The sequence below is a fragment of the Stenotrophomonas sp. YJH_SMC_81 genome (assembly GCF_059370875.1).
The window spans coordinates 55,692-113,362 of the sequence record NZ_JCAFUB010000011.1; the positions used below are offsets into that span (position 1 = coordinate 55,692).

Annotated in this window: 44 protein-coding genes (2 of these 44 cut by a window edge); 36 read left to right on the forward strand and 8 right to left on the reverse strand. The window is 68.4% G+C overall.

Annotation, left to right across the window (positions count from 1 at the left end; genetic code table 11):
• The 5 genes in view from treZ to glgX are tightly spaced (each overlapping or abutting the next) and all read left to right on the forward strand, a layout consistent with a single transcriptional unit that may run on beyond the window.
• Positions 1 to 468, forward strand: the end of a protein-coding gene (gene treZ, locus AC5P8U_RS17625) for a malto-oligosyltrehalose trehalohydrolase (RefSeq protein ID WP_072167572.1). It extends 1,251 nt beyond the left edge of the window; the window shows 468 of its 1,719 coding nt (coding positions 1,252–1,719); the start codon falls outside the window, past its left edge; it ends in the stop codon at positions 466 to 468.
• Entirely contained in the window at positions 465 to 2,309 is a 1,845-nt protein-coding gene (locus tag AC5P8U_RS17630) for a 4-alpha-glucanotransferase (protein WP_088496065.1), read from the forward strand. The genes treZ and AC5P8U_RS17630 overlap by 4 nt, the downstream gene beginning before the upstream one ends.
• On the forward strand, positions 2,306 to 4,879 hold the full coding sequence (gene treY, locus AC5P8U_RS17635) for a malto-oligosyltrehalose synthase (protein WP_495214242.1): 2,574 nt from the start codon (positions 2,306 to 2,308) through the stop codon (positions 4,877 to 4,879). Before AC5P8U_RS17630 ends, treY begins: the two co-directional genes overlap by 4 nt.
• Complete coding sequence (locus tag AC5P8U_RS17640) at positions 4,848 to 5,018, forward strand: DUF2934 domain-containing protein (RefSeq protein WP_072167575.1); 171 nt, start codon at positions 4,848 to 4,850, stop codon at positions 5,016 to 5,018. The genes treY and AC5P8U_RS17640 overlap by 32 nt, the downstream gene beginning before the upstream one ends.
• Positions 5,005 to 7,125 (forward strand): glycogen debranching protein GlgX, encoded by a 2,121-nt coding sequence (glgX, locus tag AC5P8U_RS17645; protein WP_447896949.1) that lies wholly within the window; start codon positions 5,005 to 5,007, stop codon positions 7,123 to 7,125. Before AC5P8U_RS17640 ends, glgX begins: the two co-directional genes overlap by 14 nt.
• Before the next feature lie 52 nt (positions 7,126 to 7,177).
• Here the strand turns inward: glgX and AC5P8U_RS17650 are convergent, their stop codons facing one another.
• Together AC5P8U_RS17650 and AC5P8U_RS17655 are read right to left on the reverse strand one after the other, a co-directional pair.
• Positions 7,178 to 7,492: an AzlD family protein gene (locus AC5P8U_RS17650; protein WP_111008051.1), complete on the reverse strand. Its 315-nt coding sequence runs from the start codon at positions 7,490 to 7,492 to the stop codon at positions 7,178 to 7,180.
• Entirely contained in the window at positions 7,489 to 8,220 is a 732-nt protein-coding gene (locus AC5P8U_RS17655) for an AzlC family ABC transporter permease (protein WP_111008052.1), read from the reverse strand. The genes AC5P8U_RS17650 and AC5P8U_RS17655 overlap by 4 nt, the downstream gene beginning before the upstream one ends.
• A gap of 126 nt (positions 8,221 to 8,346) precedes the next feature.
• Here AC5P8U_RS17655 and AC5P8U_RS17660 point away from each other — a divergent pair, with 126 nt between their 5' ends.
• The 15 genes from AC5P8U_RS17660 (at position 8,347) to AC5P8U_RS17730 (ending at position 35,018) form a co-directional block, all read left to right on the forward strand.
• The gene (locus AC5P8U_RS17660) at positions 8,347 to 8,811 is read left to right on the forward strand and encodes an Lrp/AsnC family transcriptional regulator (RefSeq protein WP_005413654.1); all 465 of its coding nucleotides are present in this window, start codon (positions 8,347 to 8,349) and stop codon (positions 8,809 to 8,811) included.
• A 478-nt stretch (positions 8,812 to 9,289) separates the two neighbouring features.
• Positions 9,290 to 9,970, forward strand: coding sequence for an STN domain-containing protein (locus tag AC5P8U_RS17665; protein ID WP_072168847.1), 681 nt, complete (start codon positions 9,290 to 9,292; stop codon positions 9,968 to 9,970).
• A gap of 16 nt (positions 9,971 to 9,986) precedes the next feature.
• Positions 9,987 to 10,517: an RNA polymerase sigma factor gene (locus AC5P8U_RS17670; RefSeq protein ID WP_061479455.1), complete on the forward strand. Its 531-nt coding sequence runs from the start codon at positions 9,987 to 9,989 to the stop codon at positions 10,515 to 10,517.
• Between the two features lie 69 nt (positions 10,518 to 10,586).
• Positions 10,587 to 11,567 (forward strand): FecR family protein, encoded by a 981-nt coding sequence (locus AC5P8U_RS17675; protein ID WP_111008418.1) that lies wholly within the window; start codon positions 10,587 to 10,589, stop codon positions 11,565 to 11,567.
• Between the two features lie 58 nt (positions 11,568 to 11,625).
• On the forward strand, positions 11,626 to 12,177 hold the full coding sequence (locus tag AC5P8U_RS17680) for a hypothetical protein (protein ID WP_072168844.1): 552 nt from the start codon (positions 11,626 to 11,628) through the stop codon (positions 12,175 to 12,177).
• A gap of 144 nt (positions 12,178 to 12,321) precedes the next feature.
• Positions 12,322 to 12,879: a hypothetical protein gene (locus AC5P8U_RS17685; RefSeq protein ID WP_269777758.1), complete on the forward strand. Its 558-nt coding sequence runs from the start codon at positions 12,322 to 12,324 to the stop codon at positions 12,877 to 12,879.
• Between the two features lie 57 nt (positions 12,880 to 12,936).
• Positions 12,937 to 13,374 (forward strand): type II secretion system major pseudopilin GspG, encoded by a 438-nt coding sequence (gene gspG, locus AC5P8U_RS17690; protein WP_005416799.1) that lies wholly within the window; start codon positions 12,937 to 12,939, stop codon positions 13,372 to 13,374.
• Between the two features lie 9 nt (positions 13,375 to 13,383).
• Complete coding sequence (gene gspK / locus AC5P8U_RS17695) at positions 13,384 to 14,289, forward strand: type II secretion system minor pseudopilin GspK (RefSeq protein ID WP_188240922.1); 906 nt, start codon at positions 13,384 to 13,386, stop codon at positions 14,287 to 14,289.
• Positions 14,286 to 15,449, forward strand: coding sequence for a type II secretion system protein GspL (gene gspL / locus AC5P8U_RS17700; protein WP_188240923.1), 1,164 nt, complete (start codon positions 14,286 to 14,288; stop codon positions 15,447 to 15,449). Before gspK ends, gspL begins: the two co-directional genes overlap by 4 nt.
• Entirely contained in the window at positions 15,446 to 15,973 is a 528-nt protein-coding gene (locus tag AC5P8U_RS17705) for a type II secretion system protein M (RefSeq protein WP_180884237.1), read from the forward strand. Before gspL ends, AC5P8U_RS17705 begins: the two co-directional genes overlap by 4 nt.
• Positions 15,970 to 18,351: a type II secretion system secretin GspD gene (gene gspD / locus AC5P8U_RS17710; protein WP_447896950.1), complete on the forward strand. Its 2,382-nt coding sequence runs from the start codon at positions 15,970 to 15,972 to the stop codon at positions 18,349 to 18,351. Before AC5P8U_RS17705 ends, gspD begins: the two co-directional genes overlap by 4 nt.
• On the forward strand, positions 18,348 to 19,781 hold the full coding sequence (gene gspE / locus AC5P8U_RS17715; RefSeq protein ID WP_072168839.1) for a type II secretion system ATPase GspE: 1,434 nt from the start codon (positions 18,348 to 18,350) through the stop codon (positions 19,779 to 19,781). Before gspD ends, gspE begins: the two co-directional genes overlap by 4 nt.
• Before the next feature lie 7 nt (positions 19,782 to 19,788).
• Complete coding sequence (gspF, locus tag AC5P8U_RS17720) at positions 19,789 to 20,988, forward strand: type II secretion system inner membrane protein GspF (protein ID WP_088496234.1); 1,200 nt, start codon at positions 19,789 to 19,791, stop codon at positions 20,986 to 20,988.
• 271 nt (positions 20,989 to 21,259) lie between these two features.
• Positions 21,260 to 22,435, forward strand: a complete 1,176-nt coding sequence (locus tag AC5P8U_RS17725; protein WP_072168837.1) for a substrate-binding domain-containing protein — start codon at positions 21,260 to 21,262, stop codon at positions 22,433 to 22,435.
• 199 nt (positions 22,436 to 22,634) lie between these two features.
• Complete coding sequence (locus AC5P8U_RS17730) at positions 22,635 to 35,018, forward strand: putative filamentous hemagglutinin family protein (RefSeq protein ID WP_495214243.1); 12,384 nt, start codon at positions 22,635 to 22,637, stop codon at positions 35,016 to 35,018.
• 549 nt (positions 35,019 to 35,567) lie between these two features.
• Here AC5P8U_RS17730 and AC5P8U_RS17735 read toward each other — a convergent pair.
• From AC5P8U_RS17735 to gspH, 3 genes are read right to left on the reverse strand one after another with little or no spacing between them, the layout of a single operon-like run.
• Positions 35,568 to 36,182: a prepilin-type N-terminal cleavage/methylation domain-containing protein gene (locus tag AC5P8U_RS17735; RefSeq protein WP_088496262.1), complete on the reverse strand. Its 615-nt coding sequence runs from the start codon at positions 36,180 to 36,182 to the stop codon at positions 35,568 to 35,570.
• A complete protein-coding gene (gene gspI, locus AC5P8U_RS17740; protein WP_072168834.1) occupies positions 36,179 to 36,541 on the reverse strand; it encodes a type II secretion system minor pseudopilin GspI in 363 nt (120 codons plus the stop codon). Before gspI ends, AC5P8U_RS17735 begins: the two co-directional genes overlap by 4 nt.
• Entirely contained in the window at positions 36,538 to 36,984 is a 447-nt protein-coding gene (gene gspH, locus AC5P8U_RS17745) for a type II secretion system minor pseudopilin GspH (protein WP_088496237.1), read from the reverse strand. The genes gspI and gspH overlap by 4 nt, the downstream gene beginning before the upstream one ends.
• Before the next feature lie 103 nt (positions 36,985 to 37,087).
• Here gspH and AC5P8U_RS17750 point away from each other — a divergent pair, with 103 nt between their 5' ends.
• The gene (locus AC5P8U_RS17750; RefSeq protein ID WP_447896952.1) at positions 37,088 to 37,549 is read left to right on the forward strand and encodes a hypothetical protein; all 462 of its coding nucleotides are present in this window, start codon (positions 37,088 to 37,090) and stop codon (positions 37,547 to 37,549) included.
• Positions 37,550 to 37,639: 90 nt separating this feature from the next.
• Here AC5P8U_RS17750 and AC5P8U_RS17755 read toward each other — a convergent pair whose 3' ends face one another.
• Positions 37,640 to 37,975, reverse strand: a complete 336-nt coding sequence (locus AC5P8U_RS17755; RefSeq protein ID WP_072168832.1) for a hypothetical protein — start codon at positions 37,973 to 37,975, stop codon at positions 37,640 to 37,642.
• A 201-nt stretch (positions 37,976 to 38,176) separates the two neighbouring features.
• Between AC5P8U_RS17755 and AC5P8U_RS17760 the strand changes: the two genes are divergently transcribed.
• From AC5P8U_RS17760 to AC5P8U_RS17785, 6 genes are all read left to right on the forward strand, one after another.
• On the forward strand, positions 38,177 to 39,799 hold the full coding sequence (locus AC5P8U_RS17760; protein WP_447896953.1) for a ShlB/FhaC/HecB family hemolysin secretion/activation protein: 1,623 nt from the start codon (positions 38,177 to 38,179) through the stop codon (positions 39,797 to 39,799).
• A 38-nt stretch (positions 39,800 to 39,837) separates the two neighbouring features.
• Complete coding sequence (locus tag AC5P8U_RS17765) at positions 39,838 to 41,622, forward strand: DUF2341 domain-containing protein (protein WP_088496239.1); 1,785 nt, start codon at positions 39,838 to 39,840, stop codon at positions 41,620 to 41,622.
• Between the two features lie 10 nt (positions 41,623 to 41,632).
• A complete protein-coding gene (locus tag AC5P8U_RS17770) occupies positions 41,633 to 42,046 on the forward strand; it encodes an ExbD/TolR family protein (protein WP_005409874.1) in 414 nt (137 codons plus the stop codon).
• A gap of 39 nt (positions 42,047 to 42,085) precedes the next feature.
• The gene (tolA, locus tag AC5P8U_RS17775; RefSeq protein ID WP_088496240.1) at positions 42,086 to 42,751 is read left to right on the forward strand and encodes a cell envelope integrity protein TolA; all 666 of its coding nucleotides are present in this window, start codon (positions 42,086 to 42,088) and stop codon (positions 42,749 to 42,751) included.
• Between the two features lie 43 nt (positions 42,752 to 42,794).
• Positions 42,795 to 44,540, forward strand: a complete 1,746-nt coding sequence (locus AC5P8U_RS17780) for a putative porin (RefSeq protein WP_072168828.1) — start codon at positions 42,795 to 42,797, stop codon at positions 44,538 to 44,540.
• Positions 44,541 to 44,637: 97 nt separating this feature from the next.
• Positions 44,638 to 44,967, forward strand: a complete 330-nt coding sequence (locus AC5P8U_RS17785) for a hypothetical protein (protein WP_088496241.1) — start codon at positions 44,638 to 44,640, stop codon at positions 44,965 to 44,967.
• A 63-nt stretch (positions 44,968 to 45,030) separates the two neighbouring features.
• On the opposite strand, the gene AC5P8U_RS17790 is transcribed toward AC5P8U_RS17785, so the two are convergent.
• The gene (locus AC5P8U_RS17790; RefSeq protein ID WP_447896954.1) at positions 45,031 to 45,429 is read right to left on the reverse strand and encodes an OsmC family protein; all 399 of its coding nucleotides are present in this window, start codon (positions 45,427 to 45,429) and stop codon (positions 45,031 to 45,033) included.
• A 321-nt stretch (positions 45,430 to 45,750) separates the two neighbouring features.
• Here AC5P8U_RS17790 and AC5P8U_RS17795 point away from each other — a divergent pair, with 321 nt between their 5' ends.
• From AC5P8U_RS17795 to AC5P8U_RS17835, 9 genes are all read left to right on the forward strand, one after another.
• Positions 45,751 to 46,254 (forward strand): RNA polymerase sigma factor, encoded by a 504-nt coding sequence (locus tag AC5P8U_RS17795; protein ID WP_188240929.1) that lies wholly within the window; start codon positions 45,751 to 45,753, stop codon positions 46,252 to 46,254.
• An 82-nt stretch (positions 46,255 to 46,336) separates the two neighbouring features.
• Positions 46,337 to 47,293 (forward strand): FecR family protein, encoded by a 957-nt coding sequence (locus AC5P8U_RS17800; RefSeq protein WP_447896955.1) that lies wholly within the window; start codon positions 46,337 to 46,339, stop codon positions 47,291 to 47,293.
• Between the two features lie 182 nt (positions 47,294 to 47,475).
• On the forward strand, positions 47,476 to 50,604 hold the full coding sequence (locus tag AC5P8U_RS17805) for a TonB-dependent receptor (protein WP_447896956.1): 3,129 nt from the start codon (positions 47,476 to 47,478) through the stop codon (positions 50,602 to 50,604).
• A 52-nt stretch (positions 50,605 to 50,656) separates the two neighbouring features.
• Complete coding sequence (locus tag AC5P8U_RS17810; RefSeq protein WP_111007795.1) at positions 50,657 to 51,421, forward strand: Slam-dependent surface lipoprotein; 765 nt, start codon at positions 50,657 to 50,659, stop codon at positions 51,419 to 51,421.
• 90 nt (positions 51,422 to 51,511) lie between these two features.
• Positions 51,512 to 52,966, forward strand: coding sequence for a surface lipoprotein assembly modifier (locus tag AC5P8U_RS17815; protein ID WP_088496245.1), 1,455 nt, complete (start codon positions 51,512 to 51,514; stop codon positions 52,964 to 52,966).
• A gap of 136 nt (positions 52,967 to 53,102) precedes the next feature.
• Positions 53,103 to 53,507, forward strand: coding sequence for a response regulator (locus AC5P8U_RS17820; RefSeq protein ID WP_005416747.1), 405 nt, complete (start codon positions 53,103 to 53,105; stop codon positions 53,505 to 53,507).
• 9 nt (positions 53,508 to 53,516) lie between these two features.
• Complete coding sequence (locus AC5P8U_RS17825; RefSeq protein ID WP_447896957.1) at positions 53,517 to 55,100, forward strand: sensor histidine kinase; 1,584 nt, start codon at positions 53,517 to 53,519, stop codon at positions 55,098 to 55,100.
• A gap of 70 nt (positions 55,101 to 55,170) precedes the next feature.
• Positions 55,171 to 55,512, forward strand: a complete 342-nt coding sequence (locus tag AC5P8U_RS17830; protein ID WP_072168826.1) for a type II toxin-antitoxin system prevent-host-death family antitoxin — start codon at positions 55,171 to 55,173, stop codon at positions 55,510 to 55,512.
• 3 nt (positions 55,513 to 55,515) lie between these two features.
• Positions 55,516 to 56,145, forward strand: a complete 630-nt coding sequence (locus AC5P8U_RS17835; protein ID WP_072168825.1) for an ATPase — start codon at positions 55,516 to 55,518, stop codon at positions 56,143 to 56,145.
• 72 nt (positions 56,146 to 56,217) lie between these two features.
• Here the strand turns inward: AC5P8U_RS17835 and proP are convergent, their stop codons facing one another.
• Positions 56,218 to 57,671 carry the 3' portion of a glycine betaine/L-proline transporter ProP gene (proP, locus tag AC5P8U_RS17840; RefSeq protein WP_151355190.1) on the reverse strand. The gene runs 37 nt beyond the window's last position, so only the last 1,454 of its 1,491 coding nucleotides appear in the window; its start codon lies off the right edge, out of view; the stop codon is at positions 56,218 to 56,220.

Genomic DNA, 57,671 nt, shown 5'->3' on the forward strand with positions numbered 1-57,671 from the left:
TCGCCGTTCCTGTTCTTCACCGACTACGCGCCGCCGCTGGACGAGGCGGTGCGCGAAGGGCGTCGCCGCGAGTTCGCTGGTTTCAGCGCCTTTGCCGACGCCGCCTCGCGCGCGCGTATTCCGGACCCGAACGATGCGGCGACCCTGCAGGCGTCGTACACGCCGCCGCCCGGCGATGATCCCTGGTCGCAGCACTGGCTGCGCTGCACGGGCGAGTTCCTCGGCCTGCGCAGGCGCTATCTGCAGCCGGGCCTGCTGCAGGCGCGGTCGCTGGGTGCGCGCGTGCTGGGCCAAGGCGCGGTGCAGGCGGGCTGGCAGTTGCCCTCGGGCCAATGGTGGATCGCGATCAACGTGGGCCCTGTGCCGGTGGCGCATGCGGTGCCGGCCGGCGACTGCGTCGTGGGGCCGGACGCGGCCGGGATGCTGCCAGCCGGCGGCGGCGTGCTGGCCTGCTGGATCGCCGCATGAGCACGGATGCAGCGGTGCGGGAAGCGGCCGGCCGTGCGGGCCTGCTGGTCCGCTGGACCGACGTGGCCGGTGCCGCGCGCGAGGTCGCACCGGACGTGCTGCGCGCGGTGCTGGAGGCGCTGCAGGGCGATGCAGCGCCCGAGCACGGTGGCCTGCGCACGGCTTGCTGTGGACAGCTGCTGGCGATGCCCCAGGCGGCAGGCGCAGCGTGCTGGGTGGATGAGCAGGGCGCAGTGCTGCCGGCACACCCCGATGCGCAAGGGCGCTGGCGCGTGCCGGACCAGCCCGGCTACTGGCAGTGGCGCCAGGGCGGACGGCAACAGGCGATTGCGGTGGCGCCACAGCGTGCCTGGTGGCCGCTGGGCTTGCTGCGCGGCTGGGGCCTGTCGGCGCAGGTCTACAGCCTGCGCGCTCGCGACGACGCCGGCATCGGTGACAGCGCCGGCTGTGCGCGATGGAGCGAACTGCTGCACCGTCACGGCGGCGATGCAGTGGCGTTGAGCCCGCTGCATGCCGGCTTGCCACCAGGGCCCGGTTACAGCCCCTATTCGCCCAGCGACCGGCGCTGGCTCGATCCGCTGCAGACCTCCCTGCCGCAGGTACTGCCGGAAGCAGCCGACGCCGTGCTGGCTGAAGACGAAGCACTGGCGACGGCCGTTGCAGCAGCCACTGCCGCGCGCCGCATCGACTGGCCGCACTCGGCGGCGTTGAAGTGGCGCTGGCTGCGCCAGGTGCGCCAGTGGCTGCGGCAGCAGGCGCCGGCTCAGTACGAACAGATGCAGACGTGGTGCGATGCGCAGGGCGAATCCCTGCTGCGCTATTGCCAGCACGCCGCCGACCGGTTCACTGGAAGCGCCGACGACCATGCGTTTGCGCAGTGGTTGGCGCGGCAGGGCTGGGCGCAGGTGCAGGCGGGCTTGCGCGACGACGGCGCGTCGATCGGGCTGATCGCAGATCTGGCGGTGGGTTGCGCGCCGCAGGGCGTCGAGGCCCGGACCGGTGGCGACCGTCTGCTGCAGGGCCTTGAGCTGGGCGCGCCGCCGGATGCGTTCAATCCGCTGGGCCAGGCCTGGGGTATCACCAGCTGGTCACCCTCCGCGCTGCAGCGCGAGGGCTTTGAGCCGTTCATTCGCGTGCTGCGCGCCGTGATGGCCGGCCGTGGGGGGCTGCGCATCGACCATATCCTCGGCCTGCAGCGGCTGTGGGTGCTTCCCTGTGGCTCAGCCGCCGGACAGGGCGTGTACCTGCGCTATCCGTTCGATGATCTGATCAACCTGCTGGTTCTGGAATCGTGGCGGCATCGCTGCGTGCTGATCGGTGAAGACCTGGGCGTGGTGCCGCCGGGCATTCGCCAGCGGCTGGCAGCCCGCGGCATCCTGGGCATCGAGGTGCTGCCGTTCGCCCGCAAGGGTGAACACTTCCTGCCTGCGCCACGGTGGCGCCGCGATGCGGTGGCCATGCCCTCCACCCATGATCTGCCACCGCTGTCCGGCTGGCTGCACGGGCGCGACCTGCGCTGGCGTGCCCGCCTGGGTGAGCTGACCGGGCTTGCAGCGGCGTTGCACGCGCGCGCCAGTGAGGTGCAGGGACTGTCCGCCGTTGCCCGAGGCGAGGGCGCGACGCTGGAAGCGCGTGCGCTGTCGCTGGTCGCGCACGCGCCTTCGCGGTTGGCGCTGCTCCCGCTGGAAGATGCGCTGGGGAGCCGCGCGCAGGTGAACCTGCCGGGCACCGTCAACGGCCATCCGAACTGGCGCCGGCGGCTACCGCTGGCATGGGAACAGGACGCGGTTGACGCGCGTATTGCCCGGTTCAGCGCAACGCGGCGGAGGGAGCGGCGATGACTCCATTGCGTGCCACCGTACGCCTGCAATTGCATGCAGGCTTCGACCTCGAGGCCGCCGCGATGCAGCTGCCGTACTACGCCGCGCTGGGCGTCAGCCACCTTTACCTGTCGCCGATCGCCGCTGCGCTGCATGGGTCTACGCATGGCTACGATGGCATCGACCCGGCCTGCATCAATCCGGAACTGGGCGGCGAAGAAGCCTTCCGGCAACTGGCCACAGCGACGCGCGCGCACGGCATGGGCCTGATCCTCGACATCGTACCCAACCATCTGGCGGCGTCCCCGCACAGCCATTGGTGGAACGATGTGCTGATGCACGGGCGTCGAAGCCCGCACGCAGCATGGTTTGACATCGACTGGGAGGCGCCGGGCTGCGAGGGCCGGCTCTGGCTGCCTGCACTGGACCGGCCGTTGCACGACGCGGTGCGCGATGGCGTAGTGCGCGTGGTGGTGGACAACGCGCGTCCCGTGCTGCGCCACCATGGTCTGGCGTTGCCCTTGTCGCCGCGCAGCCATCCACTGGACTCCGCGCAGTGGCCGGCGTGGGCCGAGCGCTGCAACCGCAGCGTTGAACGGCTGCATACGCTGCTGCAGCGGCAGCACTACCGGCTGGCTTGGTGGCGCACGGCGGGCGATCAGGTGAACTACCGGCGCTTTTTCGATATCAATGAACTGGCCGCGCTGCGGGTGGAGCGCGATGACGTGTTCGAGGCGGTGCATGCGCTGCCGCTGCGGTTGGTACGCGAGGGATGGGTGGACGGCCTGCGTATCGATCATGTGGATGGCCTGTCTTCCCCGGGCGCCTACCTGCGGCGCCTTCGTGAATCGCTCGACGCAGCCTGTGCGGCCGGCGGCCGTGATCCGCAGGCGGTGAGCCTGCATGTGGAGAAGATACTGGCCGAGGGCGAGCAGCTGCCCGACAGCTGGGCCTGCGACGGCACCACCGGCTATGACTTCATGGACCAGACCGGTGCCTGGTTGCACGATCCGGCGGCTGCACCCGCGCTCTCGCGCACGTGGCAGGCGCTGGGCGGTGATCCGCGCAGCTTCGACCGGATCCAGCAGGACGCTCGCGGCATGATGTTGCGCCAGGGCCTTCACGCAGACTTCCAGCGGCTGCTGCGCAGTGCGCAGCAGGTCCTGCAGCCCCGGCTGGCCGAGGCCGATATCGGAGTGGCTGCGCTGGCACGCGCATTGGCTTCATTGCTGCGGCATTACCGCACCTACCGGCCCTATTCGCTGCAGGGGGCGGGTGAACGAAAGGCGCTGGTGGACGCTGCAGCTGCTGCGCGCGAGGCGCTGGACGGTGCGGCATGCGCCGCGCTGGATCTGCTGCTGCAGGCACTTCCCGGCCAGGCGCCGGCTGAAACCGAGCTGCGCGTACGGTTCGGGCAGCTGGCCGCGCCGTTGAATGCCAAGTCGGTGGAAGATACCGGGTTCTATCGCTATTTCAGGCTGCTGTCGCGCAACGAAGTCGGCAGTGATCCGCAGCGGCTGGGCATGGAAGGGCGCGAGCTGCTGGAACATGCAGCCGGGCGCCTGCGGCGCCATCCCAGGGCGCTGCTTGCGCTGGCGACCCACGATCACAAGCGCGGGGCCGACAGCCGGGCACGGCTGGCGGTTCTCAGTACCTGCACGGTCGACTGGCGGGACGCGGTGCGGCGCTGGGGCCGGATGGCGACCCGCGCCGGCGCGCCAATGCCATTGCCGAGTGCCGAGGCCTATGCGCTATGGCAGGCGCTCGTGGCCGCGTGGCCGATGCACGGTACCCCCGGCGCAGGCTTCGCATCGAGGATGGGGCAATGGCTGACCAAGGCGTTGCGCGAGGGCAAGCGGGTCAGCAGCTGGTCCGATCCCAACGTGGCCGTGGAGGAGGGCGCCGCGCAGTGGCTGCACGCGCTGCTGGATGGAGCGCCGTTGCAGCCGGTGCGGGAGGCGCTGGCGACCTTCGTGGCGCGCATCGCGCCGGCGGGCGCCTGCAACGGCTTGGCACAGCTGTGCCTGCAGCACTGCCTTCCCGGCGTGCCCGATCTTTACCAAGGCGGTGAAGGCTGGGACCTGAGCCTGGTGGACCCGGACAACCGGCGCGCCGTGGATTATCCAGCGCGGCAGGCGTGGCTGCGTGATGCGCGCGCGTGGCCCGCGCTACTGGAGGACTGGCGGGACGGTGGGATCAAGGCATTTCTACTCCGGCGATTACTGGATTGCCGCCGCAGGCACCCGCAGCTGTTCCTGCACGGCGCGCTGCAGCCGCTGTCGGCGCCGGTGCGCTCACCGTGGCTGGCGTTCACGCGCAGGCATCAGGCGCAGATGCTGCTGGTGGTCGTGCGGCGTGGTTCGCCCACCGCCGTGCCTGGCCCAAGCCTGCATGCGCCGCGCGACGTCGGCAGCGATGTGACGCTGCGTGGGGTGCCGACAGGCCCCATGCGCAACGTCCTTGACGGGCGCATCGAACATTTCAACGCAACCACGGACGTGGCCAGGCTTCTGGCTGGCAGCCCGTTGGCGATATGGATCAACGAGGAGGCAGGTAGGGATGGACAGCAGGGAACGACGGCAGCGGATTGAGGCACTGGCCCACCAGATCTGGGAGGCAGAAGGGCGCCCGGATGATCAGCAGCAACGGCACTGGCACATGGCCGAGCGGCTGGTGGAGGCCGAGATTGCCGCCGCGCGCGAGGAGGAGGGCACCGATGGCGAGCCGTAAGTGGACGCAGACCTCGCGCGTGCGCGAAGGCCGGCCCTTCCCGCTGGGGGCGACCTGGGACGGGTTGGGCGTGAACTTCGCGCTGTACTCGCGGCATGCCACCCGGGTGGAACTCTGTCTGTTCGATGCACGCAACCGCGAAGTGGAACGCATCGCGCTGCCCGAGTACACCAACGAGATCTGGCATGGCTACCTGCCGGACGTGAGGCCCGGCCAGCGCTATGGCTACCGGGTGCATGGCCCCTATGCGCCGGAGGAAGGCCATCGCTTCAATCCCAACAAGCTGCTGCTGGACCCCTACGCCAAGCAGATTGTGGGCGAACTGAAGTGGGCCCCCCACCTGTTCGGCTACACCTTGGGCCACCGCGATGGCGACCTGAGCTTCGACCGCCGCGACAGCGCCAGCTACATGCCGCGCTGTGCCGTGATCGATCCGGCCTTCAGCTGGGGTGCCGAGCGGGCACCTGCCACGCCCTGGGACCGGACCGTGATCTACGAAGCGCACGTGCGCGGGCTGACCATGCAACACCCCGATGTTCCGCAGGCCGAGCGTGGCACCTTGTCTGCCCTGCGCCATGACGCATTGGTCGACCACCTCAGCCATCTGGGCGTGACCGCCATCGAACTGCTGCCGGTGCACGCCTACGTCGATGACCAGCAGCTGCTCGAGCGCGGGCTGCGCAACTACTGGGGGTACAACACCATCGGCTTCTTCGCGCCGCAGCCGCGTTACCTGTCGCTGGGCACCGTGGCCGAGTTCAAGCAGATGGTCGCGCGGCTGCACAATGCTGGCATCGAAGTGATCCTGGATGTGGTCTACAACCACACCGCCGAAGGCAATGAGCTGGGCCCTACGCTGTCCTTCAAGGGCATCGACAACGCCAGCTACTACCGCCTGGCTGATGATCGCCGCTACTACATCAACGATACCGGCACCGGCAACACGTTCGACCTGACCAATGCCGGTGCACTGCGCATGGTGATGGACTCGCTGCGCTACTGGGTGACCGAGATGCGGGTGGACGGCTTCCGCTTCGACCTGGCGACCATACTCGGCCGTGAACGGCATGGGTTCGACGCTTCGGGCAGCTTCCTTGATGCCGTGCGCCAGGACCCGATCCTGAGCCAGGTGAAGCTGATCGCCGAGCCCTGGGACATCGGCCCGGGCGGCTACCAGCTGGGCCAGTTCCCGCCGGGCTGGGCCGAATGGAATGACCGTTTCCGAGATACGGCGCGCGCGCTGTGGCGCGGCGATGGCGGCCAGCTGGCGGAGTTCGCCACGCGCTTCACCGGCTCGGCCGACCTGTTCGAGCACCACGGCCGGCGGCCGTCGGCCAGCATCAATCTGGTAACGGCACACGATGGGTTCACGCTGCATGATCTGGTGAGCTACAACGACCGCCACAACGAAGCCAACGGCGAAGACAACCGTGATGGCCATTCGCACAACCTTTCCAGCAACCATGGCGTGGAGGGTGAGACCGATGATCCGGCGATCCTCTCCGTACGTGCGCGGCAGATGCGCAACCTGCTGGCCACGCTGCTGTTGGCGCAGGGCACCCCCATGCTGCTGGCCGGCGATGAGTTCGGCCATTCGCAGCAGGGCAACAACAACGCCTACTGCCAGGACAACCCGCTGAGCTGGATCGACTGGGAGCGTGCTGCGCAGCCGGCAGCCCAGGCGCAGGTGGCGTTCGTACGCCGGGCGCTGTCGCTGCGCCGACGCTATGGCCTGCTGCGCAGGAACCGGTTCCTGCGCGGCGAATACGATGAGGCGCTGGGCCTGCGCGATATCGACTGGCGGCATCCCGATGGTCGCGGCATGGAGGAAGCGGACTGGCATGACGCAGGGCTGCGTGCGCTGCTGATCATCTTGGACGGTCGCAGTCCGGACAGTGGCCTGCGCGAGCCCGGGCGGCATGTCAGCCTGGCCCTGCTGTTGAACGCCGGGGAGCAGCCGCAGCGGTTCTGTGTGTCAGACGACGCCCTGTCGTTCCGGCGCGTACTCCTGCAGACCGACGAAACGCCGTTGGAGCCGGATGAGGAAGGCGCCTGGACGCTGCCGCCGCGCAGCCTGTGCCTGCTGGCGGCAAGCAGCAGCGCTTGATTGCATCGCGGCGCCACTACGGTCCGCCGGGCGTTGCCCGGCGTACCGGTAGCTACCCCATCAGATAACGCAACACACCCGCCGAGACCACGCCGATCAGCACCGTCGGCAGCATCGACAGCCGCGTGGCGGCCAGCAGGGTGATCGCCAGTGCGGCCAGGTCGGCCGGCTTGTCGGCGACGAAGTCCGGGGCGATCACCGAGATCAGCACGCAGCCCGGCGCGGCTTCCATTACCGTCACTGCGCGTTTGCTCAGCGTGCGGTTACGCAGCGCGAGGAAGCCGGCGATGCGGGTCAGGTAGGTGGCGGCGGCCATCAGCACGATGGTCAGTACTGAAGTCCAGTGGATCAAGCCATTGAAGATCATGCTGCGTCCTCCGCCAGCAGCCAGGCTGCGGCCAGGCCGGCCAGTGCGCCGCTGGCCACGTACCACGCACCTGGCACCAGCAGGTAGGTAGCGGCGGCGACGACCAGGCTGACCAGCCACGGCCGCGCAGCCTTCATGCCCTGCCACATGCCGCGCAGCAGCACCAGGAACACGGCGGGGAAGGCCATGTCGAAGCCGTAGGCGTGGATGTCGCCCAGCATCGGGCCAACGATTGCGCCGAGTGCGGTGCAGGCCACCCAGACGGTGTACAGGCCGGCCGACACGCCCAGGTAGTAGGCCAGGCTGAAACCGAGGGTACGGCGACGCGCGTCGGCCACACCCAGCGCCCAGCTCTCGTCGCACATGAAGAACAGCGCCGGCAGCACACGACGGCGCGGCAGGTGCTGCAGCAGTGGGGCCAGGCTGGCGCCCATCAGCAGGTGGCGGCTGTTGACCAGCGCGGTGATGGCCACGATCAGTGCGATGTGCGGTGGCGAGGTCCACAGTTCGACGGCGGCGAACTCCGAGCCACCAGCGAAGTTGAGTCCGGTCATCAACGGCACTTCCAGTGCGCTCAGGCCCTTCTGGGCCGCCTGCGCGCCGAGCACCAGGGCGAACGGAATGAAGCCAATCATCACCGGTACGGCGGCGCGCAGGCCGCGCAGGAATTCGGCACGCGGCGCGGTATCGCAGGTGTCTGGCAGGGGGAGGGTGGTACGGGCGTCCATGGAACGGCACGACGAGGTGGGGTGGCCCATGCTAGCGGTCCGATCACGAAATCGGGTTGCGTTGATGCCACTGGATTTTGGATGATTGATATTCCATGCGGCCAGAGTCGACCAGGACGAAATTGCATGCAGTATCAGCTCGACAACCTTGATCGGCGCATCCTCGACGCCCTGCAGCGCGACGGCCGCCTGCAGAACCTGGAGCTGGCCCGTCTGGTCGGGCTGTCGCCGTCGGCCTGCCTGCGCCGGGTGCGGCTGCTGGAGGAGGGCGGTTACATCGACCGCTACGTGGCGCTGTTGAACGAGGCCAAGGTGGGCCGCGGCTTCACCGTGTTCGTGCGGGTGTGGCTGCGCGGGCAGGACGAGGACACCACCAACCACTTCATCAACAGCATCAAGTCTTTCCCGGAAGTGCTGGAATGCCATCTGATGGCCGGTGACTGCGATTTCCTGCTGCGGGTGGCGGTGGCCGACCTTGATGCCTACCGGCAGTTCCAGATGCAGCACCTGAACCGGATCGCCGGCGTGCAGAACACCAAGACCGAGATTCCGATGCAGCGGATCAAGCAGACGACCCAGCTGCCGCTTTGAGGGATGGGGTTTGCGGCCGGGTTGCACCCGGCACCCGCGGGTAGTGCCGGCTGCTGGCCGGCAACCTCAGGAGCAACAACAGCAACAGCGATGCTCCGTGGGGCGGCGGGGCGGTGTGGCCAGGCAGGACACGCCGTAAACCCTTCCTTGGGGGCTCGATGGCGCCATCCATGGCGCCAACGGTCCTGCCTGGCCACACCGCCCCGCCGCCTGACAGTTCCCCGCGATCCGTCGGGGTCGGATCCCGTTGTTGCGCAACGGGTTTTGACCCCTGGGGCAGATGATCATGCCTGTTCGATTCATTGATTCCTGACGCGTGACTGGCTTCGCAGGGCCTGACCCGGCGTCAGCCGTGGCGGCGGTCATCGCAATGACATGTGCCCCCGGTACGGTTTGAGCCCGCTTGCGGGTCGCGCGTGGGCCGGGGTTCCGGTTGTAGTGCGCGACCGTTGCAGCTGCTGTCGCTGCCGAGGGTCATGTGTTCTACGTCAGGGGGCTGAATGGACACCATGCGGTCAGAACTTGGAAGGTGGCCATCGCCGCATGGCTGCTGCTGTCCTTTGCCGCTGCCGCACAGGACGCGGTTCACGCCTACGACATCCCTGCGCAGCCGCTGGAACAGGCGGTCGAGCGCTTCAGTGTCATCAGTGGGTGGTCGGTGATGTATCCCGGCGACCTTGCTTCGGGCCGCAGCAGCCATGCGCTGCGCGGGAGCCTGGCGCCGCTTGTGGCGCTGGAGTCGCTGCTGCAGGACACAGGGATCGAGGCCGAGGTGATCGGCGAGCAGCGTGTGGTGCTGCGCCGGGGCAAGCCCTCGGCCGCGGAACCCGATGTTGGCGCGGGGCTGCCCGAGGCCGAACGCCGGCGTCGCTACGGCGGGTTGCAGCAGCGGCTGCGTGCGGCGTTCTGTGACGACCCGGAGATTGCGCCCGGCCGCTATGCCGCAACGCTGCGCTTCCGCATCGACGGCGCGGGCCAGGTGAGCGAGCCCGAGCTGCTGTCCGGCAGTGGCAGTGATCGCCGCGACGCACGCCTGCTGCAGGCGCTGCACGGCCTGGTGCTGGCGGCCGACGCCGCCGCGCTGCCACAGCCGGTGACGCTGCAGATCCGTCCTTCCGGCACCGACCACGACTGTGGCCGGCGCGCGCCCCTTCCATGACTTCAAGGATTCGGACATGAACAACGGTACGGCTGGGGCGGTTGATCTGATGGACCACCTTCTGGGTGCCTACGACGAGCTGAAACGCCGGTTGGTGCGCAAGCTCGGATCGGAAGAGCTGGCCGGCGACGCGCTGCAGGACACGTGGATGCGCCTGAGTGCGCGACGTGACCGCCTGGACGCGGTGCAGAACCCTGCGGCCTACCTGCTGCGGATGGCGATGAACACCGTGATCGACCGCCAACGGGCAGACCACCGCCTGCTGAGCCTGGAGGAGGTGGATACGCTGATGGACATGGCCGACCCGGGGCCGGGGCCGGCACAGGCGGCCGAGCTCGACTTCGCGCTGGAAGACATGGTCGGCCTGCTGCAGCGCATGCCCGAGCGCCGTCGTCGCATCCTGCTGGCGATCCGCGTCGATGGCCTGCAGCAGCGCGACGTGGCCGACCACCTCGGTGTGTCGCTGCGGTTGGTGCAGCGGGAGCTGAAGGCAGCCCAGGACTACCTGGCCGAACGCAGTGGGCAGGGGCGCCAGGTGCGGTTCTGAGCGACGGCATCCGTCTACACTTTGACGCCGAGCAGAACCCCGCAGCGTGCGGGTCCGGCATGAGCTCCCATGGATCCTGACGACCGCCCGCAACGCCCGCTGGATGCCGTTGAGCGTCAGGCCCACGCGTGGGTGGTGCGGCTGACCTCGGGCGAGGCGACCGCTGCCGATGGGCGCCGGTTCCGTGCATGGTGCGAGTCCGACCCGCGTCATCGTGAAGCGTTTGGCCGTGCGCGCCGGCAGTGGGAGCAGGTGCAGCTGGCCGGCGAGCGACTGCCCGCCGCCGCGCGCCAACCGGTCGCGCCGACGCCGGCGCAGCGCTGGAGCCGGCGCGCCTTCCTGGGCGCTGCGGTGGCGGCGCCGGCCAGTCTGGTGGTGGTGGCGGCGCTCCGCCCGCCGCTGGGATTGTGGCCGTCGGTGACGGCGATGGCGGCCGATTTCCACACCGGCACCGGTGAACGACTACAGATCGCGCCCTCGCCGCAGCTCAAGATCGAACTGGATACGCAGAGCAGCCTGCGCCGCCGCGCGCACGCGCAGGGCGAAGGCTTCGAGCTGGTGCAGGGCCAAGCCGCGATCGAAACCGGTGCTGGCCTGCGCCTGGCACTGTTCGCGGGCCCGGGTTGCGTGATTGCCGATGAAGGTGCGGTGCGCCTGGACGTGCGCAACACCCACGGGCTGGTACGGGTGACCTGCCTGCAGGGTAGCGCCCGTATCGAGCACCCGCAGGGCCGCCTGCAGCTGCAGGCAGGCCAGCAGACCCGGTTCGACGAGCGCCTCAGTGGCGTCGTGGCCGAGGCCGTAGCTTCGGAAGTGAGTGCCTGGACCGAAGGCATGCTTGTGTTCCGCCGCGCACCGCTGGGCGAGGTGGTGGACGAGATCAACCGTTACCGGCGGGGCAAGGTACTGCTGGGTGAATCGGCATTGGCGCGCGCGCCGGTCAGTGGCCGCTTCCGCATCGATGATCCGGATGCGGCGCTGGAGCAGCTGCGACTGACGATGTCGCTGGATCTGCGTCGCTTTCCGGGTGGCATCGCCGTCCTTGGATAGATGAAGGCGCTGGCCGTGCGCGCCGCGCAGGGCTGTTGCAAGCGAGGAGAAGCCAAGGATGCGCAACGAGACCATCGGTGTGCTCGATCTGCGTCGCAATCTGTCTGCATTGCTGGAAACCACCCAGCGAAGGCCCCTGATGGTGCATCGTTATGGTTCGCCCTGGGTGTGCGTGGTGTCTGACGCGCAGTGGCAGCAGCAGGCGGTGCTGCTGGACTTCAATCCGCAGTCACACCCCTTGGCGATGCTGCTGCGGTTGCAGCAGCAGGAGATGCCCTTGGTCGAATCCGGGGCGCTGCCGCCTGCGGCGCTCGCACGCGCACTGCTGTTGGCGGACATGCATGGCATCGACGATCTCACGCAGCTGCATGAGCAGGTGCTGCATCATCGGCTCTGGCACTGGTTCGTGGCGGGCGCCCATGGGGTGATGGACGGGTGGCAGCTGCCCGCGCTGCGCGTCGCGCTGGCGTCATGGTGCGATGACGTGGACATGACCGATGCACTGGTCGCATTCGCTGCCCGCAGCGACGTGGCGGTACTGGCCCGCCGTTGTGGGGGTGACGCACCGCGGCTGCAGCGCGAAGCCTGCAGGCGGATGACGCTGCGATGACGTTGCCGATGAAGCGCCATCCCGTGCACAGAGTTGCATTCGCGGTGTCGCTTCACCTGCCTTGCTGACGTCTTCTCCAGAGTACGACGCACCACGCGTCGCGGAGCACGGGCGGCGCAGATGGAAGACAGTCGCAGGATCAGCATGCTGGAGCTGGATCGCCACCTGAGCCAGTCACTGGAGCAGGCACGGCACACGCCCCTGAACGTGCAGCGTTACGGGCGCTCGTGGGTCTGGGTGCTGTCCAGTGACGCCTGGGCGGACGCGGCGCGCTGGGCGGCACTGGACAGCAGTGCGCATCCACTGGCGGCACTTCGAAAGGCCCTCGACCTGCGGATGCGGCCCTGGCCCGACGCGGCCATGAGCGCGCTGCCGCTTGGCGCAGCCGATGCGCGACTGCTGCAACGTGCGGCCCTGCTGGTGAACGTGCGTGACCTCAACAGTGCGCAGCGTGTGTACGACGACCTGCGCTACCACCAGGCCTACCGCATGTTCATCGGGCTCGACCACGGCACCGCGTGGTCGCCGACGCAGTGCGTGCGCCTGCTGCAGGCGTGCGTGCATCCGTTGCTGCGCAAGTGCATCGACCAAACACTGGCCAGCGTGCCGCCGCACCTGCTCGAGGCGGCACGCGTGCCGGCTGCACGTGCGCCCGCACAGGCAACCGCGCAGCGAATCGCAGGCGGATGTTTATCGTACTGACACATGCACCGCTGACCATGGTGCAGCGGTCTCTTCCAGGATGACGAGGGCGGAACAATGGCAAGGCAGGCAGGTGGTCGCAGGGCTCGGCAGCAGGGCTTCAGCCTGATCGAGATCATGGTGGTGGTGGTGATCATCGGCATCCTTGCCGCGCTGATCGTGCCGCGGTTGATGGACCGTCCGGACCAGGCACGCGTGGTGGCGGCGCGCCAGGACATCGCGGCGCTGATGCAGGCGCTGAAGTTGTTCAAGCTGGACAATGGGCGCTATCCCAGTGCCGAACAGGGCCTGCAGGCGCTGGTGAAGCCGCCGCAGGGCAGTGGTGCGTTGCCGGTGACGCCGTACCTGGATCGCCTGCCGAATGACCCGTGGGGCCATCCGTACCAGTACCAGGTTCCAGGCACTCATGGCGACATTGATGTGTTCTCGCTGGGTGCGGACAGCAAGCCCGGTGGCGACGCCGGGAACGCAGACATCGGTTCCTGGCAGCTGTGAGGCGTGCTGATGGCAGCCCCGACGCGTTCGGTCTCGTGCACCCGCCAGCGTGGCATGGCGGTGATCGTCGCCATGCTGGTGGTGGCGTTGGTGGCCGTGATTGCCACCGCGCTGCTGACCCGGCAGTCGGCGCAGCTGCGCGCGCTGCGCGGCGACCAGTTGCGCGCGCAGGTGCGCATGGCGGTGGACGCCACGCTGGAGCGTGCGGCGCAGCAGCTGCGTGAGGATGTAAAGGAACAGCTGACCACGGTGCGCAGCGGGCGCTGGGCGCGCCCGTTGGAACTGCAGGCGCCGTTGCCGGTGCAGCTGCAACTGGTCGATGCGCAGTCGATGTTCAACCTGCGCAACCTGCTGGCACAGGGCAGGCCGGACCCCGGGGCGCGGCGCGCGTTCATCGCGTTGTGTGCTGCACAGGGGCTTGGCCAGGGTGCCTGCGCATCCGCGGCGGACCACATCCAGGCGCGCCTGCGCGACGGTGACATCCAGGCACAGGCCCCACTGCCGCGCGAATCACTGATCGCGCAGGCACTGGCCGGTGCCGATCCGGTGGCACTGCAGGCGCTGGCGCGACGCACCGTGGTGCTGCCGGCGCAGACCCTGGTCAACGCCAATACCAGCGACCTGAGCGTTCTGCAGGCGGTGACGCCTGCGGTCGAGCCCGCACGGCTGCAGGCGCTGCTCGCTGAGCGCGACGCCGGCCACTGGCTGCTCAACCGCGGTGACATCGCCAACCGACTCCAACTGAGCAACGAACAGATGGCCGTGCTTCCACTGGGTATCCATAGCGAGTGGTTCCTGGCCGTGGGCCGGGTGCAGGCTGACGGCAGCGCGGTTGATTTTCGCGCGCTGCTCTGGCGCGAGTACCGCGACGACGGGGTACGTGTACAACGGGTGTGGACGAGGATCGGCGCATGACGGTGCAGCTTCGGGTGCGCCTGCCGCCGTTGGCGCACCTGCGCGCCGACAGCGCGGTGGACTGGGCGCGGCTTCACAAGGACGAGGTAGTGGCACACGGTCGCGATACGCTGGCCGCGCTGGGCCTGCGGCATCCGCGGGCTGCGGTGCATGCCTGCCTTGACCCGAACGACCTGATCCTGCTGGAACTGCAGCTGCCGCTGCTGTCCGGGCGCCGCCTGCAGGCGGCGTTGCAGGGCGAGGTGGAGGCCATGCTGCTGGATGACCTGCAGGAGGTGGCGCTGGCCCACGGTGCGCAGGCGGCAGACGGTACGGTTCCGGTGGCCTGGCTCGGCCAGCAGGCCATCGCGCAGGCGCAGCAGCTGCTGGCCTCGTGTGCGCTGCAGCTGCAGGCGTTGTATCCGACGCCACTGCTGCTGCCTTGGCAGGACGGCCACGCCACGCTGCAGGTCAGCGGCGAGCATCTGCTGGTGCGCAGCGGGCGCGATCGGGGACTTGTCCAATGGTATGGCGGACGTGACGCGTCTGCGGTGATACAGGCGTTGGCCACCCGCCTGCAACAGGCCGGCGTGCGGGCCGTGCAATGGATCGACAGCGTACCGCCGGCGTGGCCGGACAGCCTGCCGGGCACCGCCGTCACGCATGAACGGCAGGCCTGTGGCCCTTTGCCGGGGTGGTCATTGCCGCTGCCCGGCGCAGGCCGTCAAGCGCCGCGACTGGCGATCGGCCTGGCACTGGCGGCGGTGCTGCTGGCTGCACTTGGCCTGCAGTGGCAGGTCTCGCGTTGGCGGATCGAGGGTGAGGCGCTGCAGCAGGACATGGCACGGCAGTTCAGCGCACGCTTTCCGGAGATCACCGACGTGGTGGACCCGGTGTTGCAGGCAAGGCGAGCGCTGGCGGTTCCGCCGCCAGCGCCGCCGTTGCCGGCGCTGCAGCGTCAGGTCGCCAGCACGCTGCATGCGGTTCCGGAGCTGGCGGGGCAGGTGCACAGCCTGCACTACCAACCCGGGCAGGTGTACCTGGAGCTGGACGCCGATGCCCAGGCATTGGCCGACGATCCACAGCGGCTTGAGCACTGGCAGCAAGCGGTGCAGGCGCAGGGGCTGCAGCTGGCGCGCGACGCCGGTGGACGCCTGCGGGTGAGCGGAGCGGGACAGTGACGACCCGAACCCTGCGGCTGGGCGAGGGGCTGGCGGGCCTGCAGCAGCGCTGGCAACGCCTGCCACCGCGCGACCGGCTGATGCTGTGGGTGATGGGGGTGGCGCTGCTGGTGGCGGGCCTGTGGTCGTCCTGGCTGGAGCCCCTGCTGAAGCAGCGCACGCACTGGCAGGCCGAACTGCCACGGCTGCAGGCGCAGCATCGCGCACTGGCACCGCTGCTGCGCGCCCGTGAGCGCCAGCAGCTGGCGCAGGGCCAGCATCCGACCCTGGCCGGGCTGCGTGACCAGATCAAGTCCGCCGGTCTGGCTGGCGGCCTGCATATCGAAGCGCGCGACGGGTGCTGGCACCTGCAGGTACGGGCCGTACCCGCCGATGCGCTATGGAACTGGCTGCTGCCGCTGCTGGCCGACCCGGCCATCGAGTTGCAGCAGTTGCAATTGACACGCACAGGGGATGCGAACATGCCGGCGGCAAGGATTTCCGGAAACATCGTGATGGTGGCTCCTGCGGGTGCCCATCCATGAGGGCGATGCGCAGCCTTGCCTGCAGTGCCGCATTGGCACTGATCGTGGGCATGGCCCACGTGCCGGCGCCGGTGGCGGCGCAGGACACAGGCGATGAGCCGGTGCAGCTGAACCTGGTGGATACCGATATCGGTGGCGTGCTGCGCATGGCGGCGCGCTTCACCGGGCGCCAGTTCCTGGTCGACCCACGCGTGACCGGCAAGATGACGGTGGTTTCCGATGGCCCGGTCAGCCGTACCCAGGCCTACCAGCTGCTGCTGGGCGCACTGCGCATGAGAGGCTTCGCCGTGGTCGAGAACGGCGGCGTCAGCCGGGTGGTGCCGCAGGCCGATGCCAAGCTGCTCGGTGGCCGGGTGGGCAGCGGTGGTGCAGGGGGCGAGATCGCCACGCGTACGTTTGCGCTGCGCTATGAGAGTGCGGCGGCGCTGGTGGCTGTGCTGCGGCCGATGATCAGCCCGGACAACCCGATCACCGCCAATCCAGGCAACAACACCCTGGTGATCACCGACTACGCCGACAACCTGGAGCGCATCGCGAGGGTGATCGCCAGCGTCGACACGCCCGCCGGCATGGACACCGATGTGGTGAAGCTGCAGCAGGGCATTGCGGTGGACGTGGCGGCCATGGTTGCGCCGCTGCTGGATGCGCAGGGCGCCGAGCCGGGCCAGAAGGTGGTGGTGATGGCCGATCCGCGCAGCAACAGCGTGCTGCTGCGTTCCAGCAGCCCAGGCCGCACCCGCCTGGCGCGGCAGCTGGTGGAGAAGTTGGACCGTGCCCAGGACGAGTCCGGCAACCTGCATGTGGTCTACCTGCGCAACGCCCAGGCCAACCAGCTGGCCGGTGTGCTGCGTGGCGTGGTGGCCGGACAGAGCGATGCACCGGCCATGGGCAGCAACGAAGGCATCACCCCGCTGCCGGGTGACGCCAACCGTTCCACGCCCATCCAGCCGTCGCAGCCGCAGCAGGCCAAGCCCGGAGGCAATGCGCTGGAATCGCAGCGGCTGGACCCGAGCCGGCGCGACCCGATCGATGCAGGAAGCACCGGCTTCAGCCATAACGGCATTTCGGTACAGGCGGACGTGGCCACCAACACCCTGCTGATTTCGGCGCCGGAGCCGGTGTACCGCAACCTTCGGCGGGTGATCGACCAGCTCGACCAGCGCCGTGCGCAGGTGCTGGTGGAAAGCCTGATCGTGGAGGTCAACCAGACCGACGCGGCCGAGCTGGGCGTGCAGTGGATGCTGGGCAATGGCCGTACGTTTGGCGGCACCCATTTCGGGGGCGCTACCGGCGGTAGCGGGCTCAATACCGGTGCGCGTACCACGCTGGACGTGCTGCCCAAGGATGGCCTGAAGATCGGCGTGATCGACGGCACCATCAACCTGCCCGGTGTCGGCCAGATCCTCAACATGAAGGCGCTGGCCACTGCGCTGCAGAGCAAGGGCGGCGCCAACATCCTGTCGACGCCGAACCTGATGACGCTGGACAACGAGGCAGCCAGCATCATGGTCGGCCAGACCGTGCCGTTCGTCAGTGGCCGCTACGTGACCGACGGTGGCGGCGGCAGCAACAACCCCTTCCAGACCATCGTGCGCGAAGACGTGGGCCTGAAGCTGCGTGTGCGCCCACAGATTTCCGAGGGCGGTACGGTGAAGCTGGACATCTACCAGGAAGTCAGCAGCATCGACGCGCAGAGCGCGAACAGCACGGCCGGCATCATCACCAACAAGCGCGCACTCGATACCAGCGTGCTGCTGGACGATGGCCAGATCATGGTGCTCGGTGGCCTGCTGGAAGACAGCGTCAGCCATGGCCGTGATGCGGTGCCGGGGCTGGGGAAGATCCCGGTGCTGGGCGCCTTGTTCCGCAGCGACACGCGCAAGCGCACCAAGACCAACCTGATGGTGTTCCTGCGCCCGCACGTGGTACGCGACCCGGCCGCCGGACAGCGCCTGACCCGCGACCGCTACGACTACATGCGCAATGCGCAGGCCGGCGCGCAGCCCGTACAGAGCTGGGCCTTGCCCGCGCTGTCGGCGCCGCAGCTGCCACCGCAGGACCTGTCGGTACTCGGCCAGGGCAATGCGCGCGATGGCCACGGCCAGCCGTTGCAGAACACCAGCCTGGCAGCGTTGTATCCGGCCGGTGACGGCGATGCGCAGCTGGTGCAGTTCGCACAGGGGCTGGAGCCGAGCCGTGCCAGCCAGGGCGTGGCGCAGGTGCGGGCGCTGGGCCTGCAGGCCTACGCGGAGGCGACGCCGGGCGAGGGTGGGCAACGCCTGCGCGTGCGGTTGCCGCGTGATCCGGCGAAGTTGGATCCGGCATTGCAGCAGCTGCGCGGGCTGGGCTACACGCCGGAACTGGTGATCGGGCCGTGAGCGCCGTTGTGCCGCTGCCATACGCGTGGGTGCGCAGCCACGGCGTGATGCTGTCCGAAGCCGGTGGCGAGCCGGTGCTGCTCGGCACGGCCGACACGGCGGCGTGGGCCGTGGCCGAGCTGCGCCGCCGGCATGGCCCGCTGCCTTTCCATGCCCTGGATGCGGCGACCTGGCAGCAGCGGTTGGGTGAGCAGTACCGTGACGGCGGTGATGCCGCGGCCGTGGTCGGTGCCGCCGAAAGTGAAGTCGATCTGGACCGGCTGATGCAGGACATGCCGGAGGTCACCGACCTGCTGGATGCGCAGGATGATGCGCCGGTGATCCGCATGATCAACGCGCTGCTGGCACAGGCTGCACGCGACGGTGCCAGCGATCTGCATATCGAGCCGTTCGAGACCCATTCGGTGGTGCGCTACCGGGTGGACGGCACGCTGCGCGACATGGTGCAGCCTCGGCGCGCACTGCACGCAGCGCTGGTGTCGCGCATCAAGATCATGGCCCACCTGGACATTGCCGAGAAGCGCCTGCCACAGGATGGGCGCATCGCGATCCGCGTGGGCGGGCGGCCGCTGGACATCCGTGTTTCCACGGTACCGACCGGGCATGGCGAGCGCGCCGTGCTGCGATTGCTCGAAAAGGATGCCGGCCGCCTGCAGCTGCAGCGCCTGGGCATGGCCGATGACACCCTGGCCACGTTCACCGGATTGATCCGGCAGCCGCACGGGATCGTGCTGGTGACCGGGCCGACCGGCAGCGGCAAGACCACGTCGCTGTACGCCGCGCTGGGCCAGCTTGACAGCAGCACCAGCAATATCCTCACCGTGGAAGATCCGGTGGAGTACGACTTTGCCGGCATTGGCCAGATCCAGGTCAACGCGCGCATCGGCATGAGCTTCGGCACCGCGCTGCGCGCGATCCTGCGCCAGGACCCGGACACCATCATGATCGGCGAGATACGTGACCTGGAGACCGCACAGATCGCGGTGCAGTCGTCGCTGACCGGGCACGGTGTGCTGGCTTCGCTGCACACCAACGATGCGATCTCGGCGGTGACCCGCCTGGCCGACATGGGCGTGGAACCGTTCCTGCTGGCCTCGTCGCTGCGCGGTGTGCTGGCGCAGCGGCTGGTGCGGCGGCTGTGCACGCAGTGCCGGCGTGCCGAGGTGGACGGCGAAGGCCGGACCGTATGGCGCGCAGTGGGTTGCACGGCCTGTGCCAACAGTGGCTATCGCGGACGCACCGGCATCCATGAACTGTTCGTGGTGGACGACCGGGTACGTGCACTGATCCATGAAGGGCAGGGTGAGCCTGCGCTACGCGAGGCGGCACGGCGGGCCGGCATGCGGACCCTTCGACAGGACGGCCAGCGCTGGGTCGACAGCGGGGTGACCACGCTGGAAGAGATCCTGCGCGTTACTGGCGACGACTGAGGCTTGCATGGCGCTGTTCGATTACCAGGCTGCCAATGCGCAGGGCCGCATCGAGAAGGGTCAACTGGATGCCGACAGCCCGCGCGGTGCGCGCCAGCTGCTGCGTGGGCGCGGGCTGACACCCGTGCAGGTGAGCGCGGCGCGCAGTGTCGGCAGTGGCTGGGGCGCTCGCCGCCTGTCGGCCAGCGAGTTGGCCTGGGCCACCCGCCAGCTGGCCAGCCTGCTGGCGGCCAGCCTGCCGTTGGAAGGCGCCTTGAGTGCGGTGATCGAGCAGGCCGAGCGCCCGCACGTGGCCCAGGCACTCACCGCTGTGCGCGCCGACGTGCGCGCCGGCCAGCGCCTGACCGTGGCGCTGGCCGCGCGGCCGCGCGATTTCCCGCCGATCTATCGGGCGCTGGTGGGTGCAGGTGAGGATTCCGGCGATCTGGCGCGGGTGATGGAGCGCCTGGCCGACTACATCGAGGAACGCAATGCGCTGCAGGCCAAGGTACTGACCGCCTTCATCTACCCGGCGGCGATCAGCCTGGTATCGGTGGCGATCGTGATCTTCCTGCTCAGCTACGTGGTGCCGCAGGTGGTGACCGCGTTCGTGCAGGCGCGGCAGACGCTGCCGATGCTGACCCAGGTGATGCTGGCCGCCAGCGCGTTCGTGCGCAGCTGGGGCATGTGGGTGGGGCTCGGCATCGCTGCGCTGGTGGTGGCCTGGCGGTTGGCCCTGCGCAAGGCCGGGTTGCGCCTGCGCTGGGACGCGATGCTGCTGCGGGTGCCGATGGTCGGGCGTTTCGTGCTGGGTGTGAACAGCGCGCGCTTCGCCTCGACACTGGCGATCCTGCTGGATGCGGGTGTGCCGCTGCTGCGTGCGCTTGAAGCTGCCCGGCAGACCCTGGGCAATGCGTTGCTGGCGCGCTGTGCCGGTGACGTGTCCGCGCGTGTGCGCGAAGGTGCCGCGCTTGGTTCTGCGCTGAAGGTGCAGAAGGTGTATCCGCCAATCCTGGTGCACCTGGTGGCCAGCGGCGAGAAGACCGGTTCGCTGGCGCCACTGCTGGACCGCGCCGCACAGACCATCTCGCGCGAGATCGAGCGTCGCGCGATGGCGCTGACTGCGTTGCTGGAGCCGACCATGATCCTGGTGATGGGCGGCGTGGTGCTGACCATCGTGCTGGCGGTGCTGATGCCGATCATGGAAATGAACCAGCTGGTGCAGTAGATCCACGCCATGCGTGGATGCACCGGACAGGTCGCGCGTCGCTCGATCCATCCACGCACAGCGTGGATCTACGGGTGCCTGGATTTCTCCACACAATCCTCCACACCTTTTTCCGATCTTCCACAGGTTTCTTAAGCGGCCTGTCATCGGCGCGGACCAGCATGGACCCGTCGCCGCAGAGTGGGCTGGGAGGCCCTCGGCGGCAGCAGGCGTGTAGTGACCGTTCCTCCCTTGGCGTTTCCCTTCGCAGTAAACCCTTCAGGAGAAGATCATGACCAAGTACAAGACCCTGGCCGCGCTGGTTGCCACCGCGCTGCTCGCTACCGTGGGCGCCGCCTCGGCGCAGACCGTTACCGGCGGCGGTGCCTCGCTGCCGGCCGACCTCTACAAGGGTTCGGCCGACAGCATCCTGCCGGCGAACTTCACCTACGCCGTGACCGGTTCGGGCACCGGCAAGAAGGCCTTCCTGGAAAACAACTCGGCGCTGTTCTCGACCACCGGCACCGTGCATTTCGCCGGCAGCGATTCGGTGCTGAGCAGCACTGAGCTGAGCAACTACACCACCAACTTCAACCAGGCGACCAACGCCAACCGCTACGGCGCGCTGATCCAGGTGCCGTCCGTGGCCACCTCGGTCACCATTCCGTTCAACAAGGCCGGTTCGGCGGTGGACCTGAGCGTGGCGCAGATCTGCGGCGTGTTCTCGGGCGCGATCAGCGACTGGTCGACCATCGATGCCAACCGCAGTGGCCCGATCCAGGTGGTGTACCGTCCGGAAAGCAGCGGTACCAGCGAAATGTTCAGCCGCTTCCTGACCGCGGCCTGTGCCGCCGAGAACGCTGAAACCTCGAAGCTGGTGGGCGGCAAGTTCGCCATCAAGTCGACCTTCGCCGACCTGTACAAGCGCGATGCCAACGGCAACCTGCCGGCGTTCCTGGTGGCCGCCCCGGCCACCGGTGGCACCTCGCTGTACAACACGGTCTACGCAGCTGAAGGCCGTATCGGCTACGTCGGCCCGGACGTGATCCCGAGCCTGACCGATGCGACCAAGGTCGCCAAGGTCAAGGGTTTCTCGCCGGACCAGGTGAGCGTGCAGGCCACCCTGGACACCGTTGCTCCGCCGACCGGCACCGATGCTGAGAACCCCGCCAACTGGGTGCCGGTGTTCGGCAACCCGTCGGCTGGCTATCCGATCGCCGGCTACACCAACCTGGTGATCGGCCAGTGCTACAAGGATTCGAGCGTCGCCACCAGCCTGCGCGGCTTCCTGGCCCGCCACTATCCGGCGACCTACACCGTTGCGTATGAGAAGTCGATCACCGACCACGGCTTCATCCCGCTGACCAAAGCGTGGCGCGATGCGATCCGCAACCGCTTCGTGCTGGCCAGCAGCACGGCCGGCCTGAACAACCCCAGCACCTGTGCCGGCATCGGTCGTCCGCTGTAATCCGCAGTACCGGTTGAATCCTGCTTGACGCGACGCCGGCCTCTGGGCCGGCGTCGCCATTTCCGTGATGGTGCCGCCGCCGCAGTGTTTCACTGTCGGCTTCGTGTCACGTGAACCGTCTATCAGTGGCAGGGCATGCGTTGCGCGTGCCTCCCCGATCGTCGCCGCAGCCGCGGCCCACCAGGTTGATGAGGTTCCGATGTCGCACCCGCTCCTGTCCGTTGTTCGTCCGGCCGCGTCGATGCGCCGCAATCATCCGATGGCGTGGGCCATCGCAGTCGCACTGGGGAGCATGGTGGCCCCGGCCAGCCAGGCGCAGCAGGCGTTCAGTCCGGGCTGGTTCGCCGAACGGGGCGCGGCCCAGGGCAGCGCGGCACAGAGTGGCCGCATGCCCAACGGCGTGCCGATCCAGTTCCAGTTGCCGGCCCAGCAGCAGGATGCAGCACGGCAGAAGCTGCAGCAGTCGATCGACAATCTTGGCACGGCGGCGCAGGCGATCGCCCTGCAACAGCGCCTGCAGGAACAGGCGCGGCAGGCGCGCCGCGAGGCTGGCTTCATTGTTGCCGATGGCCTCGGCAAGGACGGCCTGAGCGTCGACCAGAACCCGCTGACCCGCGGCTGGCTCAATGCGCGCGAGGCGATCCAGTCGCAGGGCAGCGACGGGCGGGTGCAGGTCACGGTCGAGCAGACCGCGGACAAGGCGATCCTGAACTGGGAGACCTTCAACATCGGCGGCAACACTACGCTGAACTTCCTGCAGAGCCCTGACTGGGCAGTACTGAACCGCGTCAACGATCCGCAGGCGCGGCCCAGCCAGATCCTGGGCCAGCTGAAGGCCAATGGCACGGTGTTCGTGGCCAACCGCAACGGCGTGGTGTTCGGCAACAACAGCCAGGTCAATGTACGCAATCTGCTGGCGGCTGCAGCACGGATCAGCGATGCGCAGTTCCGCGACAATGGCCTGTACAGCCCCGACGCCAGCAGCAGCGCGCTCAGCGATGCATTCGGCAAGGTGACGGTGGAGCAGGGCGCCCGCATCGCGACCCATGAGCCGACCAGTGCGACGCGCGGCGGTGGCTACGTACTGCTGGCCGGGCACAGCGTGGAGAATGCTGGCCATATCGAGGCGCGCAAGGGCCAGGTGCAGCTCGCTGCGGGTGACAGTTTCGTGATCCGGCGTGGCGTGGGTACGGCCACCAACACCAGCTCCACCACCCGGGGCAATGAGATCGCGCCGCGCTTCATCGCTGGCAGCACGGCTGGCGGCGTGCGCAACACCGGCCTGCTGCGCGCGCTTGAGGGTGATGTGACTCTGGCCGGGCGCAGCGTCGAGCAGGCCGGTGTGGCCGTGGCCAGCACCACGCTCGCACAGCGCGGCACCGTGCATCTTCTGGCCTCGGCCAGTGATGCCGGCAGCAGCGTCACGCTCGCCGATGGCGCCACTACGGCGGTGCTGATCGAGGACGATGGCAAGGCCACGGTGCTGGATACGCAGCGCGACAGCCTCATCAAGGAGTCGGCAGAGCAGGACGCGATCCGCGCTGGCGCGCGCTCGGCAACCTTCGACAATCTGTCCCAGCACAATGATCGCCGGGACCAGTCGCGGGTGGAGATCGTCTCGGGTGGCAACATTCATTTCAGCAGGGATTCGCTGACGGTCGCCACGGGCGGCCAGATCATCGCCGATGCGGCGGCCCGCAGCTACGTGGACGACGCCGCGCGCGTGGACGTGTCCGGCGCAGTGGGCGTGCAGGTGTCAATGGAGAGCAACAATGTCCAGGTCAAGGTGCAGGGCAACGAACTGCGCGACGCCCTGGACAACCGCGACAGCGGCAAGCTGACCAGCAGTGAAGTCTGGGTCGACCGCCGCAGGCTGGTCCACGTTCCGGCCGGTACCGGGGGCTACGAGGGGGAGCGCTGGTACGCTGCTGGCGGCCTGCTGGAAGTGGGTGGCTACCTCGACAACCAGGGGCACTCGATCGGCGAATGGGCCGCGCAGGGAGGCACCGTCCTGCTGGGCGGCAGGGAAGTGATCACGAACGGTGGCTCACGCATCAACCTTGCCGGCGGCAGCCTGGATGTGCAGAGCGGCGTGGTCCGGCAGAGCTGGGTGCGCGGCGTCGACGGCCAGGTCTACCGCCTTGATGAGGCGCCGGCGGAGATGCTGTTCGATGGCCTGTACAGCGGCCATGAAGTGAAGCAGGAACGCTGGGGCATCACCGAGACCTTCCGTGATCCGATCGTATTCGCGGCGCAGCGTGTCGACAACGGGTACACGGTCGGCCGCGATGCAGGACGGCTGATCGTCTCCGCACCGACCGCGGTGCTGGATGGGAAGGTTGAGACGGCCACCTTCCAGGGCGCGCAGCAGAACCGCAGGCCGGAGGCCGCGCTGGAGGGCTATGCGCAGGCGCAGACGGCGGTGGCGCGCAATGCGCAGCTGTACCTGGGGCGCTACTACGGCCAGGGCCGCAGCGGTGTGTTCGGCTCGGATGTGCGCCTGGATGACAAGGCTCCGACGAAGGCGGCGTGGTCGCTGCTGGCTCCGGTCGACGAGGAGCGGCGTGACACCGTGTGGCTGGATATCGCAGCGCTGAGTGCCCAGCAGTGGGGACGGATTGACCTGGCGACCGCCGGTCGCATCCGCGTCGACGGCAGCCTTCGGCTTCAGGCAGGCGGACAGCTCAACCTGACCGGCAGCGAGGTGGAACTGGCAGGCGACATCGGCATTGCCGGCGGCCAGCTGTCGGCGGGCAACCTGCTGGATGTCCAGGGCCGGCCGACGGCGCTGCTGCACGATGGCCGCGCCCGCACCGCCATTGCCGACGGCACGCGGATCGATCTCTCCGGTGAATGGAGCAACGCATCACTGGCGATGCCGCTCGACGCCAGCGGTGCCTGGACGGATGGCGGCCGCCTGAGCCTGAGCAACAGTCATGACGTGGTCGTGGGCGCCGAGGCAACGGTGGACGTCGAGGCCGGCGCCGCGCTGGACCTGCGCGGCAAGGGCCGCATCGGCAAAGGGGGCAGCGTCAGCCTGCAGGCCAACAGCAGCACGGTTACGACCGACGGCAGTGGCCGGGTGCAACTGGGCGAGGGTAGCCGGTTCAGTGGCCGAGGACAGGGCAGTGGTGCCTTCTCGCTGGGAACCGGTGGCCACGTTCGAGTGGGCGATGCGGACCTGGCGGGCGCGTCGCTGCGACTGGACCCCGGCCTGTTCGGCAGTGGCTTCGCACAGTACGACATCAACGGCCACCAAGGCGTGGAGGTGGCCGACGGCGCGCGGCTGGTCGCTGCCCTGCCAGGCCTGCGCATGACCCAGGACGCGCAGACGGCAACCGATCGGGCGTCCGCACTGGCGGCATGGGATGCGCCGCTGTACAGCGCCGATCCGTCGAGCGGGCGCGTCAACCAGCGCGCCGGTGCGAGCATCAGCCTGCGTTCGGACCGCAACGGCGTGGGCGGTGACCTGCGGGTCGGCAAGGATGCACTGGTGGCGGTCGATCCAGGGCAGACGATCTCGCTGCTGGGTGCAGGCAACATCGATGTTGAAGGCACACTGCGTGCGAAGGGCGGCCGCATCGTGATCGACGATGTGCGTCCGCAGAATGCGCTGTACGCGGGGCAGCGCACCGAACGCACCTGGCGTTTCGCCGAAGGCGCGCTGCTGGATGCCGATGCAGACGCGATCTCGCTGCCCGATCCCAGCGGCCGCCTGCGCGGGCAGGTGCGCGCGGGTGGGCGCATCGAGATCGGCGGGGCGCTGGACTGGGAAACCACAGCATTCGTCGACAACCGACCACCGGAAGCCTTCGTGGTGGTCGAACGCGGTGCGCGCCTGCAGGCACGGGGTACGTCGGCCGAGCTGGATATCGACGGTCAGGGCCGTGTACGCGTGGACAGCGACGGCGGGCAGATCGTGCTGCGCTCGGCCAATGCGCTGTATCTGGAGGGCGGGATGGACGCGGCCGCCGGGGGTGCCGGCGCACGCGGCGGCACCCTTGGGCTGGCCTTCGGCGGCAGCATCCATGCACGTGGCGCCAGCGAGGAGGTACTGCGCGCACGTGCGATCACCCTCAGCCAGCACAGCGCACCGGTGCAGCCACTGCCGGCCGCACTGGAGTATGGCCACGCCGCGTTGTCGGTCGAGCAGCTGCAGGCGGGCGGCTTCGACAACCTGTCCGTGTTCGGTGACATCCGCGCCGTCGGCGATGTCGACCTGCGCCTGGCCCAGAGCCTGCGCATCCATGGCCAGGGCACTTCGAGCCTGGGCATGGCCGTGGATGCCGGGCCGTCGTCGGCGTTGCGGCTGAGTGCGCCCTACGTCCGCCTGGCGCAGGCGCGCTGGGGCCAGCTGGCGGGCGAGAACCTGCAGGGTACCGTGGCGGTCGCTTCGGCCGGGCCGGACGATCACGCGCTGGCGGTGCAGGCCGCGCTGATCGACATCCGCGACGTCACCTGGCTGCCCGGGTTCGACCACGTGGCGCTGGAAAGCCGCAGCGACGTGCGCCTGACCAACGGCATTGCCAGCAGTGGCAACACCAGCGCGTTGATGACGGCCGGTTCGATGGACGTGACCGCCGCCCGCCTGTACCCCACCGCAGGCGCGGTCGGCACGCTGGTGGCCGGCGCTTCGGCGCAGACCGTGCAGACCGTTGATTACTGGGCCGATCCAGCTGCCGTTCTGCGAATCCACGGCACAGGTGCGGCCACGCAGCCGGCGCCGGAATCGGCGCTGGGCACGCTTCGCCTGGTGGCTGCCACGGTGCAGCAGGGCGGCAACGTGCAGGCGCCGATGGGCACGCTGCAGCTGGGCGGCCTGATCCAGAACGGAACCATCGGCAGCCGGGTGGAACTGCTGCCAGGCAGCGTTACCTCCACCAGCGCTGCCGGCCTGTCGCTGCCCTATGGTGGCACCGTCGATGGTGTCGACTGGCGGGTAGGCACGCGCAGCCTGAGCTCGCTGACGCCGGCCGGCATCTCCTCGATGGGGGTGACTCTGAAGGCCAACGCGATCGAGGTGGCGCCGGGGGCACTGCTGGACATGTCCGGCGGTGGTGAGTTGACCGGTGCCGCCTTCGTGTCCGGGCGCGGCGGCTCCGTCGACGTGCTGCGCACGGCGTTGGCCGACGCCAATCCGCGCTACGCGTTCAGTGCGTCGGGCAACCCGGTGTACGCGATCGTACCGGGACGCGCCGAGGCGTTCGCCCCCAGCGGCGAAGAGGGATTCTCAGCTCCGGCGGTGGGCCAGCAGATCACCGTGCCGGCTGGCGTGCCCGGCCTGGCGGCCGGTACCTACACGCTGATGCCGGCAAGCTATGCGCTGCAGCCCGGTGCATTCCGGGTTGAGCTGGGCGCTACCGGCACCACCGGCATCGTGCAACCGATTGCGACCGGCACCGGCACCTGGCGTGTGTCCGGGCAGCAGCGCACGGCGCTGGGCGCGGCATTCTCGCCGTTGCTCACCGACATCCTGCTGACGCCCGCCGCAGTGGTACGCCGGCACTCGGGCTACAACGAAACCTCCTACAACAGCTTCGCGCAGTCGGTGGCCGACCGCCGCGGCGAGTCGCGTGGCTGGCAGACCATCGATGCGCTCGGGTTGACCCTTGCGCTGGGCGAAGGTGCAGGTCGTGCAGACACGCCTGCCATCCGCTTCGCCGGCACCGCGCGGTTCGGCGCCGCCACCGACAAGGGGCGCGGCGGCACGCTGGCAGCCACGTTGGCGAGCCCGGCGGTCGGTTCACTGGAGATCGTTGACGGTAGCGCGCAATCGCAGGCGCGTGATCGCGGCGCCACCTTCAGCGACGACGCGCTCAATGCCTTCCTGCCGGCGCGGATGATCATCGGCGGGCAGTTCAGCCAGGAGGCCTCGCAGGTGGCGGTGACCGGCCAGGCGCGCAGTGTGGCGATCCGTTCCGGCGTCACCTTGAACGCACCGGAAGTGCTGGTGGCAGCGGCCTCCGGTGGCAGCGGCGTACTGGTCGAGGCCGGTGCGACCCTCGATTCACTGCCGTTCGCGACCGCCAACGCGGGTGCCAGCGCGACGCTGCCTTACCAGGTCTCCGGCGGCCTGCTGGCGGTGTCCAACCAGCGCCTGAACCTGATCACCGGCACCACGGGCGTGGAGGCCGGTCCGGTGGCGATCGACATCGGGGGGTGCCAGGCGGCGTGCGACGGCCACGCCCGGCTGGTTTCCGATGGCAGCATCGCGGTAGCGACCGATGGCACGCTGCAGATGCGCGACTCGGTCAGCTATGGCACCCGTCAGCTCGGCCTGAGCATGGCGGCGCTGAACCTCGGCAGTGCCGAAGCGATCGCACAGGCCGCAGCGGCAGGGGCGCTGCCCAGTGGCATGACCATGAACCAGTCCGTGCTGCAGCAACTGCTGCGCGGCGATGACGCCACCGGCGCGCCGGCGCTGGACACGCTGAGCCTGGTCGCGCGGGAGTCTGTCAACGTGTTCGGCAGCGTCGACCTGGACGCGCGCGACAGTGCCACCGGCCGCAGTGGCCTGCAGACGCTTGTGCTTGGTGCGCAGGCCATCCGCGGCTACGGTGCGGCGACCGACCGCGCGCGCATCCTGGTGGACACGCTGGTCTGGGACGGCGCATTGGCGGCGAGCCAGGCGGCGGGCAGCGACGCGTCGGTGCCGCCGGCCGATCCGATGGTGGACCGGCTCGGTGCCGGGCAGCTGGACATCGTCACCCGCCAGCTGCAGCTCGGGCGGGCGCCATTCAGCCGTCCCAGCTCTGAAGTACGTGCGAACCGGCAGGTGCTCGGATTCAGTGCGCTGAACCTGAGGGCTTCGGAGCAGCTGTCGTTCTCCGCGCAGGGCACGCTGGACGTGTTCCAGCAGCGCGGCGACTATCTGGCCGACAAGGGCTGGCAGTACAGCGGAGGCAGCCTGGATATCGATACACCGCTGTTGACCGCCGATCCCGCCGCGCAGCTGCGCGTGCGCTCCGGCGGCGAGTTCCGCCTGCACGGGGGTACCGGCAAGGCGGGTGGCGATGCACTGGGCAGTGAGCTGAGCATCGACGCCAACCGGATCACGCTGGACAGCACGATCGCGCTGGCGTCAGGACGGCTGTCTGCGAACGCGCGTGAGGGCATCACGCTTGGTAGCCGGGCGGCGCTGGATCTGGCCGGGCGCAAGGTCCCGCTGTACGACGTGGACAAGTTCAGCTGGGGCGGCGATGTCGTGCTGTCCACCGACACGGGTGACATCCGCACCGATGCGGCCTCCCGCATCGATGTTTCTGCCCGCAACAACCGCGCCGGGCGCATGACGGTCACCGCAATGGCCGGCCAAGCCGATCTGGCCGGTGTTCTGCAGGGTGCCGCCAGTGGTCGCTACGATGCCGGCGGCACGCTGGTGCCCTACGACGGTGGTGAACTTGTGGTGCGGGCACGCCAGCTGCAGGACTTCGCCGGCCTCAACCAGCGATTGACCGCCGGCGGTGTCGTCGGCGGCCGCAGCTTCCAGATCGGTGAAGGCGATCTGCGGATCGGCGACGAAGTGAAGGCGCGCCGGGTCGACATCAGTGTCGACGCGGGCAGCCTGACCGTGGCCGGCCGCATCGATGCCAGCGGCGAGCAGGTCGGCAGCATCCGCCTGTACGCCCGCGACCAGCTGCAGGTGGATGGCACGCTGGACGCGCACGGTACCGGCCTGCGCGTGGACAGCCATGGCAAGATCATCGACAGTCCGAACCGGGCCACGATCGCCCTGGGCAGCGCCGAAGGCGCCGTGGGTCTGGGCAGCGCGGCGCACCTGGACCTGCGTGCCGGCAGCGACGTTGCCGTCGGTGATGGCCCTGGACAGAACGACGGCATGGCGCGGGGCTCGCTGAAGATCGATGTGCCGCGGGTGGGCAGCAACGACGCGGCGATTGCCGCGGCCAATGGCCTGCGCATCGATGGCGCGGCTGACATCCAGCTCAATGGTGTCCGCCGTTACGACGATGCGCCCCTGGCCAGCACCGCTGATGTGCGCGGCAACCGCGCGCAGCTGGTCACCCAGCAGTGGCTGGACCAGGTGGTCGATCCGCACAGCGTGGCGTGGATCGATGGTGCGCTGGGCAACCCGGACCTGCAGCAGCGCACGCACGCGCTGGGTGACGTCCGCCTTCGTCCCGGCGTGCAGGTGGTGGCGCGGCGCAGCGAAGCCAACCCGGACGGCGACCTGACCATTGCCGGCGACATCGATCTGTCCGGTTACCGCTACGGGCCCGAAGCCAACCGCGCCGATCCATCGCGGCGTGGCTTCGGCGAATCGGCCTCGCTGGTGCTGCGGGCCGAAGGCAACATCAACGTCTACGGCAGCATCAACGATGGCTTCGCATCGCCGCCGTCCACGCCGGATGAGGGGGGCTGGCAGCTGTATGAGGGTCGCAATGGCAGCGCCGGGCACACCCCCTTCGGCAGCGGCCTGGTGGTGCCGGTGGACGGAGTGAAGCTGCAGCCCGGCACCGAGTTCCAGGCCGGCACCCGCCTGAACTACGACGTGCCGGTCGAATCGGTAACGCTTCCGGTTGGTACCGTGCTGCCCGCGCCGATGGTGATCTCGCAGACCCTGCGCCTGCCAGCGGGCACCGTACTGGGTGCGGCGGTGACCACCGACTCCGGGCAGACGCTGGCGGCGGGCACCGTGCTGCAGGAGCCGCTGGTGCTGGCGGCAGGTGCGCGGCTGGGAGCCGGCTTCCGCCTGCGCAGTGCGGTACAGGTGGCGGCACAGGAGTGGCCCGCCGGCGCGGTGCTGCCGGTTGCGCTGCGCCTGGCACGGGAAGTCGCGCTCAAGGTGGGCGCGTACATTCCCTCGTTGACCAAGGTGGAGCTGCCCGGCGACGGGCCGGTGAATCTGCGGCCGGCCGATGCCAACGGCAACCAGGGGCGCAACTGGGCGCTGGCGCCGATGCTGGCCGAGGGCACCAGCTCCTGGGACCTGACCGCGGTTGCCGGTGCCGATGCCGGGGCGGCCGATCCACGCAGCCGGCGCTGGGGCAGCGAAGGCAGCGTGGTGCTGGCCGATACCCACCAGGGCTCGATCGGCACGGTCAAGACCGAGATCATCTGGGTGGGTGATCGTGCGTTGACCGAGCGGGCATCGCTGGACTGGATCGGTGACACGTCCTACGCGGGCCGTCCGATCGCGGAGCTGGCCGACATGTTCGGCTTCACCGAAGATGAGTTCTGCGCGATGTCGGCCGACTACTGCGGCCCGGCACCCCGCCAGGTGGCCGCGCAGGGCTCGCTGGATTACTGGGGCGACGAGTCCTACGTGGGCACCCCTGCGAAGGACTTCGCCGCGATGTTCGGCATGACCGAAGACGAGTTCTGCAGTACCGCGCCCAGCTACTGCGCCGGCGGCGGCACGCAGACCGAAGTGACCACCTACGGCAAGCGCGCGGGCACGCCGGCGTGGAGCGTACTGCGCACCGGCAAGGGTGACATGGAACTGCTCGCTGCCGGTGACGTCGTGATGAAGTCAGGCTTCGGTGTCTACACCGCCGGCACTCCCACCGCGCTGGGTGGGGGCCACGACGCTGCCTTCAATTCGCCCCGTGCAGCGGCTCCCTGGAACACCGCACTGCTGGGGCCGAACCTGGTGCCGGGCAGCTATGACGCAGCGATCGCAGGCTACCAGGCCTGGTATCCCGATCATGGTGGCAACCTGCGGGTCGAAGCCGGGCGCGATATCGTCGGCGACGCCTGGACCGCGCGCGCGGAGTCGGGCACCAGCGAGCGCGACTGGGCGCTGTACTCCAGTGCCGCGGTCGGCAATTGGCTGTGGCGGCAGGGAACCGGCAGCACCACCGGCATGGAGCCGGTGCCGACCAGCTGGTGGGTGAACTTTGGCACCTACACCAACGTGTCCGCTGCCGCTGGCGCCTCTCCGCGGATGGTCGGCTTCACCGGCTTCGGCACCCTGGGTGGCGGCGACCTGACGCTTGAGGCCGGGCGCAATGCCGGCGTCCGCGATCCGATGGGCGACGCGCTGGGCTCGCTGAGCGCACCGCGCTCGGGCGCGATCATCGCGGCGGTGGGATCGACCGGCCGCGTCAGCAATGGCCAGCTGCACCTGACCGGTGGCGGCGACCTGCGGTTGCGCATCGGTGGCGCACTGAATCCGAATCTGCAGGCGACGATCTCCAGCCTCAATCCCTCCAGGGCGGGACAGAATCTCGACCTCAACGGTACCTTCAGCAATCTGCGTGGCAGCCTGCAGCTCGATGCCGGGCGCATCGGTGCAATGGGCGTCACCCTGGAAAACTACGCGACGCTGCGTCAGCAGCGCGCCGCAGACCTGTTTGCGCCCGACGCCGCCCGCGCGATGGGCGGACCGGTGCTGGTGCTGGGCGATGCGGTCGCGCAGCTGCAGGCACGGGGCGATGTGGTGCTCGGCGGGGTCGCCGATGCAGGCCGGGTGCCGCTGGCCAACTACAGCGCGGTGCTGCAGGATGATGGCGCGCGCGCTGCAGGCAGCACGTGGTTTTCCCTGTGGACCGCCAGCACGGCCGTGGATCTGTTCAGTGCCGGTGGTGACCTCGCGCCAGGCCTCGCCGGGCCGGATAACGTGACCGGTAGCAATCTGTGGCGCGAGCAGGTCCAGCTTGTTGTGCGTGGCAGTGATGATCTGCTGAATTACTGGCTCTATCCTTCGCGCTTCAGCGCCATTGCTGCGCAGGGCGACATCAAGCTGGACCGGATCAGCGCCACGCCGGGGACGCAGGATGTGATCCTGCTGGCACCCTCGGCAACAGGACGGCTGGACGTCCTGGCCGGTGGCAGCATCTTCGCCCAACGTGGCGCGACCCAGATCGCGCGCTCGGGCGCGGATGCGCGCCTGCCGGGACCCTTCGACCCCGCGTTCCTGGCCCAGCAGGGGGATTCCGGCGGCAATGTGACCCGCTCGCGGCACAACCTGTCGGTCGACGGCAACATTGCATCGCCGGACGCGTCGCTTCCGCTGTTTGCGTTCGGTCCGAATACTCCGCTGTCCACCGTGTCTCCGGCCCTGGCGCCGAGCCGCTTCTACGCGATGCAGGGCGACATCATCGGTCTGGCCACCGGCGCCCGGCGCACGCTGAATCCCAACGTGGGGCAGCGCACGCAGCTGAACTGGTTCGAGGCCGCCGGCGCCGTGCAACTGCGGGCAGGCCGGGACATCCTCGGGGTGTCGATGACCGCGTTGAACACCGCGCCCACCGACATCACGGTGGCGGCGGCGGGCCGCGACATCGTGCATCTGAACGCGACCATCGCCGGCCCCGGCAACACCGAGATCAGTGCCGGCCGCCAGCTGCGCCAGGAGGATGCGGGCAGCATCGTCAGCCTCGGTGGCATCGTGCAGGGCGACACCCGTCCCGGCGCCAGCATCGCGCTGACGGCCGGCAACCAGCAGATCGATTACGCGGCCCTGCGTGCCCGCTATCTGGACCCCGTCAACCTTGCCGATCCCGCGCAATCGCTTGCGTCGCAGCCGGGCAAGGCAGTCAAGGTCTACGACCAGGAACTGAAGCAGTGGCTGCAGCAGCGCTTCGGCGTGGCTGCTGACGGCGACGGGGCGCTGGCTGCCTTCGATGCGCTGCCGCAGGAACAGCAGCACATCTTCCTGCGCCAGGTCTATTACGCCGAGCTGCGCGAAGGTGGACGGGAATATACCGATGCAGAAGGGCCCCGCTTCGGCTCCTACCTGCGTGGGCGCGAGGCCATCGCCACGCTGATGCCAGACAAGGCTGCGACCGGCGCGACGATCGACCGTACCGGCGATATCGTGATGTACGGTGGCTCCGGCGTGCGCACCGAAGCGGGTGGCAACATCGAGCTGATGGCGCCGGGTGGGCAGATCGTGATCGGTGTGCAGGGCGTGGTGCCCCCGGCCAGTGCCGGACTGGTGACCCAAGGGCAGGGCGATATCCGGCTGTTCAGCCAGGACAGCGTGCTGCTGGGCCTGTCGCGGGTGATGACCACGTTCGGCGGCGACATCCTGGCGTGGTCGGAGCAGGGTGACATCAATGCTGGTCGTGGTTCGCGCACGACGTTGCTGTACACGCCACCGCGCCGCGTCTATGACGGGTGGGGCAATGTGATCCTGTCGCCGCAGGCCCCGGCCAGCGGTGCTGGCATCGCGACCTTGAACCCCATCGCCGAAGTGCCGCCGGGCGACGTCGACCTGATCGCACCGCTGGGCACCATCGATGCGGGCGAGGCCGGTATCCGCGTCTCCGGCAACATCAACCTGGCCGCGCTGCAGGTGCTCAACGCGGCCAACATCCAGGTACAGGGCGAGAGCAAGGGCCTGCCGGTGCTGGCATCGGTCAACGTCAATGCGCTGGCCGCGGCCAGTGCGGCAGCCAACAGCGCCAGCCAGGCGGCACAGGACGTGATGCGCAAGAGCCAGGACGACGCACGGCGCAACCAGCCGTCGGTGATCAGCGTGCAGATCCTGGGCTTCGGCAGCGGCACCAGCAGCGTAGCGCCGCCGGCGCGTGGCACTACCGCCAACAGCGGCTACGACGCCGACAGCGCATTCCAGTTCCCGCAGGCCAGCCGCGACGACGGCACGCAGCGCCGCTAGGTGCCGACCCTGGTCGGCACGATCGCGGCCGGCAGTAGATCCACGCCATGCGTGGATGGGACTGACCAGGAAGAACGGATAGCATCGGGCCAGCCGCCAGGGAACGGTGGCGGCCCCAGCCAGGACGGCACGGAGGGCAGGGAGCGGCCTTCAGCGGTGAGGACCACCGACACGGCGCCGCCGGGCGCAGGAAAGCACCCGGCGGCAGGCTCGGCAGTAGGTCCACGCCATGCGTGGATGGTTGGGCCAGCATCAGTGCCGACCAACGGTCGGCACCCACCAGGGCAGGCCGGGCAGTAGAAGCCGCTCGGCAGTAGATCCACGCCATGCGTGGATGGCTGGGCCAGCATCAGGGCCGACCAACGGTCGGCACCCACCAGAGCAGGCCGAGCAGTAGAAGCCGCTCGGCAGTAGATCCACGCCATGCGTGGATGGCTGGGCCAGCATCAGTGCCGACCAACGGTCGGCACCCACCAGGGCAGGCCGGGCAGTAGAAGCCGCTCGGCAGTAGATCCACGCCATGCGTGGATGCTTTGCCTGGGAGGAATCCTACAACGCCAGCACGCGCCGGTAGCTCAACGGCCCACGCCCATCGCGCAGGCCCAACCGCAGTTCCAGCCCGGTGGCCGGCAGCACTACGCCTTCGCTCGGCAACAGCGCCCACCCCGCGCCCGGCTGCCAGGCGCGTACCTCGAACCGCTGCACATCCCTGGCCACCGCAATGGCTTTCGACGGCTCAGGCGCGGGCAGGGGGTATCGATCCGTCGCCGCGCCACTGGCCCGCCACAGCGTAGTGCCCTGCCGCCACCAGCGCACCCGCTGCCAGCGTAGTCCATCACTGCCGACACTGCGGGTGATCTCCAGCGCAAAGCTGCCGTCCGGGTGCCGTTCGCTTACCAGGGACGGAGGCAGCAGCCGCTGCGGTTGATCGGCCGGACGCACTGCACCATTCATCAGCGCGTCGTCCGCGCGCATTTCGATATCGCGCTGGAACTGCTGCAGGATGCGCATCGCCGTCGTGGTTTCGGCGTCGGCCCGGCGCAGGCGCTGGTCGCTGCTGGCCACGCTGTCCAGCGCACGCCAGCAGATCAGCGCCAGCACACCCATGATGGTGATCGCGATCATCACCTCGATCAGAGTGAAGCCACGTGCGGCGTGCCTCATGGCGCTGCCGTCCACGGTAGCTGCACCCGCGCCAGCGACTGCCGCGGTGCATCTTCGGCCACCACGCTGAGTTCCAGTTGCGGCTGTCCGTCACTCCCCGTGCCGACATGTTGCAGCACCAGAAACGTGCTGCGCCCCTGCACGCAGCGCTGCCGTGCATCCTTGGGCGGCTGCGCGGCAAGGCGCAGCTCCTGCCAGCGGTCCTGCGCGCACATCAGTGCCAGCCGACGATCGCGCAGGCGCGACTGATCGTCGGTGGCCACCGCCACCGAACGCATCACCGCCGCCAGTGCGATTGAAACGATCGCCAATGCGATCAGCACTTCGATCAGGGTGAACCCGTGCCTGTTCCGCTTCACTGCACGACCTGCAACTGTCCGCTGCCATCATCACGAAGACGCAGCTGGCGGCCCTGCAACGACAGCGTCACCTCCCACGCCACGCCAATCCATTCGGGGCTCAGTTCAATCGGCGTGCTCGGCTGCACCGCGATGCCCGCCGGCTGCCATGGCTGTGGTCGCAGCTGGTCGTCGCGCTGCACATCCACCCAACGGGTGCCTTCGCGGCGGCTGAAGCGGTAGCCGGCGGCGTCGGCCTGCCAGCGCCACGGACGGCCATCGATGCGCGCCTCATCGCGCGCCACCTGCAGGCGCTGTGCCAACCGTTCGGCCTCCTGTCGCAGCTGCCGGCCCGGGTCGAGCAGGCTGCCCAGGCCCAGCCCGATGCCCGCGGTGCAGATACCGATGGTCACCAGCACCACCATCAGTTCCAGCAGGGTGAAACCACGCGGCATGCGCTGCATCGACGTTGCCTCCTGTGCTGGCCGATGCCTCCCAGCATAGGCCCGCATGATGAAACAAAAGCGTCAGCCGCACCTGCTAGCGTGGGCAGGGACGAACGTGGCGATGGTGCGGAACATGGATGGCAGGCGCTGGGATCGCAATCGCATACTGACCCTGCTGGCGGCAACGTTGCTGCTGGCCGTGGTGGCCTACTGGGGCGTCACCATGTCTGCGGTAGCGCCGGCGGCTGTGGCCAGCGAGGCGAAGACCGAGGCGGCGGTGCGGCCGATGTTCGATGCAGTGGCAAGCCTGCCGCTGGTGCGCCTGTTGTCCCCCGGCGCAGTGCAGACCGAGGTGGTGGTGCTGGGCGTGATGGCCGGTGACCATGCGCCATTGGCCCTGCTCTCGGTGGATGGACGCCCGGCGGAAGCGTATGCGCCCGGCCAACGGCTCGGACCCTGCACGGTGCTGGCCAGCATCAGTGCCACTACGGTGGAGCTGAACCAGGCAGGGCAGTCGCGCAGCCTGGCGGTGCCCACGCTGCCACCGGTGCCGAGCGATGGCATCGTGCCGGCTGCCCTGTAGAGCCGAGCCTGCGCTCGGCTGTTTCAGCTTGGCCTCGCCGACGGATACAAAGACAGCCGAGCATGGGCTCGGCGCTACAGAGGCGCAGGCTCAGCGCGCAGGTCGCTGCGGCACCACCGAGCGACCGAACGCATCGCCCATGCGCTGCCGCGTGCCTTCCAGGTTGTACTGCATCAGCTGGTTGCCGGGCTGCCGCATCAGGCGTTCGGCTTCGGGGAGCGCTGGCGACTTCGCCGGCCTTGTCGCAGGAGCCAGCTTGCGTTGCAGGCAGTCCCAGGCCGGAATCCGCTCGCCGTTGACCTGCACTTCGATGCAGGGCGTAGCTCCTTCCTGCTTCTTCACCTCGTCGGCGCGACCCGATGGCAGCGCCAGCAGCAGGGCGAGGGCGAGCGCAGCGCGCAGGCCCGGCATCAACGATTCACGCATCTCGAATCTCCCGCAGCAATCGATGTTCTGCAATGAAGACGGGTGGCCAAGGCAGGGCCCGCCTGCGTGCGTTGCGGCGCTGTCAAAAGATGACGGCGCTGTCACAAAACTGTTGGCGGCTTTGACGCGATGTACACGTCCTGTTGGTAGATCCACGCGCCGCTCCCTGGCCCCTCCCTTCGATACGACGCGATGCCTTCGATGAATCCTGTTCCGTGCCGAGCCGTTCGCCTTCCGCTGCGCCTGCATCCGTTGATGCTGGCGCTGGCAGCGCTGCCGCTGCCGCTGCCGCTGCTCGCGCAGGAGGCAGCACCCGCGCCCAGCGTGAACATCAACGAATACATCGTGCGCGGCAACACAGTGCTCGATCCGCGGGAGATTGAACGTGCGGTGGAACCGTTCCTCGGCCCGGGCAAGACCCTGGCCGATGTCGAGAAGGCGCGCGATGCCGTCCACGCGCTCTACCAGCAGGCCGGCTACCAGTCGGTCTACGTCGAGTTGCCCGAGCAGCAGGTCAGCGGTGGCGTGGTGCTGCTGAAGGTGCAGCAGACGCCGATCGGCCAGCTCCGCGTCGTCGGTACCCGCCACGAATCGCCCGAACGCATTCGTGAACGCGTGCCGGCATTGGCGGAAGGCAAGGTTCCGGACTTTGACCAGGCCCAGAAGGAACTGACCGCACTGAACGAAGGCGGGCGTCGCCAGGTGATGCCGCTGGTGCGCGAAGGCCAGGTGCCGGGCACGATGGATGTGGACCTTCAGGTCGAGGAGAAGTCGCCGTGGCGTGCCAGTGCGTCACTCAACAACGACCATGGCGCCGACACCGAGAAGCTGCGCCTGAGTGCATCGCTGGCCTACGACAACCTGTGGAAGCGTGGGCACAGCGCCAACCTTGGCGTGTATCTGGCGCCGGAAGATACGAAGCAGGCCAAGGTGTTCTCGGCCTCGTACACAATGCCGTTCGAAGGCACGCCGTGGAGCCTGGAAGCCTCCGGCTACAGATCCGACAGCCGCGTGTTGGATGCAGGTGGGCAGGTCGGCACCGGCACCGGCACCAATGTGATCGGCAACGGCCATTCGATCGGCCTCAAGCTCAACTACCGCCTGCCGGGCAGCAGCCAGTGGTGGCGCCAGCTCAGCCTCGGCGTGGATTTCAAGGACACCGAGGAGGACACGCAGATGGGCAAGGACAGCCTGAAGACGCCGCTGAAGTACGCGCCGATCACGCTGGCCTTCGTCGGCGTGCGCCAGGGCGAGCACGATCAGCTGAGCATCAACACCCAGCTGGTGGCCGGTACCCGCCGCCTGTTCGGTTACGGCAGCGACGCCACTGCGTTCGGGCAGAAGCGCTACTGGGCCGACCCGGGTTTCGTGGCGTTCAAGGCCGACGTGGACAACACGCATACCTTCGGCAGCGACTGGCAATGGTATGCGCGCGGCTCGCTGCAGGTAACCGATGCGCCACTGGTGTCGGCCGAGCAGTTCGCCGCAGGTGGCATGTACACCGTGCGCGGCTACCTGTCGGCCGAGGCGATCGGCGACTACGGCGGCCTGGCCAGCCTTGAATGGCGCACGCCTGCGTGGTCACTGTGGCGCGGCGCCGACCTGCGTGTCTACAGCTTTGCCGACGCAGCCTACCTGCGCCTGCGCCAGCCGCTGCCCGAACAGCGCGACAAGTACAACCTGGCCTCGGTCGGCCTGGGCGCGCAGCTGCGCCTGGGTGAACACCTGCAACTGCGCCTGGACTACGCCTGGCCGTATGCCGATGGCCCGGTCACGCGCAAGGACGATCCGCGCCTGCATTTCAACATCAGCACCAGTTACTGACCCTTCCCTTGAACATGCGTTCTCCGGAGACCCTTCGCATGGACCGTTTGCTTTCCCGAGTGTTGTTGCTGCTGGCCGCGCTGATTGCGCTGCCGACGGCTGCGGCCGATGCCAATTGGTGGCAGGCCGAATGGAAGTACCGCAAGCCGATCACCATCGACGCCGGACCGCAGGGCGCGGGCCTGGCCGGTGACCCGGGCCGCACGCCGCTGCTGCTGCGCCTGCATACCGGCAACTTCGGCTTCGACGGCACCCAGGATGCGGGCAACGACCTGCGCTTCGTCTCGGGTGATGGCCGTACCGTGCTGGCCCACCAGATCGAACAGTTCGATCCCAAGATGGGCCTGGCCCTGGTCTGGGTGGACGTGCCTGCGTTCAGTGCCGCCGCGCCGCAGACGATCTGGATGTACTACGGCAATGAAAAGGCCCCGGCCAGCGGCAACGGCCAGCAGGTGTTCGATCCGGACTATACGCTGGTCTACCACTTTGCCGAGGCCAACGCCCCGGCGCGTGATACCACCGCCTACGGCAACAACGCCGGTGCCGTGGCACCGCCGGCGGAAGGCTCGGTGATCGGTCGCGGCGTTCAGCTGGGCACCGCGCCGCTGCCGCTGCCGGCCAGCGCCTCGCTGGCACAGGAAGCGGGTGCACCGCTGACCGTCTCGGCCTGGATCAAGCCCGGCAGCAACACCGCTGCGCAGGCCATCTACGCCCGCCGAGATGGCGCGTCCGAACTGGTGCTGGGCATCGAGAACCGCGTGCCGTTCGTGCAGCTCAATGGCCGGCGCAGTACGCCTGCGCAGCCGATTCCGGAAGGACAGTGGGCACACGTTGCACTGACGGCAGAGAAGGGCGCGTTGCAGCTGTACCTCAACGGGCGCGTCGTTGCCCAGCTGAGCGGTGCGCTGCCGGCGCTGGGCACGGCTCCGGTGGTGGGTGCCGATGCGCCGGGCGCGGTGCAGCCACTGGCCAACTTCGAAGGTGCGCTGGATGAACTGCGCATCTCGCGCGTGGCACGGCCGGCCGCGCTGCTGCTGGCCGATGCCACCGCACAGGGTGCCGATTCGCGGCTGATCAGCTACGGCGCCGACGAGCAGTCCGCCGGCCAGAGCCACTTCGCCTTCATCCTCAAGGCGATGCCGTTCGACGCCTGGGTGGTGGTCGCGATCCTCGGCCTGATGATGCTGCTGTCGTGGGCGATCATGATCGCCAAGAGCCGCCACTTCGGCCGTACCAGCAAGGCCAATGCGGTGTTCACCGAGAGCTTCGGCAAGCTGTCCGGCGTACCGCTGCGCACCCTGTCCGACATGGACCGCCAGGGCAAGGCACCCACCGCGATGCACGACGGTTCGCTGTGGCGCATCTACCAGGTGGCCATCGACGAAATGCAGCAGCGCCATCAGCGCGACGGCAACAGTGGCTACCTCAGTGGCGCCACCATCGCGGCGATCCGCGCGTCGATGGATGCGGTGATGGTGCGTGAGCAGGAGGCAATGGCACGACGCATGAACTGGTTGTCGACCACCATCGAGGGAGCCCCGTATGTGGGCCTGTTCGGCACCGTGATCGGCATCATGCTGGTGTTCGTGGTGGCGGCGATGGCCGGCGCGGTCGACATCAACTCGGTGGCACCCGGCATGGCCGCAGCGTTGCTGTGTACGGCGGCCGGCCTTGGCGTCGCGATCCCGGCACTGTTCGGCTACAACTACCTGGGCGCGCGTGCCGAAGCGATCGGTGCGGACATGGCAGTGTTCATCGACGAGTTCGCCGCACGCCTGGCCGAAGAGCAGGACGGGCGCGGCCCGGCCGCGGTGCAGGGCTGAGGGGCGCGCCATGGGCCAGAAGGCGAAGTTCGGCATCAAGAAGCGCGAGAAGGGCATCAACGTGACGCCCTTCGTCGACGTGCTGCTGGTGGTGCTGGTGATCTTCATCCTGACCAGCAACGCCTCCATCCCCGGCATCGAGGTCAACCTGCCGAAGGCGAGCAACAGCGTCGCGCTGGAGAAGCCGAAGACCAAGGCGATCACCATCGACCCCAGCGGCCAGGTGTTCCTGGATGCCTACCCGGTGACGATGGCCGAGCTGGAAGATCGCCTGCGTACCGAACGCGCGACCACGCCGGATTTCCCGGTGATCGTGCGCGGCGACGCACAGGTGCAGTATGCCCGCGTGGTCGAGGTGCTGGACCTGCTGCGGCGCCTGGAGCTGGCCCAGGTCGGCCTGGTCACCGGCAAGGCGCAGGGCTGAGGCATGACCGCCCATCAACCCCCTCGGCAGGAGCCCGGCATGCGTGGCCGCCCGTTGCTGGTGACCGTCGCGCTGGTGCTGGCCGCGTTGCTGGTGCTTGGCGTCGCGCTGTGGTGGCTGTTGTTCAAGGACACCGCAAGCACCCGCCGGCCGGTGGTGCAGCCGCCGATGCTGGCGTTGCCGCCACCGCCTCCGCCACCCCCGCCGCCGCCGGAGAAACCGCCGGAACCGGAAACGCCGCCGGAAGAGGCGATGCCCGAACCGGAGCCGCTGGATCAGCCGACGCCGGCCGAAGAGCCGACGCCGACCCCGGACAACAGCGATCCGGTGACGATGAATGCCGACGCGCAGGCCGGTGGCGACAACTTCGGCATCCAGTCCGGTAGTGGTGGCGGTTCGTCCGGTGTCGGTCGTGGCGGTGCCGGCAATGCCACCTATGGGCGCTACCTCGGCTACCTGATGCAGCAGGCGATCTCGCGCGACGACAAGGTCAAGCGCCTGGCGTTCCAGTTGCAGGTGAATGTGTGGCTGGCCAGCGATGGTCGCCTGGAAAAGGTCGAGCTGGTGCGTGGCAGTGGCAACGAGGAGGCCGACGCGGCCGTGCTCGATGCACTGCGTCGCATCGGCAAGGTCGACCAGGCACCGCCGCCGTCGCTTGATTTCCCCGCCCGCGTCCTGATCCAGGGCCGCCGGCCCGGGGCCTGATTCCTCGAACTCCGTGATTTCCCTTCATTCGATGAGAACCGTGATGAACGACCACGTCCGCGCACGAACCGATTCCCGCCGCCCGCGGCCGGCCCGACGGGCGCTGCTGTGCTGCGCCGTGCTGCTCAGCCTGGCCGCCCCGGCCGGTGCGATGGCCGCCGAAACCACCATGGTCAAGCTGATCAAGGGCTTGATCGCCAGTGGTGCGCTGAAGCCCGAAGACGGCCAGGCATTGCTGGTGCAGGCGCAGGCCGAAGCAGCGGCGTTGCAGCACACCGCGGCCGCCGGGACACCGGCCGCCAGTGGTGGCGTGGCCCTGGAGCCCGGTGACGTGCGCGTGCCTTACGTACCGCAGAGCGTGCGCGACGGCATTCGTGACGAGGTGCGCCAGGAGGTGATGACGCAGGCCAGGTCCGAGGGCTGGGCGGCGCCGAACGAAGTGGCTGAGTGGACCAAGCGCATCAAGGTCACCGGTGACATGCGCGTGCGCAGCGAGTCGCGCTTCTTCTCCGAACGCAACAGCGACATCGTCAGCAACTGGTCGTCGATCAATTCCGGCAACGGCTTCGACACCAACACCAACACCAACCTGCAGCTGCCGCCGCTGCTGAACACCCGCCAGGACCGCCGTAACCTGTGGCGCATCCGTGCGCGCCTGGGCATCGAGGCAACCATCGGCCAGCACACCACGGCCGGCGTGCGCCTGGCCAGCGGCAGCAGCAATGGCCCGGTGTCGACCACCGAGCAGCTGGGTGGCGGCCTGAGCAAGAAGGACGTGTGGCTGGACCAGGCTTGGCTGGCCTACAGCCCGGCGGACTGGGTGACGGTGCGCGGTGGCCGCTTCGGCAATCCGTTCTGGACCAGCGACACGCTGTTCTCCAACGACATCAACTTCGATGGCCTGGCTGCGAACCTGAAGTATGACTTCGATGACGGCGACCTCGATCTGTTCGGCAACCTCGCGGTGGTGCCGCTGGAGTACACCTCCGACAGCTCGCCGAGCCAGAGCCGGGTCAAGACTCCGAACGAGAACAAGTGGCTGTCCGGTGCGCAGGTCGGCGTGAACTGGCGTTTCAACGATGACAACGCGCTGCGCGCGGCGCTGGGTTACTACGACTTCAAGAACATCAGCGGCCGCCTGTCCTCGCCGTGCGCGCTGTACGCAGGCGCGGTCGGCTGCGACACCGACTGGTCGCGCCCGGCCTTCATGCAGAAGGGCAACACCCTGATGCTGATCCGCGACATCGCACGCAACCCGCTGGATCCAGCCAACACGCCCACCCCGCAGTACGTCGGCCTGGCCTCGGCATTCCGCCTGGCCACGCTGAACCTGCGCTGGGATACGCAGCTGGCCCAGGGCATCGGCCTGCGCCTGGACGGCGACTACATCCGCAACCTGGCCTACGACAAGCAGGCGATGTTCAGCCGCGCCAACAACGGCATCGTCAACAACTACGGCGCCGGTGGTACCGCCAGCATCGACACCTTCCGCAGCGGCGACACCGCCTGGATGGTGCAGGCCACCTTCGGTGCCACCGACCTGAAGGAGAAGGGCCAGTGGCAGGCGCTGCTGGGCTACAAGCGCATCGAGGCCGATGCGCTGCCGGACGCCTACAACGACCCGAACTTCCACCTCGGAGGCACCAATGCCCGCGGCTACTACGTGGGCGGCGCCTACGCGCTGGACGCGCGCAGCTGGATCAGCGGCAAGTGGATGGCGGCCAAGGAAGTGTCCGGTGCTCCACTGTCGATCGACGTGTTCCAGCTGGAGTTCAATACCGGGTTCTGAGTGACGGCGTGATGTGGATCACGTAGTGCGTGGCGGGGGTGCAGCGATGCGCCCGTCTAGGGAAAGGAGACCACGCGCTGCACATAAGGAGGAGTGGATGAGCCGTCGCAAGCTGTTCGAAAGTTCCGAACCGTCCAGCCGATCGCTGGGCGTCGGCCCGGCCTATGTCTCGGTGGAGGGGCTGCGCCAGCACCTGGCGGAGTTCCTGCTGTATGCGGGCCGGCCGGTGGTGATCATGCGCGGGCGCAGCGAAGTGGGTTACTTCCTGCCAGCGCGCTGCTGGCGCCAGCGTGACGATGATCCGCTGGCGGCCGCCGCCGCCGACCAGCTGCTGGACGCGGCCGGGTTCCAGGCCGAGGATATCCAGCAGGTAGAGCAGGAATTCAACGCGATGCGCCAGCGCACCGTACTGCATTCACGGCGCTGAGCCTTTTGCAGAGCCGGGCATGGGCTTGGCTCTACAGTAGATCCACGCCATGCGTGGATGGGGTTACGCAGCACCCCCGCGCTCACTGGTGATGCGTGCACCCTCGCGCATCACCAGGGTCACCGGGGTCTTCTCCACCACCTGCAGCAACCGCTGCCACTGCGCATCACTCAGCTCGGCGCTGGCATGCAGCACGCGGTGCACGTGGAAACGTCCATCCTCGTCACGTTCCGAGCGCAGCTCGGCATGGAACTCGCCCAGCTCCCAGCCCTTGCGCTGCGCATACATGCGCAGGGTGATGGCGGTACACGCCGCCAGCGAGGCCAGGTACAGGTCGAACGGTGCGAAGCCCTTGCCCTGGCCGCCCAGCGAGGCGGGCTCGTCCGCGTCCACATCGAAGCTGCCGTTGCTGATGTGGTGCAGATAGTTGTCGGCGGTCGAAACAATGCGTGCGTAGGCCATCACGTTCTCCATCTGTCTGTGGCGTCGAGCCAGGCTCGACTGCGCCAAAAAGGGCGGCCCCAGCCAGGACCGGCGCCGCCACCCCATCACTCGGTACGATCGTACGAGAACTGGATGCCCGCGGTACCACCGGTTGCGATGAAGAGGTTCATGAAATCCGGGACCGTTGCCGAGCGGGCCCAGTCGCGCTGCAGTTCGCAGAGCACCTGCCATGCGTGGATGAACGAGCCCGCGGCTTGCCGCCCACGGCCGCGCAGCCCACAATCCACGTCCGGACCGTCGCCATCACGCCCATCATTCCCCGGTCCGGTCTTGGCACCTATGTCTCCCAATGCCCTGGCGCTGGTCGAGCTGCTGATCCGCGAGCGCCGCGCGTTGTCCCGCTTCATCGCACGCTATCTCGACCCGGCCAGTACCGAGGACACCCTGCAGAACCTGTACCTGAAGGCCAGCAGCGTGCCCGGCGATCCGCCCATCCTGGAGCCGCGCGGCTATCTGTACCGGATGGCCTACCATCACGCGCTCAACCGCAGCCATGCCGACGCGCGCGAGCGGCGAGCGATGGCCGAGTACGCCGTCGACATGGGCGATGCAGGGCATGATGGCGAGGCGCAGGCGCTGGACCAGGCGCAGCTGCGCGAGATCACCCAGACCATCCTCGCCCTGCCGGCCCAGGTGCGCGAGTGCTTCGTGCTCAACCGCTACCTGGGCCTGAGCGAGCGCGAAATCGCCGCGCGCCTGGGAATCTCCAAGAGCCTGGTCGGCAAGCATGTGCTGCGCGCAGCGCTGCTGATCCAACAACAGCAGCAGGGAATGCGTCGATGAGTGGCGATTACCGTGGGCAGATCGCGCCCGCCGTTGTCACAACAGGAAAGCGCACCCGTTCGTGGTGCGGCAGGCCACAATCATGACCACCTCCGAACCCTCGCCGCGTCAGGCCAGGCAGGCGTTGCGCTGGGTGATACTGCGCAGTGCAGGCCCGCTGCCGGAACGCCAGCAACGAGCCCTGCAGCGCTGGCTGCAGGCCGATCCCCGCCACGCGCGGGCCTGGCGCCAGCAGCGGGCCTTCTGGCAGCGGTTGGACGCTGCCGGGCCCGAGGTGCTGGCCGCGCTGCCCGAGCTGACCGCAGATCGGCAGGGGCTGCGCCCGATCGCACCGCGCCGCCGTCTGCGCTGGCTGCTCGCCAGTGTTGCGGCCGCAGTGCTGATGGTCGCGGCCACTCCGCACGCGTTGCTGCTGGCGCGCAGCGATGTGCGCAGCAGCGATGCGCCGCGCGTGGTGCGGCTGGACGACGGCAGCACGGCGGTACTCGATGCCGGCACCGCACTGGCATTCACGTTCGATGGCCAGCAGCGGCGCGTGCAGCTGCTGCACGGGCAGGCCTGGTTCCAGGTGGCGCATGAGCAGCGACCGTTCCAGGTCGAGGCCGGCGGTGGCCAGATCCGCGATATCGGTACGGCGTTCAGCGTGTCGATGCAGGGCGCCACCATCACCACCGACGTCAGCGAGGGCGTGGTCGATGTGCGCCCGGGCGATGGCAGCGTGCAGCGCCTGCGCGCCGGGCAGGTGCGCGCGTTCCGTGACGGGCGCTGGTTGCAGCCGCTTCGGCAGGCCGCGCCGGAGGCGATGGCGCCGTGGCGCCGTGGTGAGGTGGTGATCGACGGTCTGCCTGCCGCGCAGGCCATCGCCGATCTCGGCCGCTACCGGCGTGCCCCGGTCTGGGTGGTGGGCGGGCAGGGCACACGCGTGCGGGTCAGTGGCCTGTTCCATCTGCAGCAGCCGGACACGGCCATCGACGCCGTGGCCGCGCAGGCGGGACTGCGGGTGCAGCGCTTGCCCGGTGGTGCGTTGCTGGTGTGGTGAAGCGCCCGCGGAGCACGCATGAACCGGCTGCATGAAAAAACATGAAAAAACCGTGGGCAGTCGTCGTACCCCGCTGTCTATAGAGGTATAGCCAGAGCGAAACCGCGTTTCTTCTCAAGCCAGACACACCACCGGGCACCGGACGTGCCCGTGGTCCCGCCCCGCTTGAGGAGTTCCTTTCCATGCCGTCCACGGCATCCGCCTGTCATCGTCGCGCTACCGTCCTGGCCCTGGCCATCTCCACCGCATTGCTGCCGCTGGCCTGGGTGCCGGTGGTGCAGGCGCAAGCCACAGTGGCCGCACCGCTGCGCACTTACGCCATTCCGGAACAACCGTTGGCCGATGCCGTGCGCAGCTTTGGCCGCCAGGCCGATGTGCAGGTGGTCTTCCGCAGTGACCTGGTGGAGGGCCGTCGATCCAGCGCGGTGAGCGGCGAGTACAGCCAGATGCAGGCCCTGCAGCAGCTGCTGCGCGGCAGTGGTGTGCGTGCCCAGCGCGACATGAATGGCACCTGGAGCCTGCGCGCCGCAGCGGAGGCGGGGGAAGGGGAAGGGGAAGGGGAAGGGGTGCGGGTGACCGAAACACTGGACGTGGCCGGCCGCCTGCAGTCGGAAGGGGGCGAGGCCCGCGATCGGCGCGGCTACGATGATGTGTTCGCGCTGGATCTGACCACGGCGTACTCGGGGCGCGACCGTGTGGAGCGCTATCGCGGCTCCAACCCGGCCGACGTGGTCAAGGATCTGGTCGGTGTGTTCAGCGGTGATGCGCGCAACAGCGGCGCGCTGGACATCAACATCCGCGGCATCCAGGGGCCGGGGCGGGTGCCGGTCAGCATCGACGGTGGCGAGCAGGCGCTCACGGTCTGGCGCGGCTACAACGGCGTCAGCAACCGCAACTACATCGATCCCAACCTGATCGGTGGCATCCAGGTCATCAAGGGGCCAGGGCTGGTGCGCGATGTGCACAGCGGGATCGGTGGCGCGCTGGTGATCAAGACCATCGACGTTGACGACATTGCTGCTGCCGGTGAGCGCTTCGGCGGGGAGCTGAAGATCGAAGGCAGCAGCAATGCGGTGGCGCCACGCCTGCCGCGGCTGCATACCGGCGAGGATTACCGCACGGTGCCCGGGTTCCCGCAGGGCTCGCCCTCGGCACCGTATGCCGACAGCACGCTGCTGGTGCCGGTGAAGTCGCGCGGTTCTGAAACCAATGTGTTCGCCGGGGAAGACCAGGCCTGGCGGCTGGCGCTGGGCCTGCGTGGCGAACACGTGGACCTGATGGCGGCCTATGCCTGGCGCAAGCGCGGCAACTACTTTTCCGGCACCCGGGGCGCGGCGTACTACGACCAGGATCCGCGCGAGCAGTTCGAGTACAAGGGCCTGGACTACATCACCACGCTGGCGCGCTACTTCAAGCCCGGCGACGAGGTGCCCAATACCTCCAGCGAGCAGGAATCGTGGCTGCTGAAAGCGACCTGGCAGATCAACGACGACCAGCAGCTGCGCGCGACCTGGCGGCGCACGCTCTCGCACTACGGCGAGATCATGCCCTCGCGCATCCTGTCCGCGCCCGACTACGGTCGCATCCAGTGGCCGCTCAGCCGCGTCGATGCCGATGCCTGGAACCTGGAATACCACTGGCAGCCCGCCGGCAGCCGCTGGCTGGACCTGCGTGCCAAGCTGTGGCGCACCGAAACCACCAGCGATACGTACACCGCTGGCGGCTTCCCAAATTTTGCCAGCAACCCCGACTGGAACCCCGGCAGCAGCCCGATCCTGCGCAATACCGCGCTGGCCAATGCCCGCAACGACCGCACCGGCCTGACCCTGAGCAACCGCTTCGCGTTGCATTCCACCCTGGACCTGACCGTGGGCGGCAACTGGCAGTTCGAGAAACTGCGCTCGGCGGACCCGTACTTCGGCGTCAGCGATGGCTGGCGCATGTACCCGCGCGCAGGACGCCGCCAGGAAGGTGAGGGCTACCTGGTGCTGGACTGGCTGCCGGTGGATTTCCTCTCCCTGAGTGCTGGCGTGCGCTACGCGCGCTATTGGGCCTTTGATGATTTCCTGCAGGACCACCCGGAGCTGATGACCACCTCGGTGTTCCCCAAGGAGGCCCGCTACCGCGTCAACGAACTGCCCGAACGCCCGGCCAGCCTGCAGGGCGAGATCGACGCCATCGAGTCGCAGCGCGCGTTCTGGGACAGCATCGGCATGGGCTTCATCGTTGATGATCTGCTGAAGGGCCTGCTGAGCAGGTATGAGACGCCGGTTGCGGTGGACCACACCATTCCGTGGCTGCCGGATGCGGACGGCAACTACAGCCGTGCCAGCAACCCCTGCCTGAATGGCCAGGTGGCGGCCATTCCCGGGCGGTTGCCGGTGCAGGGTGCGCAGATCCTGTGCAGCATCCAGAGCGGGCGGCCGCAGACGGTGTCCGGGCGCAATGAGCGCAGGCGCGACCATGCCTGGCTGCCGACCTTCTCGGCCACCGCGCATTTCTCGCCCAATGCGCGCGCCTACGTCCGCTACAGCGAGGCGGTGCGTTTCCCCAGCATGTTCGAGAGCACCATCGCGTTCTCCAGCAGCCTGAACCCGCTGTACCCGCTCAAGCCCGAGCACGCCTACAACTACGAAGTGGGCTACGTGCACAACCTGTCGGCGCTGTTCGGCAACACCGCGGATGCCGACGTGAAGTTGGCCTACTACGTGCACAAGACCCGCAACGTCATCGAGCGCGACGGCAATTTCCTGTTCGACAACCTGGACAAGCAGCGCATCCGCGGCGTGGAGCTGCAGGCCCGGTTCGACAACCGCCGCTTCTTCACCGACCTGGGCATCATCCGCACGCTGGAAAACAAGGTCTGTGACGAAAGCATGGCGGTGCAGCTCGATGCACTCGCCGGCAAGGTGCCCAACTGCGTGCAGGACGGCTTCGTCAGTGGCTACCTGCTGACCCAGGCCATTCCCCGCTTGTCGGTGAACGCGTCGCTGGGCACCCGGCTGTTCGATGAGCGCCTGGAGCTGGGCAGCCGCATCGTGCATTACCAGCGCCACCAGAACCCGGACCTGCAGGCCTACCGTGACCGCCTGTACGCCGGCAGTGGTGGCCTGATCTGGCAGAACGTGCCGTTCACCTGGGGAAACATCACCACCGTCGATGCCTACGCGCGCTGGCGCATCAACGACCATGCCAGCATCGAGCTGGTCGGCACCAACCTCGGCAACCGCTACTACGTCGACCCGGCCACGCGCTCCACGCTGCCGGCGCCAGGGCGCACGCTGAAGCTCGGTGTCACCGCGCGCTTCTGATGACCTGTTCCGTTGTTGTACCCGTAGTTCCCTCAACCCAAGGAGTAGTTCCATGAAGATGATCTCCCGTTCCGTACTGGCCGTGGCCGCCACCTTTGCCCTGGCCGGTGCTGCCCAGGCTGCCGACATCGTCGGTGCGGCCAGCGCGGCCACCGATTCGCAGCTGTACGTCAAGGTCGGTGCTTCCGAAGTCAACGGCGGCCCGCACAGTGCCGGCAAGGCCGGCATCGGTGTCGGCACCGTCTCCAACGCCAAGCCGGTCGATTTCCAGGGCCTGGCCGCATACTCGGCCCCCACCACCGTGGGCAACGTGACCGTACGTACGCTGGCCATGCCGATCACCGGTACCCCCGGCAACCATGCCGGCATGGGCCACTTCAACTTCGTCAAGGTGGGCAGTGGCGATGTGTGGTTCGGTGAATGGTCCAAGGATGGCGCCGCGGGTGGCTTCAACAACCGCCAGGTTTACTTCGCTGGCGACCGCGCGGGCACCACGTTGCCCAGCGGCACCGCCACGTACGAGGTGGCCGGCCTGAACAAGTTCAACGGCAGCAACCTGCTCAGCGGCACCTTCGCCGCGAACTTCGGTACCGGCAAGCTGACCGGCGGCCTGGCCGGTGGTGGCCAGACCCTGGCGATCAACGCCAACATCAACAGCGCCGATGCGTCCTTCGCCGGCACCGCTGTGGCCAACGGTTCGGTCACCGGCAACAGCCAGGGCCAGTTCTTCGGCGCCAACGCCGCCACCCTGGCCGGTATCGCTACGTTCGCCGGCAACAGCCAGTACGACACCGCCTTCGGCGGCAGCAAGAACTGATTGCCACGCCCCTGACGGGGCAGGGCAGGGACAAGCCGCGATCCGCCAGTCCCTGCTTCGGCCCGCTGCATGCACCGCCACGGATCGACCATGCGCCACCCCATTTTCCTTGTGTTCCTGCTGCTGGTTGCCGCCGACGTGCGCGCCCAGCAGGACGATCTGCGCCGCGTGCTCGAACAGGGCAGCGAACTGCGCCACCAGCAGCAGGACCAGCAGCGCCTGCAGCAGGCCGAATCGCAACGGCCGACGCTCACCATCGATGGCCAGACCGTGCGGGTGGAGCGCACCGTCGATGATCTCGGCCAGGCCCTCTACCTGTCATTGCAGCACCAGCAGTGGCCGGCCGCTGCGGCGTTCCTGGCCGAATACATCGAGCTTCCGGGGCACGATCCGCTGCTGCGCCACTACGCGCAGGGTGCGTTGGCCCGCGTGGCCGGTGACCATCCGCGCGCTGCACGGGAGTACGAAGCGCTGCTGGCAGCGCAGCCGGACTTCCTGCCCGCCCGCCTTGAACTGGCACGCGTCTATGCCGAAGACCAGCGCGACCGCGAGGCGGTGGCATTGTTCGGTGCAATCAAGGCCGGTATCGACAGCAACGATCCGGCCACTACGGGTGTCCGCGCTCGCGTGGACAGCTATCTGGACGCGTTGCAGGCACGCAGGCGCTGGAAGGCGGCGGTCGCCGCCGGGCCTGCATGGAGCGACAACATCAACCGCAGTTCGGCCAGCCGCACCTGCCTGTTCGTCGTCGGCGACACCTGCCTGATCGAACGCACGCTACCCGAAGCGCAGCGCGCCACCGGCCTGGACTACGACGCCAACCTGGAACGGCGCTGGGCGTGGGCCGGCCATCATGGACTTTACGTGCGCGGTCTCGCTTTCGGTCAGGCATGGCGCGGGTACAGTGCATACAACGAGCTCAACGCCAGCGTGCAGGCCGGTTACAGCTGGCGCAGTGCACGGCACACCCTGCAGCTGGCGCCGAGCTATGACTTCCAGGCGCTGGGCAACCACGCCCTGCAGGGCGGCAGCGGCGTGCACGGCGAGTGGCAGTACGCCCTGGACGGGCGCAGCCTGCTCAAGCTGGAGGCCGACTGGAAGCGCCAGCGCTACCGGCAGCCGGGCCTGGCTGACAACTACGATGGCGATCTGGCAGCGCTGTATGCCACCTGGTTCCGCGCGCTCAATCCGCGCTGGACCCTGTTCGCGGGCATGGACCTGACCGACAGCAGCGCAGCCGACCCGGCCAACGGCTACCGCCAGCGCGGACTGCGGCTGGGCGCGGCGCGCCAGTGGAGTGGCACCACGGCCACGGTGTTCGTGTCGTTGCGTCGCCGTGACTATGATGCCTGGAGTCCGTTGCTGGAGGCGCGCAGGCAGGACGACGAACAGAACCTGATCGCCATCGTGCGCAGCGAGCGGCTGGCGGTGGGCGGGCTGGTGCCCAGCCTGGGCCTGCGCTACGCCCGCATCGACAGCAACGTCGGTTGGCTGTACAGCCATGACCGCAGCCTGCTGAGCCTGAAATGGGAGCGTGCGTTCTGAACGCACCGCTGCAAGGCCGGAGTGAATGCGCCGCGGCTGCGATCTTCATCGATCATCACGCGCCCTTGTAGCCCGGTTCGCGCATCCTACGACCGTTGCGGCGGAGGTGGGCCGCGTGTATCGAGGAGCGCCGGTCGTGCTGGAAGCGGGCAACAAACCAGAAGGCCTGAAAGGGTTGAGAGTACTGGTGGCGGAAGATGAATTCGCCATCGCGATGTTCCTGGTGGACTACCTGGAGTTGAAGGGCGCGCAGGTAGTGGGGCCGGCCGGGGACCTGCAGGCACTCGGCCGGCTGCTGGATGACAACCCCATCGATGTGGCCCTGCTGGACATCAACCTGGGCGGTGAACAGGTGTACCCGCTGGCCGACCGGTTGGCCGAAGCGGGTACGCCGTTCATGCTGACCTCTGGCTACGATGACAACCTGCCCAGCCGCTTCGCGGATGCGCCACGCTGCACCAAGCCCTATCACATCGAGGCCCTGGTCCAGCAGCTGGCGGGACTGGTGGCGACGCCGCAGGCCCCTGCGGGCATCGCCTGATTGCGCGGCATGTCGCGCCACACCGAAGGCCTCCGGGCCGTGGAGCGCCCGGCGGGCATGCCGCCGTCGCTGCAGGCGCATGCGCGTCATGACGGCATGGCCGCCCGTATTGCCCGGCACGACTGGTCAGGCACGCCACTGGGTGCGATCGAGCAATGGCCGCCGCACCTGCGCGCCACCGTCGACCTGATGCTTGCGCACGGCTTTCCGATGATCGTGCTGTGGGGCGAGCAGCTGGTGCAGCTCTACAACGATGGCTATGCCGAGATCCTGGCTGACAAGCATCCTGGCGGACTGGGCCAGCCGACGCGCGAGTGCTGGCCCGAGGTCTGGCACATCAACGGCCCGATCTATCAGCGTGTGTGGCAGGGCGAGACCATCACCTATGAGGACAAGCTCTATCCGCTGGCGCGGCGGGGGCGCTTGGAGGATGTCTGGTTCACCATCACCTACAGCCCCATAAGCGGAGAGGACGGGTGCATCAACGGCGTGCTGGTGACCATGTTCGAAACGACGGCCGCGCACGTTGCGCAGGCGGCCCGCGAACGTGAGGAACAGAAGCGCCGTGAGAGCGACCGCCGGTTGGCGCTGGCCTTCAAGGTGCTGCCGGTGGGTGTCTGCATTGTCGATGCCGACGGCAACCTGCAACTGTCCAACGACCAGATGCGGACCTATCTTCCCACCGGCAAGGTGCCCTCCACGGATCGCCCCAACCACTACCGGTGGCAGGGTACGCATCCCGATGGCTCGCGCATCGAACCCCACGATTTCGCCATCGCCCGCGCCCTGCGGGGGGAGACGATGGTCCCAGGCCTGGAGTTCCAGTTCATCCATGACGATGGGCGCGCGCGCTGGACGCGTGTCGCCGCCGCACCGCTGCGTGATGCCGATGGCGGGGTGAGTGGCGTGTTCGCGATCGCCGTGGACATCGACGACCTCAAGCGTGCCACCGAGCGCCAATCGGTGCTGCTGGCCGAACTGCAGCATCGCGTGCGCAACATCATGTCGACCATCCATGCCCTTGCCTGGCGGACCCGCGCATCGGTCGGCAGCGTGGACGAGTATGCCGAGCGCCTGTGCGCGCGGCTGATGTCACTGGCGCGCACGCAGAGCCTGTTGACCCGTGGCGCCAATGTAGGGGTCTGCCTGCGCGGCATGCTCGAGGAGGAGATCGCGGCGCAGACGCCGGCCGCCGCCTATCACCTGCAGGGTGAGGATGTGCTGTTGCCACCGAAGGCGGCCGAAGTACTGTCGCTGGCCATCCATGAGCTGACCACCAATGCGTTGCGGTATGGCGCGCTGGCCCACGAGGACGGCCGGATCGATGTCTGCTGGCACCTGCAGGTGCAGGATGGGCAGCCGTGGCTGGGCCTGCACTGGTGCGAGCGCCATGCCGAGGTGGCGGGGTGGGAGATGCCACGCCAGCGTGGCCTGGGCCGGGTCCTGATCGAGCAGCGGGTGCCCTATGAACTGGCCGGAAGCGGCGAGCTGCGCTTTGCCCCGCAAGGCCTGGATGCCTGGATCCGCTTCCCGCTGCGCGAGCGCGACAGCCTGCTGCAGACCGACGCCCCGGACACCGGGCTGCCTGGGTAAAAGGGTATTTATCTCCAATTTGGCCAAATTGGGTATAGTGTCGCTTATCCACCCCGCCTGGAGCCGTGTGATGACCCTGCCGCTGGATCTGCCTGGCCTCGAGAAGGCCCCGGCCTCGTCGGTGAAGACCCGGGGCTGGCCGAGCCTGATGCGCACCGTGCGCGAAAAGCAGGCGCTGGTCATCACCAACCACAATCACCCCGAAGCGGTGATCGTGGATATCCGCACCTACCAGGAGCTGCTGGCCAAGGCTGCCGGCGGCGATGCCGATGAGCGCAGCGAGGAACTGCTGCGCCTGCGCAGCGAATTCGACCAGACCCTGGCCGGGCTGCAGCGCGGAGAAGGGCTGGGCAAGGTACTGGACCAGCCGATCCGGCGCGGCCGCAAAGTCACCCTCGGCCGTCCGCTCTGATCGATGGGACGCATCCTGGCGCTGGCCGGCGTCAATGGCGCCGGCAAGAGTTCGCTGCTGGGCACCTGGCTGGACGCCGAAGGACTGAGCTGGTTCAACCCGGACTCGTTCACCCGTCGCCTGGTCGACGCCGGCTGGCCGCTGCCGGAGGCCAACGCGGAGGCATGGCAGGAAGGCACCCGCCGCCTGCGCCAGGCCATGGCTGATGGCACCGACTTCGCCTTCGAGACCACACTCGGCGGCAATACCATTCCGCACCTGCTGCGTGAGGCCTGCGAACGGCATCAGGTGGCGATCTGGTTCTGTGGGCTGGCCGATGTCGAGCTGCACATCGCCCGTGTTGCGGCGCGGGTGGCCGCTGGCGGCCACGATATTCCGGTGGAGAGGATCCGCGCGCGTTTCGATTCCGCGCGCGCGAACCTGCTGGAGCTGCTGCCACACCTGGCCGAGCTGCATGTCTACGACAACAGCGCACCGGCCGACGCGCAGGGCTGCGTGGTGCCGCTGCCGGTACTGGCCATGGCTGCAGGCGAACTGCAGTACCCCATTGCGGTAGCCGACCTGCTGCACACGCCCGGCTGGGCCAAGCCCATCGTGATGCGCGCGATGGAATTGAACAGTCCGCGCGATTGAGGGCGCGTGCGTTGTAGAGCCGAGCCCATGCTCGGCTGATTCCCCGAAGGGCAGCCGAGCGCGTGCTCTGCTCTACAACGCAGGCTTCACCTGCTCGGGGTCTGCAACGTCCGGCAGCGGTGGCAGGGTCCGGTCCACGGTCACCGGTGCATCGCTCAGCAGCAGCGCAGCGGCTTCCTTCCTGCAGCCGACCGCCGGCGGTGAGCCACGCAGCGGCAGGCCGGCGGTCTCCTTCACGAACAGCATGGTCACCAGGCCGATCACCGCCGCGCCCATCAGGTAATAGGCCGGCACCAGCGGGTCGCCGGTACGTTCCACCAGCCACGCGGTCACCAGCGGCGTGGTGCCACCGAACAGCGACACCGAGACGTTGAAGGCGATCGACAGCGCGCTGTAGCGCACCGGGGTATAGAACAGCGCCGGCAGCGTGGACGGCATCGAACTGGTGAAGCACACCAGTGCCAGTCCCAGCAGCATCAGGCCGAGGAAGATCAGCCCGTCATGGCCGCTGCCGACCAGCAGCAGGCACGGAATGGCCAGCACCAGCAGCGCGATACACGCGCCGATGATCATCGGCCGGCGGCCCAGCCGGTCACTGAACACGCCACCGACGATGTTCAGCGGCATCATCACCAGCATCACGATGATGATCAGCAGCAGGCCCTTGCTCTCGGCATAGCCCATGGTGACGCTGAGGTAGCTGGGCATGTAGGTCAGCAGCATGTAGTCGGTCACGTTGAACACCAGCACCAGGCCCATACATACCAGCAGCTGGCGACCGTGCACCTGGAACAGCGCGCCCAGCCCGGGACGATCGTGCTCGCGCTTCTCGGCTTCCTCGGCGAAGGCGCGGAAAGCCGGGGTTTCCTCCAGTTTCATGCGCATGTACAGGCCGAGCAGGCCCAGCGGACCGGCTACCAGGAACGGAATGCGCCAGCCCCAGTCCAGCATCTGCTCGCTGCTCAGCAGCATGTGCAGCGCGGTGACAGTACCTGCGCCGGCGATGTAGCCGCCCAGCGTGCCGAACTCCAGCCAGCTGCCCATCAGGCCGCGGTTGCGGTCGGTGGAATACTCGGCGATGAAGGTGGCCGCGCCGCCGTACTCGCCACCGGTGGAGAAGCCCTGCACCACGCGCGCCAGCAGCAACAGCACCGGCGCCCAGATGCCGATGCGCTCGTAGGCGGGAATCAGGCCGATCGAAAAGGTGCCCAGCGCCATCAGGATCATGGTGAACGCCAGCACTTTCTGGCGGCCGTAGCGATCACCCAGCGGCCCGAACACCAGGCCGCCCAAGGGGCGCACCAGGAACGCCACGGTGAAGGTAGCGAACGCGGCGATCACCTGCGCGGTGGGATTGCTGGAGGGGAAGAACACCTGGCCGATGGTGACCGCCAGATAGCCGTAGACACCGAAGTCGAACCACTCCATGGCATTGCCGAGTGCGGCCGCGCCGACGGCGCGCTTGAGCATGGGCTTGTCGACGACGGTGATCTCATCGACCTTCAGGTGGCGGCGGCGTTTGAACC

Bases quoted from the DNA above. Each gene is read 5' to 3' on its own strand.
- AC5P8U_RS17825 (WP_447896957.1), top strand. From the start codon at position 53,517: ATGTCGCGCCACACCGAAGGCCTCCGGGCCGTGGAGCGCCCGGCGGGC.
- AC5P8U_RS17750 (WP_447896952.1), top strand. From the start codon at position 37,088: ATGGTGCGGAACATGGATGGCAGGCGCTGGGATCGCAATCGCATACTG.
- AC5P8U_RS17755 (WP_072168832.1), bottom strand. From the start codon at position 37,975: ATGCGTGAATCGTTGATGCCGGGCCTGCGCGCTGCGCTCGCCCTCGCC.
- AC5P8U_RS17835 (WP_072168825.1), top strand. From the start codon at position 55,516: ATGGGACGCATCCTGGCGCTGGCCGGCGTCAATGGCGCCGGCAAGAGT.
- AC5P8U_RS17815 (WP_088496245.1), top strand. From the start codon at position 51,512: ATGCGCCACCCCATTTTCCTTGTGTTCCTGCTGCTGGTTGCCGCCGAC.
- AC5P8U_RS17675 (WP_111008418.1), top strand. From the start codon at position 10,587: ATGGATCCTGACGACCGCCCGCAACGCCCGCTGGATGCCGTTGAGCGT.
- AC5P8U_RS17725 (WP_072168837.1), top strand. From the start codon at position 21,260: ATGACCAAGTACAAGACCCTGGCCGCGCTGGTTGCCACCGCGCTGCTC.
- treY (WP_495214242.1), top strand. From the start codon at position 2,306: ATGACTCCATTGCGTGCCACCGTACGCCTGCAATTGCATGCAGGCTTC.
- AC5P8U_RS17770 (WP_005409874.1), top strand. From the start codon at position 41,633: ATGGGCCAGAAGGCGAAGTTCGGCATCAAGAAGCGCGAGAAGGGCATC.
- gspG (WP_005416799.1), top strand. From the start codon at position 12,937: ATGGCAAGGCAGGCAGGTGGTCGCAGGGCTCGGCAGCAGGGCTTCAGC.
- gspL (WP_188240923.1), top strand. From the start codon at position 14,286: ATGACGGTGCAGCTTCGGGTGCGCCTGCCGCCGTTGGCGCACCTGCGC.
- AC5P8U_RS17685 (WP_269777758.1), top strand. From the start codon at position 12,322: ATGCTGGAGCTGGATCGCCACCTGAGCCAGTCACTGGAGCAGGCACGG.
- AC5P8U_RS17790 (WP_447896954.1), bottom strand. From the start codon at position 45,429: ATGGCCTACGCACGCATTGTTTCGACCGCCGACAACTATCTGCACCAC.
- gspH (WP_088496237.1), bottom strand. From the start codon at position 36,984: ATGCAGCGCATGCCGCGTGGTTTCACCCTGCTGGAACTGATGGTGGTG.
- AC5P8U_RS17810 (WP_111007795.1), top strand. From the start codon at position 50,657: ATGAAGATGATCTCCCGTTCCGTACTGGCCGTGGCCGCCACCTTTGCC.
- AC5P8U_RS17795 (WP_188240929.1), top strand. From the start codon at position 45,751: ATGTCTCCCAATGCCCTGGCGCTGGTCGAGCTGCTGATCCGCGAGCGC.
- AC5P8U_RS17680 (WP_072168844.1), top strand. From the start codon at position 11,626: ATGCGCAACGAGACCATCGGTGTGCTCGATCTGCGTCGCAATCTGTCT.
- AC5P8U_RS17670 (WP_061479455.1), top strand. From the start codon at position 9,987: ATGAACAACGGTACGGCTGGGGCGGTTGATCTGATGGACCACCTTCTG.
- gspD (WP_447896950.1), top strand. From the start codon at position 15,970: ATGAGGGCGATGCGCAGCCTTGCCTGCAGTGCCGCATTGGCACTGATC.
- AC5P8U_RS17800 (WP_447896955.1), top strand. From the start codon at position 46,337: ATGACCACCTCCGAACCCTCGCCGCGTCAGGCCAGGCAGGCGTTGCGC.
- tolA (WP_088496240.1), top strand. From the start codon at position 42,086: ATGCGTGGCCGCCCGTTGCTGGTGACCGTCGCGCTGGTGCTGGCCGCG.
- AC5P8U_RS17640 (WP_072167575.1), top strand. From the start codon at position 4,848: ATGGACAGCAGGGAACGACGGCAGCGGATTGAGGCACTGGCCCACCAG.
- AC5P8U_RS17630 (WP_088496065.1), top strand. From the start codon at position 465: ATGAGCACGGATGCAGCGGTGCGGGAAGCGGCCGGCCGTGCGGGCCTG.
- AC5P8U_RS17780 (WP_072168828.1), top strand. From the start codon at position 42,795: ATGAACGACCACGTCCGCGCACGAACCGATTCCCGCCGCCCGCGGCCG.
- AC5P8U_RS17805 (WP_447896956.1), top strand. From the start codon at position 47,476: ATGCCGTCCACGGCATCCGCCTGTCATCGTCGCGCTACCGTCCTGGCC.
- AC5P8U_RS17655 (WP_111008052.1), bottom strand. From the start codon at position 8,220: ATGGACGCCCGTACCACCCTCCCCCTGCCAGACACCTGCGATACCGCG.
- glgX (WP_447896949.1), top strand. From the start codon at position 5,005: ATGGCGAGCCGTAAGTGGACGCAGACCTCGCGCGTGCGCGAAGGCCGG.
- AC5P8U_RS17830 (WP_072168826.1), top strand. From the start codon at position 55,171: ATGACCCTGCCGCTGGATCTGCCTGGCCTCGAGAAGGCCCCGGCCTCG.
- AC5P8U_RS17765 (WP_088496239.1), top strand. From the start codon at position 39,838: ATGGACCGTTTGCTTTCCCGAGTGTTGTTGCTGCTGGCCGCGCTGATT.
- AC5P8U_RS17730 (WP_495214243.1), top strand. From the start codon at position 22,635: ATGTCGCACCCGCTCCTGTCCGTTGTTCGTCCGGCCGCGTCGATGCGC.
- AC5P8U_RS17760 (WP_447896953.1), top strand. From the start codon at position 38,177: ATGAATCCTGTTCCGTGCCGAGCCGTTCGCCTTCCGCTGCGCCTGCAT.
- gspK (WP_188240922.1), top strand. From the start codon at position 13,384: ATGGCAGCCCCGACGCGTTCGGTCTCGTGCACCCGCCAGCGTGGCATG.
- AC5P8U_RS17785 (WP_088496241.1), top strand. From the start codon at position 44,638: ATGAGCCGTCGCAAGCTGTTCGAAAGTTCCGAACCGTCCAGCCGATCG.
- gspF (WP_088496234.1), top strand. From the start codon at position 19,789: ATGGCGCTGTTCGATTACCAGGCTGCCAATGCGCAGGGCCGCATCGAG.
- AC5P8U_RS17735 (WP_088496262.1), bottom strand. From the start codon at position 36,182: ATGAGGCACGCCGCACGTGGCTTCACTCTGATCGAGGTGATGATCGCG.
- AC5P8U_RS17660 (WP_005413654.1), top strand. From the start codon at position 8,347: ATGCAGTATCAGCTCGACAACCTTGATCGGCGCATCCTCGACGCCCTG.
- AC5P8U_RS17650 (WP_111008051.1), bottom strand. From the start codon at position 7,492: ATGATCTTCAATGGCTTGATCCACTGGACTTCAGTACTGACCATCGTG.